Source organism: Vreelandella sp. V005 (assembly GCF_052645115.1).
The window spans coordinates 1-57,671 of record NZ_JBQXYA010000010.1; the positions used below are offsets into that span (position 1 = coordinate 1).

Below are 57,671 nucleotides of genomic sequence, written 5' to 3' on the forward strand. Positions count from 1 at the left end.
ACGCAGGCTTTGTGCCTAACGACATGCAGGTCGGTCAGACCGGTAAGATCGTCGCGCCCGACCTGTACATTGCGGTAGGCATCAGCGGGGCGATTCAGCACCTGGCGGGCATGAAAGACTCCAAGGTAATCGTCGCCATCAACAAAGACGACGAAGCGCCGATCTTCCAAGTCGCCGACTACGGCTTGGTAGGGGATCTGTTCGAGATCCTGCCGGAGCTGGAAAGTAAGTTATAAGGCGTTGAGCAACTGACTCAGCAGAGAGCCGACTTCGCCAGAAGTCGGCTTTTTTGTCGCAGGTGTATTAGGTAAATTGCCAATAGTTGACTAAAGTACTGGGGCAAAGGGTAAGAAAAAACACCCCGACGGTTGAAAAAGCTGCGGGCTGACCGCAGATAAGTAAGTGAACGCAACGAAAGCCACTCAAGGAGATGATGATATGGCACATACACTACCCGAACTGCCGTACGCATACGACGCTCTCGAACCAAACATCGATGCAATGACGATGGAAATTCACCACTCTCGTCACCATCAAACCTACGTCAACAACCTGAACGCTGCGCTTGAAGGCACAGGTCTGGAAGACGTACCCGTTGAAGAGCTCGTCGCGAACCTGGATCGTGTTCCAGAAGCCAAGCGTCAGGCCGTTATCAACAATGGCGGTGGGCATGCTAATCACTCTATGTTTTGGCAGATGATGTCGCCCAATGCCGGTGGTAATCCGCAGGGTGATGTTGCTAAAGCTATCGACTCTGAATTGGGCGGCCTCGAAGCTTTCAAGGAAGAGTTTAAAAAAGCGGCTGTGGGTCGTTTTGGTAGCGGTTGGGCGTGGCTCTCCGTTACCCCTGAGAAAAAATTAGTGGTTGAAAATACGCTGAACCAAGACAGCCCGTTAATGCATGGTAATACACCGGTGCTGGGGCTGGATGTTTGGGAGCATGCTTACTACCTGAAGTATCAAAACAAGCGTCCTGACTATATTGCTGCGTTTTTTGACGTAGTGAATTGGGAAGACGTAGAGCGTCGTTATCAAGCTGCGATTAGCTGATGAAAGCGCTATGACCTGCTAGCAGTGCCAGTAAATGGCGCTGCCAAAAGCCGCCCACTTTTGTGGGCGGCTTTTTATTGCCTGGGATATGGCTGGGCAATAGCTGTCAATAACCTGTGGGTAAAAAATACCACATATGCTTGAATTGATTTTCCCATGGTCTATATATAGTATGAGTTGTGTCTTCAAGAAGGGTAGGGCACAAGATGTGCGCTACCCGAAAAATGCCGCTATGAAAAGGGGATTAGCCATGGAAATTCAGATTTATAGCAAGCCAGCTTGTGTTCAATGCACCGCTACTTACCGCGCGTTAGACAAGCAGGGACTCGATTACAAAGTGATCGATATAACCGCCGAGTCGGGTGCGCAGGAAGAAGTAGAAGCCTTAGGCTATCGCCAGCTCCCCGTCGTGGTAGTAGGCGAAGATCACTGGTCGGGCTTCCGTCCAGATCGCATCCAAGCACTGGCTTAAACCAACCACATGCTGGCAAGTTGCTCACAAACCTCTGTGGCCGGCAGTTTGGTGTACTTCTCTACCAAGTCAGGTAATACCCATCGTTTTGTGGAAAAACTTGGTCTTGCTGCAACGCGGCTGCCGCTGAATCGAGATGCGCCTGCTCTGCGCGTAACCGAACCCTATATTTTAGTTACCCCTTCGTATGGTGGGGGGAGCGCCCAGGGCGCGGTACCTAAACAGGTCATCCATTTCCTCAACGATACGCATAATCGGGATCTGTTGCGGGGCGTTATTGCCGCAGGAAACACCAATTTTGGCGAAGCATATGGCCTTGCTGGCCGAATTATTGCGAAAAAATGCCACGTGCCGCTGCTGTATCGATTTGAACTGTTTGGCACCAACGACGACGTGGTCAACGTGCGCAAAGGAGTAGAAGAGTTTTGGAAACGACTAACGTAGCGACTCAGAATGTAGCAGAGACAAAACGGCCTTCGGCGGCGCCTGAGGCGCGAACGCTGGATTACCACGCGCTCAATGCCATGCTTAATCTCTATGGTGCCAACGGTGAACTACAGCTGGATAAAGATCGCGAAGCGGCCCGTCAGTATTTTTTACAGCACGTTAACCAAAACACGGTGTTTTTCCACTCGTTAGAGGAAAAGCTCGATTACCTGGTGGAAGAGCAGTACTACGAAGCCGAAATGCTGGCCCAGTACAGCTTCGCCTTTATCAAAGCGCTATTCGAGCAGGCCTATGCGTATAAATTTCGCTTTCCCAGCTTTTTGGGCGCTTTTAAGTATTACACCAGCTATACGCTGAAGACGTTTGATGGCAAACGCTATTTAGAGCGCTACGAAGACCGTGTTTGCATGGTTGCGTTGACTCTGGCGAGAGGCGATGAAGCGTTGGCAAAGTCACTGGTAGATGAAATCATCTCCGGCCGTTTCCAGCCTGCGACGCCTACTTTTCTTAACTGCGGTAAGCAGCAGCGCGGTGAGCTGGTGTCCTGCTTTCTGCTACGTATTGAAGACAACATGGAGTCGATCGGACGCTCCATTAACTCGGCGTTGCAGCTTTCCAAGCGCGGCGGTGGCGTGGCTTTCCTGCTTAGTAATATTCGCGAATCTGGCGCGCCGATCAAACGTATAGAAAATCAGTCATCGGGCATTATTCCGATTATGAAGCTGCTGGAAGACGCCTTCTCCTACGCCAACCAGCTGGGCGCACGCCAGGGGGCGGGAGCAGTTTATTTAAATGCTCACCACCCCGATATTCTGCGCTTTTTGGATACCAAGCGAGAAAACGCCGACGAGAAAATTCGCATTAAAACGCTCTCGCTGGGCGTGACCATTCCGGATATTACCTTCGAACTGGCCAAGCGCAACGACGATATGTACCTCTTTTCGCCCTATGACGTGGAGCGGGTTTATGGGGTGCCATTTGGGGATATCAGTGTTACCGAGAAATACCAGGAAATGGTGGCGGATGCGCGCATCCGTAAGCATAAAATCAATGCACGCGCCTTCTTCCAAACACTGGCAGAGCTTCAGTTCGAGTCGGGCTATCCGTACATCATGTTCGAAGATACGGTCAACCGCGCGAACCCGATTGCTGGTCGCATCAACATGAGCAACCTGTGCTCGGAAATCCTCCAGGTCAATACACCGACCGAGTATGATGATGATCTGGGTTATCGCCATGTGGGCCAGGATATCTCCTGTAACCTGGGCTCCATGAACATCGCCAAGGTAATGGACGCAGGTGATATTGGCACCAGCGTGGAAATTGCCATCCGCGGCCTGACAGCTGTCTCCGAGATGAGCAACCTGAGTAGCGTGCCTTCTATTGCCGAGGGTAATGCCAAATCTCGGGCGATTGGCTTGGGCCAGATGAACCTGCATGGCTTCCTGGCGCGGGAGCATATCTACTATGGTTCTGACGAAGGTTTGGATTTTACCAATCTTTATTTCTACTGCGTGGCGTTCCATGCCATTCGGGCATCCAACCGCTTAGCGATTGAGCATCAAGAGTCATTTGCCGGTTTTGCCGATTCTACCTACGCCTCGGGGTCATTCTTCGACAAGTACACCGATCAGGCGTGGTTGCCGCGCACTGAGAAGGTGCGCACGTTGTTCGAGCGCAGCGGTATTGCACTGCCGACCCAGCAGGATTGGCAGGAGCTTAAAGCCTCGGTGATGGCGAATGGCTTGTACAATCGTAATCTCCAGGCGGTACCGCCTACGGGCTCGATCTCTTACATCAATAACTCCACCTCCAGTATTCACCCGGTGGCGGCGAGAATCGAGATTCGTAAAGAGGGTAAGCTTGGTCGTGTTTATTACCCTGCACCGTTCCTCGATGAAGCCAACTTCGACTACTTCCAGGACGCCTACGAGATAGGCCCGGAAAAGATCATCGATACCTACGCAGAAGCCTCGCAGCACGTTGACCAAGGCTTATCGCTGACGCTGTTCTTCCCTGATACGGCCAGCACTCGCGATATCAATAAGGCGCAAATTTACGCCTGGCGTAAAGGCATCAAAACGCTTTATTACATCCGCCTCCGTCAAAGTGCCTTGGAAGGCACCGAAGTGGAAGGCTGTGTGTCGTGCACGCTGTAGTCAGCAAGCAACTTGTCTCTGTTATTGAATGCCCGGTGTTGATCGCCGGGCATTGAACGCTACGTTTTGAGAGCAATGCCATGAACACCATGCAACGTATATCGCGGGTCGATGCGATTAACTGGAACCGGCTCCAGGATGATAAAGACCTGGAAGTGTGGAACCGCCTGACCAGTAACTTCTGGCTGCCCGAAAAAGTGCCGCTATCGAATGACATTCAGTCGTGGAATACGCTTACGCAGCAAGAAAAACAGCTGACCATTCGTGTGTTTACCGGCCTCACACTACTAGACACCATTCAAAGTAGCGTGGGCGCGCCGGTGTTGATGGAAGATGCTCGCACTCCCCATGAAGAGGCGGTTTACACTAACATCGCCTTCATGGAGTCGGTGCACGCACGCTCTTATAGCTCGATTTTCTCGACGCTCTGCACCACGCGTGACGTTGATGACGCGTTTCGCTGGAGTGAAGAGAACCCCACACTGCAAGCAAAATCGCAGCTGATTCTGGAGCGCTATCGCTCGGATGACCCGCTAATGCGTAAAGTCGCCAGCGTGTTCCTTGAGTCGTTTCTGTTCTATTCCGGCTTCTATCTGCCCATGTATTGGTCAAGCCATGCCAAGTTGACCAACACCGCCGACCTGATTCGCTTGATCATTCGTGACGAAGCAGTACACGGCTACTATATTGGCTACAAGTTCCAGCAAGCCCTGGCGGAAGCGACGCCAGAGCGTCAGCAAGAAGTCAAAGATTACGCCTACGAGCTGCTGCTGGAACTTTACGACAACGAAGTGCGCTACACCGAGTCGCTGTATGACGAAGTTGGCCTAAGTGAAGATGTGAAGAAATTCCTTCATTACAACGCCAACAAAGCGCTGATGAACCTCGGCTACGAGCCGCTGTTCCCCAGCAGTGTGACCGATGTCGATCCCACTATCATGGCAGCGCTTTCGCCCAATGCCGACGAGAACCACGACTTTTTCTCCGGCTCCGGTTCTTCCTATGTGATCGGTAAAGCCGTCGCCACCGAAGACGATGACTGGGCATTCTGATAGCTTTAATGGGTAACGGTTAAGAGTAAAAAGTGAAGGAGGAGGTATGCCAGGGAGTGCCACTGACGTACTAAAAATTGCCGCTGCCGTGGTCAGTGACCATGAGGGGCGCTTGTTGTTGGTGCGAAAGCATCATACATCTTTCTATATGCAGCCCGGCGGTAAGATCGAGAAAGGCGAGAGCGCGCTAGCAGCACTATGTCGCGAGCTACGCGAAGAGCTGGGCTTGCAGGTTAACGAGGATCAACTGATCCCTCTGGGCTTGCAAACTGCTGAGGCGGCTAACGAACCTGGCGTGATGCTAGAGGCGAACCTGTTTGGCCTCGTGATTGACGAGCCTGTCGAAGCGGCGGCTGAAATTGCCGAAGCAAAGTGGGTAACCCGTGAAGAGGCTTGGCAGTTGTCTCTAGCGCCGTTGACCAAAGCATATATAGCAGCAGAGCATTAAAAAGATTTGAACCATGAAAGGCGCCTATGGCGCCTTTTTTTATGCATAAGAGGAGGGTGAAATCGTTTGTTTGTTAATGATAAATATTGTCATTAATTATATTAGTGGTAGGCTAGGCGGTGCAAAATATAAACGCAAATCGTTCTTATACTTAATTAGTTTTTAGTTGGGTGGTGTTAGCCGCCCGCTACTCAGTGACGGAGAGTCGACGTGCTGAACAGGCCTTTCTTTGCCTTGCGTGGATGGTGGCTAGCGGGAGCGCTGGCCGGCGGCACGCTGCTGGTAAGTGAACAAGCAATGGCTCAAGCGGCTGAAAGTGTAGAAGCTCAGCAAGCCCAGGCAGCGCTTCAAGAGCAGATTGATGCTGCCGATGAGCAAACCCGTGAGCAGTTGGCAGAGCTGCGTCGCTTAGAGCGCGAAACTCGTCAGCTAGAAGCGGACAACGCCTCACTCACTGGGCGCTTGGCGGAAGAGGCCGAGCGACAGCAGCGTCTTGCAACCGCCCTGGATACGCTGGAGGAGACGCGTGCAGCGCTACCTGTGATTGAACAAAATATGTCCGTTCAGTTGAGTCAATGGATTGAGAGTGACCTGCCTTTCCTGCGTGAGGAGCGCTTAGCGCGGGTGGAGCGGCAGCCTGATGAACAGAGCGCCAACACCATCGAACGCATTAATGGCCTGCTCGAAGCCTGGCGGGTTGAACTCGATTACGGTCGTGAGATGGATAGCTGGCGAGGGCGCTTAAGCCAGGATGGCAGCGAGCGTGAAGTGGATTTCTTGCGTGTGGGCCGTATCGGCTTTTATTACCTAACGCCAGACGGTCGTGAGGGTGGCGTGTGGCGTGCGGAAAGTAGCGCATGGCAGCCATTAGATGACGAATATCTGCGTGAAGTACGCAACGGCCTGCGCATGGCAGAAGATCAGCGTGCCCCTGAGCTATTAACGTTACCGCTCTCAGTAAGTGCGAATGATCAACAGGGAGAGCAGCCATGACGCTTATTCGTTTAGTGCTGCATCGCCTGGTGGCTATCGGCGTGCTGGTGGCGCTGATGGTGTTTAGTGGGGTAGCCACCGCGCAAAATGACAGTACCACCTCCTTACGTGAAGCACGCGAAGCTGCACAGGCGCGCGACCAGCAGCGTTTAATGGGTTTTCTAGATGACCAGCAAGCACTCGCATCTGCTCTTGAAGAGGCGCGTAGCAACTACGAAAGCGCGCAGCAGCAGAATGACGCTCTTGAGGCCCAGCAGGCGGAGCAAGCAGATCAAGCCAGCGAGTTAAGTGAGCGTCAGGCAGAGCAGGGCGAAGCGCTAGCCGGTTTATTATCGAATCTTGCCCGACATAGCTCTGAAGTGCGTAATGCGCTGGGTGAAGAGAGTTTGCTTACCTTGGAAGAAGGGTCGCTGCCGCCACGTCTAGATGATGTCGAAGTGCTTGAGCGTCATCAGCTAGAGAATGTTGTGGATCACTTGGCGGTGTTAACTGCGCGTACGGGCCAAGCCGCGCGGCTTTCTTTACCGGTCGCCGACGCTAGCGGCGAAGTCGCCACTCGAGACTTGGTACGTCTTGGCGATTTCGCCGTTTTTACCGAGAGCGAGCTTTTAGAGCGCGGTGAAAACGACGGTAATCTCGTCGTGCTACCCCGCACACCCAATAATATAGGCACGTTACTAGCGGAGTATTACCAAGGCGAAAGCAACGTTTTTGCGGTGGATCCTACCCAGGGCAGCGTGTTGGAGGCCTTGGCCCAGCAGCCTAGTCTGTGGGAGCGCTTCCAACAGGGTGGTTACGTCGGTTACGTGGTCGTTGCATTAGGCATTTTAGGTTTGATCATTGGCTTAGGGCAGTACCTCTATTTAGTCGTCGTCAGTCTGCGTGTTAACCGGCAGCGTCAGTCGCTCAGCCAATTAAAAGCGAACAACCCCCTGGGACGAGTATTGCTACGCTTTGAAGGCATGGACAAGCATCAGACCCCGGAAGCACTGGAAGCACGCCTGGATGAGGCGGTGCTGGCTGAACTGCCCAAGCTCGAACGCAGTCAACCCATGGTCAAACTACTGGCGGCGATTGCACCGTTGCTTGGCTTGCTGGGGACAGTGACCGGCATGATTGTGACTTTCCAAGCAATTACTGTCTTTGGTACTGGGGACCCGCAACTGATGGCTGGCGGTATCAGCCAAGCGTTGGTGACCACCGTGCTGGGCCTGATTACTGCAGTTCCCTTGCTGTTCGTGCAGACAGCGCTGTCGGGCCGTAGCCGCTATTTAACTCATGTCATCGAAGGGCAGGCGAGCGCGACACTGGCGGACCATTTAGAGTCTCACTCGTCCAATAATACGCCCGCTTACACGTCGGCGGTGAACTGAAATGTCCGCTTTTCCACTTTGGCTCGAGCCCGTTGAGCGCTTGGTTGAGGCGGGCGGTGCAGTGCTGGTCGTGTTGGCCGTCGTGGCGGTGCTGGTGTTTGCCATGGCCATGGAGCGTTGGTGGTACTACCGAATTACCTGGCGTATTGCGCGGCATCAGCTGCTACGCCGTTGGGCAGCGCGCAGCGATCACACCAGTTGGAGTGCTCGCACGCTGCGTCATGTCTGGGCTGAGGCGCTGGTGGCTAGGCTGCGCAAGCCGTTGCCATGGCTGAAGCTGCTGGTCGCGCTTTGTCCATTACTAGGCTTGTTAGGTACGGTGACCGGGATGATCAGTGTGTTCGACAGTCTATCGTTAAGTGAAACACATCAAGCGCGTGCCATGGCCGATGGCGTGGCCCGGGCCACGCTACCAACGCTGACTGGCATGGCAATCGCCGTGGTGGGACTTTTATTTATTAGTCGGTTAGAGCATGTTATTCGTCGTGAAGACCAGCGGCTGCATGATCGCTTGGCGCGGGCACTGGAGGAGAGTGATGCGTAGACGCCGTTCTATAGATGCGACTGCTGAGAGCAATGAGGTGAACCTAACCCCCATGCTTGATGTGGTATTTATCATGCTGATTTTCTTTATCGTCACGACAAGTTTTGTCAAAGAGAGCGGCGTTGAAATTGATCGCCCAGAGTCCAGCGCGGCCACGCCGAGGCCCGATGCCCAGGTGCTTGTCGCGGTCTCACCAGAGGATGCGGTGTGGGTGGATGGCCGTCCGGTTGATATTCACCGGGTGGGCCAGCAAGTGGCCGATATGCTCAGTGAAGATGGTTCGGTGGTTATCCAGGCGGATCGCGAGTCTACCACCGGTCTTTTGATCGAGGTCATGGACCGCTTACGTGAAGCGGGCGTTGACAAAGTAGCGGTGGCGGCGAGTCGGAGTGGGTCATGATGCGACATTTGATGTCGTTACTCGGTGGCGTTTTGCTGGCGGTAGGCCTGTTCTGGCTGCTGGCCCAGTTGGTTGCCCCCCCTGAGCAGGAGCCGGAGGAACTGACGATGAGCATGGCGATGACCATGGTCGAAGCGCCTGAGGTTGCCCCAGAGCAGGAGGCACCACCGCCTCAGCCGGTCGAAGCAGCGCCGCCACAAGCGCCGCCACAAGCGCCGCCGCCCATGCCTACTCCCGAGCCGCCTCCGGTCACCGAAAGCACGATTAGTTTGCCCGAGGTAGAGCTTCCGGAGGAGCCCGTTGAGCCGGTTGAAATGGATAGTGAACTGCCTGAGCTTACCGAAGTAGAGCCAGAGCCTGCTCCAGAACCCGCGCCGGAGCCCCCGCCACAGGAAGCGCCTCCAGAGCCAGCGCCAACACCGCGCGCCGCTTCAAGCGTAGCCGAGAGCCAGCCTGCCCCACGGGAGACTGCCCCGGCAGCGGAACCAGCACCTTCCAATGAGCCGGTGAGTGTCGGCCAGGCCACGCCGACCAGCCGGGTGAATCCAGCGTATCCAGCGCGTGCGCAGCGTCGTGGCATGGAAGGGTTTGTAGAAGTCGCCTTTATGATTCGACGTGATGGCAGTGTTGATGCTTCTTCGATACGCATCACGAATGCGCAGCCGCGCCGTGTATTTGACGATGCTGCGAGGGAGGCTATTGCGCAGTGGCAGTTTGAATCCAGCAATCAGTTGCGCAATGCCACCCAGCGGATAGAGTTTCAGTTGAGGTAGCTATGAAGCGACTTTTGATTTTATTGCTAAGCGTGTGGTCGATTTCAACGCAGGCGAGCCCTGCGCTGCCTGGGGATATTATAGCTGACCTCAACGCGCTGCAGAGCCAGTTGCAAGAGGGGTCGCTCAGCGGTGTCGTCGAACATGCAAACGCCCAGGCAGAGCGGCTAGCCTCAGGGAATCAATCGGATCAATGGGCGAGTGCCCTCTATCAACAGCTGGCCGCTGGCGCCTTGGCGCGACAAGATCAACCTGCGGCAGCAGCGGATCGGCTGGCAATCGCCCGGGGCCTCAGCGGGGTCGATGATGACCAAGCCACTAAGTGGCTTCGTGAAGAGGCTTCACTACGCCGGGCTGCTGGCCAGCGTGATCAAGCCATTGAGCTACTTTCCGAGTGGTTAACCCTTCAGCAGGATAGCAGTGCCATGTGGCAGCTAACCCGCCTATTGGCGCAGCAAGCGCGTTGGGAGGAGGCCGCTAACTGGCTCGGGCAGGCACTGAATGAGGAAAATGCGTTAACCGAGGCGCAGCAGGCGTTAACGCTGGCAATTTACCGCAATGCTGGGCAAAGTGACCAGGCCTTGAATTGGCTGCTAGACGGATTGGACGCGCAAAGCGACCTGTCTGATTGGCGCCAGGCGGCTGGCCTAGCGCAACAGGCCGGCCAGCCAGGAGTGGCCGCTGGCCTTTGGGAGATGGCGTGGCAGCTAGATAAGCTGACCGAGCAGGAAGACCGCTGGCTGTTGATTCAGCTTCATCTGTCGGGCGGTACGCCTGCCAGAGCTGCCGAACACCTTGAGCAGGCCCTAGCAACAGGCGATATCGTTCGCGATGAGTCCAATCTGCGCTTGCTGGCGAACACCTGGCAGCAGGCGAAAGATGTGGAGAAAGCCTTGAGCGCCTGGCAAGCTCTGGCGGTTCATACCCAGGCAGCCGCTGATTGGCGGGCCTATGGCCAGCTCGCCTACGCCTGGGGTGAGAGCGAACGCGCTCAGCGGGCATTTTCTCAAGCTTCAGAGCTGGGCGATGAAGAAGCCGCCCAATGGCTGACTAGCTTTAACTAGACAGTGCGAAAACGAGGCAGCACTAAAACTAAAAAGCACTAAGGCATGAGCGTAAGCGCAAAGTCACTCCAGGTCGGCGCATGATCCGAGGGGCGCTCCATGGCGCGCAGCTCGTAATCGATCCCGGCACCCGTGGCCTTTTCGGCGAGTGCCTGGGTAACGAGAATATAGTCGATACGCAGGCCGCGCTTAGGTTCCTGGTTAAACCCTTTAGAGCGGTAATCAAACCAGCTGAAGTGGTTCTCACTTTGCGGATAATGGAGGCGATAGCTATCCATTAGCCCCCACGCTTTGATGCCTTCAAGCCATCCGCGCTCGATAGGCTGAAAGCTGGTTTTGCCTTCGCGCAACCACCGCTTGCGGTTGGCCTCACCAATACCGATGTCCCGATCTTCTGGCGAGATATTAAAGTCGCCCATGATGGCCAGCCGTTCTTCAGGTTGGTGCTGCTGATGAAGCAGGCGCGCTAACTGGGCATAAAAGTGCTTTTTATTAGGGAATTTGGTCGGGTGAGTGACGTTTTCGCCCTGAGGAAAATAGCCGTTCCATACTGTTACGGCTTCACCGTCGTCTGCCAGCAGGCGGACGCCAATCATGCGGCGCTGAGCGTCCTCTTCGTCATCCGGAAAGCCGTAAAACACCTCCTGGGGCGCCTGACGGCACATTAGAGCGACGCCATAATGGCCCTTTTGGCCATGATAAAAGACGTGATAGCCCATGGCTTCTACGTCGGCAATCGGAAACTCGCTATCCTGAACCTTGGTTTCTTGCAGACCAATCACGTCAGGCTGCTGGGTGTCGATCAATGCCTGCAGTTGATGAAGGCGCGCCCGAATGCCATTAATGTTGAATGAAACTAACCGCATTACGAGTCATCTCCCTTAGGGGTGTCCGACTGGCTGCCTTTATCAGGGTGAATCGCGATCTGCTGACCACTCTGTTGGCGAGCGAGCTTTCTCACCGCCTGGAGTTTGCGCTGATGCTGCTTTTTCGCTACAAAGCGGCGCGAAGGGGCTACTTGGTCAGGATTGTCGTGGCGCCATTTTTTATAATCTTTCCGCCGGCCGGTACGAATAGTTACCTTATCGGCCAGTGAACGAGTTTTTTTCTTACGCGTCATGTCGCGCTCCTTACGTCGATTTGACGGCTATTCTAACAGGCCTTGGGACTCCTTCGACAGCAGGACGCGCTCTTATCGCCAAGCCCTGGTACAATGCGCACGTCAAGAAGCCAACTTCCACAGCAATGGACAGATAGACAGCCTATGAGCGAGTCGGAACAGACCACAGCACCGGCCCAGAACCGCAAGCCAAAACGCCGCCGTCGTAAACCGCGTCGTCGCCAGTCGAACTGGGATCTTCATCAGTTTCAGGTGCCCGCCGTGGCCGGCAAGTGGCGCTTTCATGACTTTGATCTGCCGCTGCCCTTAATGCGCGCTATTCATGCCCAAGGGTTTGAGTACTGCACTCCTATCCAAGCGGAGGCCCTGCGCCAAACGCTATTAGGTGGCGACATTGTCGGCAAGGCGCAAACGGGAACCGGTAAAACCGCGGCCTTTTTGATCTCGGTGATGGCCTACTTCCTGGAAGAGCCCACGCCCAATGGTCAAAAGCCGGGGGCGCCGCGTGCCTTGATTATTGCGCCTACCCGCGAGCTTGCGCTGCAGATCGAAAAAGATGCTAAAGCACTAGCGCGCTTTACCCAGCTTAATGTGGCAAGCGTGGTTGGCGGTATGGACTACCAGAAGCAGCGTGAAAGCCTGGGTAGCAAGATCGATATCCTGGTGGCAACACCTGGGCGCCTGTTGGATTTTCATCAGAAGCGCGATATCGACCTCAATGAAGTCGAAGTGTTGGTGTTAGATGAAGCCGACCGCATGTTGTCGATGGGCTTTATCCCCGATGTGAAGCGAATCATTCGCTACACGCCGAAAAAAGAGGAGCGACAGACCTTTCTATTCTCTGCCACCTTTACTGACGATATCTTGAACCTTGCCAGTCAGTGGACGCTCGATCCTGCCCACGTTGAGATCGAAGTAACCGTTGAGAATCAGGCGGACATTGATCAGCGTGTGTATATGGTGTCCGATGACGATAAGCAGCGCTTGCTGGTTAATTTACTTCAGCAAGAGAGCTTTGAGCGCGTGATGGTGTTTGGTAACCGCCGCGATTTGGTGCGCAAGTTAGACGATGTGCTCAAGAAAGCTGGCGTTAGCGCCGCGATGTTGTCTGGTGATGTGCCGCAGAATCAGCGTATCAAAACACTCGAAAGCTTCCGTGAAGGCGAGATTCAGGTGTTGGTTGCGACTGATGTTGCTGGCCGTGGCATTCATATTGAAGACGTTAGTCACGTCATCAATTACACCTTGCCGGAAGACCCGGAAGACTACGTACACCGTATCGGTCGTACCGGTCGCGCTGGTGCCAAGGGTGTGTCGATTAGCTTCGTCGGCGAAGAGGATGCGTTCTCGCTGCCGGAAATCGAACGCTATATCAACGACAAGCTACCTTGCGTGCATCCGCCGGAAGGTATGCTCTAAACCGCATGCTTGATACTGCCCTCAAAAGCGAAATTCAAGACGCTTACCGTCGCGTGGTGGACACGCTTGAGCTGACCCCACGCTACGGACAGCGCATGATGATCGCCGAAATCGCCCGCACGCTAGGTAATATAGAGAGCGACAACGAAGGCAAGCGCACCAGTGATACCCACGTCTGTGTGCTTGAAGCGGGTACTGGAACGGGTAAAACGCTGGCCTACCTGATCGCCGCTTTGCCGATCGCGAAAGCGCGCGGCAAGCGGCTGATTATCTCCACTGCCACGGTCGCTCTTCAGGAGCAGGTGCTTAACCAGGACTTACCTTCACTCGCCAGCCACAGCGGCATTGCCTTTCGCTATGCACTAGCCAAAGGACGTGGCCGCTATGTGTGCGTAGCGCGCCTGGACCAGGCGCTCGAAGGGACTGAGCCCAACCCGACGCTGTCGCTGTTCGAGCAGTCGCTGCAAACACAAAGCAGTGACTTTACGGTTATTGCCAGCGATATGGCGCAAGCGTATGGGCAGGGCGAATGGGAAGGGGATCGCGATAACTGGCCGGAAGCGATTGAGGATGCCCATTGGCGACGGCTAACGGTGGATCATCGCCAGTGCACGGGCAGGCGCTGCGGACACTTCGGGGCCTGCGCGTTTTTCCGTTCCCGTCGTGAGCTTGAGAACGCTGACGTTATCGTCGCTAATCACGACCTTGTGCTGGCTGACTTGGCATTGGGCGGCGGCGCTATTCTGCCCGACCCGGCGGACTGTATCTTTGTGTTTGATGAAGGCCACCACCTCCCCGAAAAGGCGCTTTCCCACTTCGCCCACCGTTTTGCGGTACACGGCTGTTTACGCTGGCTGAAAACGCTAAAAAGCAGTTTGACCGATCTACACCAAGCGTTAGCGATTCAGCCCACGGTCTCGCGTTTATTGGTGAGCCTGCCCGAGCTGATTCATAACCTGGAGCCCGCGTTAGGCGATGTGTTCAGTATGGGGCATCAATTGGCGGACAGGCCCAACGGCCTAGCCGATGAAGAGGCTACCCACCAATCGCGGTTTGAAAAAGGTCAGGTGCCCGACGCTTTACGTGAGCAGGCACAGCAATTGCTCGTGATGTTCGCGTCGCTTTCTCGCTGTTTGGAAAGTATCAGCGACATTCTGCGCGAAAGCCTGGATCCCGATAAGCAGACCGGTCTTGATCGTGAGCAAGCGGAGGCCTGGCTGCCGTTGGTGGCGTTGCTTCATGGGCGTGCGTTAGAAGCGCATGCATTGTGGCAGGCGTTTAGCGAGCAGGATGTCGCTAACGAGGCACCTAGCGCCCGTTGGATAACCTTGAGCCGGGTAGGGGGCGAACCTGAAGTTGAGTTTTCGGCTAGTCCCGTTTCGGCTGCGCATACCCTGGCGAAGCATTTGTGGGGTCGCTGTCATGGGGCGGTGGTCACCTCGGCTACCCTGACGGCCTTGGGTCGTTTTGAGCGCTTGCAGGAGCGTGCCGGGTTAGCCAATCGTTATCGCTACCAGGCATTGCCGAGCCCCTTTGATTACGCCAACGCCGTGCTGCGCGTGCCTAAGGAAGCCACCGACCCTGGCGATCGAGAAGCTCATGAGCGAGCAATCGTGTCGTTTGTATCGCAGCTAGCGGACACCGAGGCGGCGCTGGTGTTGTTCTCTTCCCGTGCGCAGCTTCGCGCGGTAGATAAGGCATTGCCTGCCGAGATCAAGGCGCGAGTGTTAGCTCAGGATGCACTTCCTAAGCGTGAGCTGATCGAGCGGCATCGGGCGGCAGTTGACCGAGGCGAGGGCAGTATCATCTTTGGCTTGGCGAGCTTTGCCGAGGGGATAGATCTTCCCGGCGACTATTTGACGCATGTGGTGATTACGCGCCTACCCTTCGCGGTGCCCGATGACCCCGTTGGAGCCACGTTAGCGGAGTGGATAGAGAGCCAGGGCGGCAATGCGTTCATGCGTATCAGTGTGCCGGATGCGTCTATCAAGCTGGTGCAGGCCTGCGGGCGCTTGATTCGCAAAGAGAGTGACCGGGGGACGATTACCTTACTGGATAAGCGGGTGATTACTCGCCGCTACGGGCAAGCATTGTTGGATGCACTGCCGCCATTTCGGCGTGAAATTAGCCGTTAAAAGGGTATTAAAAACCCCGCCGAAGCGGGGCTAAAGACTTACTTGGTAAAGACCTACTTGTCGATTCGCTTGGCTAGCGTGTCGGCCAGTTTGGCGTTCATGCGGTGGAATGTGTTCACTGTCGTATCCCAGTCAATGCAGGCATCGGTAATCGAGACGCCGTACTGCAACTGGCTTAGGTCTTGCGGCAGTTTTTGGTTGCCCCAACCAATATTGGATTCAACCATGAGGCCAATAATGGAGGTGTTGCCTTCCAAAATTTGGTTGGTGACGTTTTCCAGAACCAGTGGCTGCAATGCAGCATCTTTATTGGAATTGGCGTGGGAGCAATCAATCATGATATTGGGCGACAGCTTGGCTTTCTCAAGTTCCCGCTCTGACAGGGCTACGCTGACGCTGTCGTAATTGGGTTTGCCGTTGCCGCCGCGCAGAACGACATGACCATAAGCATTGCCGCGTGTGCGTATAATGGCCACTTGGCCTGCCTGGTTAATGCCCAGGAAATTGTGCGGGCTGGCCACGGACTGAAGCGCGTTAATCGCCACGTCTAAACTGCCGTCGGTACCGTTTTTAAAGCCGACGGGGCAGGAGAGGCCAGAAGCCATTTCACGGTGCGTTTGTGACTCTGTAGTACGCGCGCCAATCGCCGACCAGCTAATGCAGTCTTGCAGATACTGGGGCGAAATAGGGTCGAGGGCTTCGGTAGCTAAAGGTAAGCCCAGTTCAGCCAGGTCTACCAATAGTTTGCGTGCGATGTGTAAGCCTTTATCGATCTCAAACGAGTCGTTAAGGTGAGGGTCATTAATCAAGCCTTTCCAGCCCACTGTGGTGCGTGGTTTTTCAAAATAGACGCGCATCACGATATACAGACTGTCGCTGACTTGATCGGCCAGTGTGCGGAGGCGGCGAGCATAATCAAGCGCTGCGTCCACATCGTGAATCGAGCAAGGGCCCACTACGACAAGCAGTCGCGGATCGTTGCCATCCAGGATATTCTGAATGGTTTGTCGGCTCTCGATAACCGTGCGCTCTGCCGCCTCGGTCAAAGGGACTGCGTTTTTGAGCGCTTCTGGCGTGGTAAGAACGTCTTGAGCGAGGACGTTAAGGTTATTAACCTGCTGTTCTGACATCTTGCTACCTGTGCTTGCGTAATGGTCGGAAAAAAGAGAGGGGCGAGAAAAGTGGCATCTACTATCGCTTGTCGAGTAGGTAAAAATCAATTGTTGTGGAACTATAGCGGCATCCAGAGTGTCAGCCGCAGGGTTTGGCGAAAGGCGGTAAGCGGTTGATGTACTTTAAAGAACGCGCAACACTGGGCTCTGTTTTTAAAACCTGGGCTCTGTCGTTAAAACTGGGTTCTGTCGTTAAAAATTAGTACCGTTAAAATGCAGCTATATTGTCGAGCGATTTTTTCGCTCTTTTATCCACTCTATTATTAATCAATGCCCAAGGGACGCTATGCTGCTTGCTGTGAACGCCCACTGGTTAGGGCTAATAGGAATGGGGCTCGGCGCATGTCGTACGAGCTGGAGGAGCGTGTGAATGGGCACTCGGGAAACAGACCAACAGCTTGTTGAACGTGCCCAAAAAGGTGATACGCGCGCTTTCGATTTGCTGGTAAAAAAATACCAGCACAAAATTATCGGTCTGATCGGACGTTACGTTCATGACCATTCTGAAGTTCAGGATGTTGCGCAGGAGGCGTTTATCAAGGCCTATCGTGCCTTGGGTAAGTTTCGTGCCGAAAGCGCGTTTTATACCTGGATGTACCGTATTGCTATCAACACTGCGAAAAACCACTTGGTTTCACGAGGCCGTCGTCCGCCAGGTAGCGATCTAGATATTGTCGATGCTGAAATTGTCGACCAAAGCGGGCGCTTGGCCGATTCTGAGTCACCAGAGGCGGCTATTGCACGAGATCAGCTTGAGGCAGCGGTTTACCAAGCAATTGAAAATTTACCTGATGATCTACGTACCGCGATTACTTTGCGGGAGCTGGATGGTCTTGCTTATGAGGATATCGCTCAGGTAATGCAGTGTCCGGTGGGCACTGTTCGTTCACGAATTTTTCGCGCTCGTGAAGCGGTCGATGAGCATATTCGTCCGCTAGTGTCGACGGCTAGGAACAGTCGCGATGAATAACGGACAGTGGTGAAAAGCAAAAAAGGAAGGTTTTACTTTTTTTGTGAACTGTCTGGCATGTTTAGCGTCATACGCATGACTATCTCAATGAGCACATTGGATGCGTCGATGTGCAGAGTGTCATGAGCTTAGCGTTGTAAGTAAGCTGGGTTTTACTTAGTTGGTTTACGACGGGGTCTTGACCTTGGAAGTCGTCGGTGCGATGAAACCTGTTAGTGGTTTAGCGGTTTTCGTCACGCCAGTACTTCTTTTAAACAGTGTGAGGGTGTGAAGTATGAGTCAAAACACACGGGAATCACTTTCGGTGTTAATGGATGGCGAAAGTGATGAGCTAGAACTTCGCCGAGTGTTGAAGGCACTGCCTAATGATGACGATGCCGCAGATACATGGCGCCGATATCACCTCGCGCGTAGCATGATGCAGCGTGAGCAGGGTGTTGATATTAGCGTTGATCTCTCGGCTGGTATCATGGCTCGATTGCAGGAAGAACCTGCACCGATGATGGAAGGTTCCGAGCAAGTAGCTCGCCACCGCAGTGGAGGAATTTCATTTGCTCGCGGTGCCGGTGTTGCTGCAGCTGTCTCTTTGATGGTCATCACTGGCGTACAGTATTTCGGTAATGGTGCGTCGATTGGTCAAGGTAGTAACGCTGCAACGACTGCTTCGAGCCCCAGCCAGGGGACCCAAGTGCAACCTGTTAGTTTGGCTTCTCAGCCGACGGTTGCGCGCGCTGATATGCCGATGTTTGAACCCACACCGTTCAGGCTTAGCGGGCAGGCTGGCCAAAGTGGCTTAATGAACATAAGCGAAGCTGGCTTTTCTGCGCAGACTCCTCAGGGCGTGACCGCTTCACAGGGCACCACGATTGATGTTGACCAGATTGGCCTGTTGCAATCCTATCTTGAGCAACATACACAAAGTGCCGCTTACGGCAGTGGTGATAGCTGGATGCCGTTGATGCGCTCTTCTGCGGTAACCGAGCCTTTAGGTCAGCGCTAAATTTATGCCGTGCTTTATGATGACGCCTATCCGGTGAGTAGGAGTGCGCTAGATGCAAGTGCGCAATTTAATAGTTGTTTTGCGGATAAGGCGTGCATGGATACTGGCCGTCATGGTTTGTATGCTCCCAATGGCGGCCTACGCAGAGAGCTCAAATAACCCGTCAGAAAGCCTTAGTGATGATCGTGTCGGTTATGAATGTGCCGCCACTTCCCAACCATCCCCTGATAGTGCAACGCAGTGGCTTGAGCGTGGTTTGTGGGCAAGTCACTGCTATGGTTTTCAAGCGAGGGCGGTGGCTATTGATGCTGTCGGTGTGCGTACTTTGGCACTTTCACACCGCATTCAAAACGGTATTCGACAGCAGGTGGTGCAGTATTTAGATGGCCCTTCCGTCAGTATCGAGAGACGTTCACCAGTTGGGCGGCTCGCTTGGACAGAAGATAACAGTAGCGGTCAGCTGCCTTCACCTCAACGGTGGGCGACGCACCTGGAAGAATTTTATTTAGTTGAACTTGAAGATAAAACGCGAGTTGCGGGTCGTGACGCAGTTAAGCTAGTTTTTGAACCTCGTGACCAATGGCGTTTTTCTCATGAGTGGTGGATAGACCAAGCTACCGGCTTGTTGTTGAAGCATGTGCTTATCGATCAGCAAGGACAGATCATTGAAACCTTTCAAATTACCCAGCTTCAATCGCCTCAACAGTATAGTGGGATCGTTAGGTTAGACAGCCCCCAGGTTGCTCTGAGCACGCCCTGGCAAGTTACGTGGTTGCCTGCAGGGTTTGTTAATCAACCGGTGACTTTTACCGGCAATGATCGTCAGCAACGCGTCTATAGCGATGGCTTGGCGACAGTCAGTCTTTTTGTAGAACCCCTTTCCTCTGACACTACCCCTGCGCTGCAGGAGGGTATGCACCAGTTGGGCGTTTCTGCTGTTGCTGTCAAGCATACTATGACCGATGAAGAGCACTGGCAGTTGGTGGCGATTGGTGAGTTGCCGGTCGCCACACTCCAACGTATCGTTCGTTCAATCAGCTTTGATTTGCCACAATCACAGACCCATCATCTAAGCAGTGAGGAAGAGGCGCAGTAGTGGCAATGATGCACATGTGACGAGGAATATAATGAAGGTTCCTGCTTCCTGCTCTTCTCTATTTCGAACGGGTACCGTGGTGGGGCATGAAGCACAGCGCCTTATTGTAGAAATGACCGCCCAAGAGAGCTGTGAACAGTGTGCTCAGGGCAGAGGATGCGGCTTAGGGTTATTCGCGCATCGTGCTAATCAACGGATTGCCGTGGCGCTTCCTGAGCCGTTTCAACAGGGTGAGCAGTACGGTCCCTCGGGCTATCCTATAGGGGGTCGAGTCACCATAAGCCTGCCAAGTACCTCCGTCACGCTGCTGGCTTTTTTTATTTATGGACTTCCTTTGTTGTTGGCGCTTCTGCTATCAGGCGTTGCATCGCTTGTTAGTCCCTTGAATTGGCTGGCTTCGGTGGTTTTTTTTGTTGCCTTGGTCGCTGGGGTTGTCAGTGTTAAATACCTATTGCATGGGCGAAGGGAACGCTTTCGTCCGCGCTTGGTCAGTTAATGCGACATGTTAGTTCTTCAGCATTTTTCCATGAATATTGCTGTGAGTTGTTGTTCAGCCTTCGATTAATATCATCCTAAGTAGGAGCTCTTGCATGAAGCGCTTGATTCTCCCCTCCACCCTGTGGGTATGCATGGTGGCATTGTTAACCTTTGGCCAAGCAGCTAGCGCCCAGGGCTTGCCTGATTTCACCGAGCTGGTAGAAGAGGCAGCCCCAGGGGTAGTCAATATTTCTACCAGTCGCACGGTTCAGCGTAGCAGCGCACCTGGTTTCGAAGGGTTTGGTGGACAGGAAATCCCAGAAATCTTCCGTCATTTCTTTGGTGATAGTTTTCCAACGCCGCCTAACGGTGGAGAGGGACGCAGTGAGCAGCGGCAATCGTTAGGTTCGGGGTTCGTCATTAGTGAAGATGGCTATGTCATGACGAACGCACACGTTGTTCAAGACGCTGATGAGATTCTTGTGCGTCTTAATGATCGGCGTGAATTGAGTGCAGAAGTGATTGGCAGTGACCCGCAAACCGATGTGGCGCTGTTAAAGATTGATGCGACTGACTTACCTACCCTGAGCTTGGGCGACTCTGATGATTTGAAAGTGGGCGAATGGGTAGCGGCTATTGGCTCTCCCTTTGGCTTTGATCACTCAGTGACCGCTGGCATCGTCAGTGCTATTAACCGCACCTTGCCCCGTGATGCGTATGTGCCATTTATTCAAACCGATGTGGCGATCAACCCGGGTAATTCTGGTGGGCCGCTGTTTAATCTTGAAGGCGAAGTAGTCGGCATCAACTCGCAGATATTTACTCGCAGTGGCGGCTTTATGGGGGTCTCGTTTGCCATTCCTATCAATGTTGCCATGGATGTGGCGGAGCAATTGCGTGAGGACGGCCGAGTAAATCGTGGCTGGCTGGGCGTTATGATCCAACCTGTCTCGCAAGATCTGGCTGAGTCCTTTGGTATGGACAATGCGATTGGGGCTTTGATTGCCGACCTGGACCCTGAAGGCCCAGCCGCACAGGGTGGTCTACAAGCGGGTGACGTTATTCTTGAAGTCAATGGAGAAGAAGTCGAACGTTCCAGCACGCTACCACGCCTGATTGGTCGCGGTGCGCCGGGCACAGAGGTGGAGCTCACCTTGATGCGTGATGGTGAAGAAGTCACGGAGTCAGTCGAATTGGGTAGCTGGCCGGATGCGGAGCAGCCGCAAGAGCAGGCCAACAGCAATGATCAAACTCGCCTTGGTGTGATGGTGGCTGAAATCGATGAGGCGATGCGTGATCAGCTCAACATCTCAGGCGGTGTCGAAGTTCGTCAAGTGGAGCCAGACAGCGTGGCAGCCAATGCCGGTATTCTGCCAGGTGATGTGCTGGTGAGCATTGATCACCGTAGCGTTTCTTCTTCAGAAGAGTTGGTGAGCATTGTTGAAGAACTACCCACTGATCGCGCTATTCCACTTCGCTTGTTCCGTGAGGGCCGCTCGTTGTTTGTGGCCCTTCGCCTAGAGTAGTCGTTTAACTGGCTCTCCATCCCGGCAGGGCGTTTACTGCCGGGATGGTTATCTATTCTTGCCCCACCAGATCGATGCTTAATAGCGTCGATTTGTTTATTTCCCTTTCTGTTTGCCTTTCTTACTACTTACTTCCCTTCCGGATTAGTCTTTATCGCGTTTACTGCTTTTTTTAACCACTTCTTTTCCCGCTAGGTTCGCGATCATGTCGTGCTCGAATCGCCCCAGAAGTACCATAATGATGAGTCCCAAGAGGGTGACCATGGCGGCTAAGGGAAAATTGTTGATACCTGCGGCAACGCCGATAGCGCCGGCCAACCAAATCGAGGCACCCGTGGTAATCCCTTCGATATGGGCGCCGCTGCGAATAATGCTACCAGCACCTAAAAAACCGATGCCTCCAATCACACCCTCGACAACGCGGTTGGGATCAATGCTTGCTGCGTGATCGCCTTCAGCGGTGGAAAATAGAACACTCATTCCCACCATTATGAAGGCAGAGGAACCCAGCGATACCAACATATGAGAACGAAGACCCGCAGGTTTGCCACGCAGTTCTCGCTCCAAGCCAAGGCATAAGGCCAAGCCAGTCGCCACTATCAGTCGGGCTAACATATCCAGTATGGGAATTTCGGTATCCATAACGCTCCTTGTCATTTCATCAGATAACACCGTTAGATAAAAACTAGCAAACGCTAGGAAAGAGGCAAAGCTGATGCGCTTTAAGGGGCATAAATGTTGAAAAAATCGATAGCAGTATTAGTCGTGTGCTGCGCTAATAGTTGTTTTGGCATTTTTTGATGAACATAGCACCGGAACCTCGCTAACGGTACAATGTCACCAAATTTCGAATGCGCAGCTCATCGTCTTATTTTTAATTGTGCAACGTTGCGTACACACCCGGATTAAAACGGCAAATGACCCAAGAAAACGATAGCAAGATCAAGCATATACGAAATTTCTCGATCATCGCGCATATCGATCACGGCAAGTCGACGCTCTCTGATCGCCTCATCCAAACGTGTGATGGCTTAACTGCCCGTGAGCTTAAAGAGCAAGTGCTCGACTCCATGGACATTGAGCGTGAGCGCGGTATCACCATCAAGGCGCAGTCGGTCACCCTGGATTACACCGCCGCCGATGGAAAGGTCTATCAGCTCAATTTCATCGATACACCTGGCCACGTCGACTTCTCCTATGAGGTGTCTCGCTCGCTCTATGCCTGCGAAGGCGCGTTGCTGGTGGTCGATGCGGCGCAAGGGGTAGAAGCGCAATCGGTCGCCAACTGCTATACCGCCATCGAACAAGGGCTTGAAGTATTGCCGGTGCTTAACAAGATTGATTTGCCTCAGGCGGACCCTGACCGCGTGGCGCAAGAAATTGAAGAGATCATCGGCTTGGACGCCACCGATGCCTGCCAAGTGTCCGCCAAAAGCGGCATCGGCATTGATGCACTGCTTGAGCGCTTAGTACGCGACATTCCGCCCCCGAAAGGCGACCCGGACGCACCGCTACAAGCATTGATTATCGACTCTTGGTTTGATAACTACCTGGGTGTCGTGTCGCTGGTGCGTCTCTTTGATGGCACGCTGCGCAAAGGCGATAAAATCCGGATCAAATCGACGGGGCGCGATTGGGGCACTACGGAAGTGGGGATATTTACTCCACTCCGTAAACAAACCGACATTCTGCGTGCTGGTGAAGTCGGCTTTATCGTGGCGGGTATCAAGGAGATCCATGGTGCGCCGGTAGGTGACACCATTACGCACACTAAAACCCCGGATGTGGCGCGTTTGCCTGGCTTTCAAAAAGTGAAGCCACAGGTATATGCCGGTATGTTCCCGGTCAGTGCGGATGATTATGAAGATTTCCGTGATGCTCTAGAGAAGCTGGCACTTAATGATGCCTCCCTTGCCTATGAACCGGAAAATTCTGATGCTCTTGGCTTTGGCTTCCGTGTGGGGTTTCTCGGCACGCTGCACATGGAGATCGTCCAGGAGCGCCTAGAGCGTGAGTATAATATCGATCTGCTCACTACCGCTCCCACAGTTGTCTATGAATTGGCAATGAAAAATGGCGACGTTAACTACGTTTCCAACCCCTCAAAGCTTCCAGACATGGCGGACGTGGATGAAATGCGTGAGCCCGTGGTGCGTGCCAGCATCCTGGTGCCTCAGGAGTATGTAGGCAATGTCATCACCGAGTGTGAACAGCGCCGTGGCACTCAGCGTGACATGCAGTTCTTGGGTAATCAGATCCAACTGGCTTATGAATTACCCATGTCCGAAGTGGTCATGGACTTCTTTGATCGCCTGAAGTCTATCTCGAAGGGCTATGCATCGCTTGAATACAACTTTGAGCGTTTTGAAGAAGCCAAGCTGGTGCGCCTCGATGTGCTGATTAATGGCGATAAAGTCGATGCTTTAGCCGTCATTATCCACCGCGATCACGCTCATCAGCGTGGCCGTTTGCTAGTGGAAAAAATGAAAGAACTGATTCCGCGTCAAATGTTTGATGTGGCCATTCAGGCGGCCATCGGTGGTCAGGTGGTGGCACGCTCAACGGTGAAGGCGCTTCGCAAAAATGTTACCGCCAAGTGTTATGGCGGCGATGTCAGCCGTAAGAAGAAGCTGCTCGAAAAACAGAAAGCGGGTAAGAAACGCATGAAACAAGTGGGGCGTGTGGAAATTCCCCAGGATGCCTTCCTTGCTGTGCTCAAGGTAAACGACTAGGAAAGAACACCACCCATGGATTTTTCATTACTTTTGGTACTTGCCGTTGCGCTTTCGGGCGTTATTTATCTGTTGGACGTGTTGGTATTAAAGCCCAAACGCCGTCAGCGCTTTGCCACAGCAGAGGCCCATACCCAGGAAGGTCTTGACCCCGTTACTAGCGAAAAACTGCTTAAAGAACCATGGCCCGTTGACTACGCACGCTCGTTTTTCCCCGTGCTGCTGGTCGTGTTGGTGGTGCGCAGCTTTATTATCGAGCCCTTTCAGATCCCGTCTGGCTCAATGCGGCCCACGCTAGAAGTGGGTGATTTTATCCTGGTCAATAAGTTTGCCTATGGTCTTCGCCTGCCGGTAGTGAATACCCGCTTTATCGAAGTGGATGACCCTGAACGCGGGGACGTGATGGTGTTTCGTTTCCCTGATGAACCGTCGGTAAATTTCATCAAGCGTGTGGTCGGCCTGCCCGGCGACCGTATCCGCTATGAAGGTAAGCAGCTCTATGTCAACGGTGAAACGGTGGCAAAAGAGTTGATAGAAGAAGGGCCTGACAGTTCTCCTGAGCAGCTATTATTAGCTGAACGACTTGGCGAAGCTGATCACTTTATTTACAACAATCCGCGTGATCCTGGCCCACAAATGCGTGAAGTTGAAGTGCCTGATGGACACTACTTCATGATGGGTGATAACCGTGATCACTCGAACGACAGTCGCTATTGGGGTTTCGTGCCGGAAGAGAACATTGTGGGCCGCGCGTTTGCCGTATGGATGCATTGGGATGGTGGTTTGCCGAGTTTCACTAGCGTGCGGCACATTGAATGAAGGTTCTGCTTACGTTGAGCTTAGTCAGTTATGTCACTTTAGTTAACGTCAATGACGTAGGAGAACTGTGAGTAATTCCTTAAACGCTTTTTGCCGACGAATCGGCCATACCTTCGGCGACGAGACGCTGTTGGAGCTGGCCTTGACCCATCGCAGCTACGGGGGGCGTAATAACGAGCGCCTCGAGTTTTTGGGTGACTCCATCGTCAATTTCGTAATCGCCGAGGCGCTGTTCCAGCGCTTCCCTCAAGCCCGCGAAGGCCAGCTTTCACGCCTGCGGGCACGGCTGGTAAAAGGGCAAACTCTAGCAGAACTCGCCCGTGAAATGGAGTTCGGTGAGTGCTTGCGTTTAGGCTCTGGTGAGATGAAAAGCGGCGGGCACCGCCGCGAGTCTATTCTAGCCGACGCGGTCGAAGCCATTATCGGAGCGATCTATCTAGATGCCGGTATGGATGTTGTCCGCGACCGTGTGTTGGATTGGTACGCCGAGCGGCTTGGGAATATCTCCTTACAAGATACCCAAAAAGACCCCAAAACGCGCCTGCAGGAATTCCTGCAGTCACGGCAAGCGGCATTGCCGCGCTATGAAGTTGTCTGCGTAAAGGGGGAGGCGCATGCCCAGACCTTTACCGTGGAGTGCTACATTGATTTGTTAGCTGAGCATACCACTGGTAAAGGCCCTAGCCGCCGTCACGCTGAACAGCAAGCTGCAGAAGAAGCGCTTTCGTACCTCGAAAAAAGTCCTGGAGACAAATCATGAGCCAAACCTGCGGATTCGTTGCCATTGTCGGCCGACCCAACGTGGGCAAATCGACCCTCATGAACCGTATTCTGGGGCAGAAAATATCGATTACTTCGCGGCGCCCGCAAACCACGCGCCACCAAGTGATGGGTATTAAAACGGTCGAAGAGACCCAGTTTATCTATGTCGATACCCCTGGCATGCACATCATGTCCAAGGATCGTAATAAAGCGATCAATCGCTTTATGAACCAGGCCGCTACCCAGGCACTGCGTGATGTGGATTGTGTGGTGTTTATTATCGATCGCACACGCTGGACAGAAGAAGATCAAGCGGTGCTGAAGCGCTTGGAACATGTCAAAGCGCCGATCATTCTAGCGGTCAATAAAGTCGATCGCTTAGGCGAAAAAGGCGATCTATTGCCATGGTTGGCTGAGGTAGGTGCGCGCCGTGATTTCGCCGCCATCGTACCTATTTCTGCCAAGCACGGTACGCAGGTAGATACCCTGGAAGAGGAGGTGGCCAAGCATCTTCCCGAAAGCGTGCACTTCTTTCCTGAAGATCAGATCACCGATAAAAGTCTTCGCTTTATGGCGGCTGAACTGGTGCGTGAGAAGGTCATGCGCCAGCTAGGCGACGAGCTGCCTTACCAGATGACCGTTGAGATTGAAGAGTTCCGCGAGACCGAGCGTGTAACGCATATCAGCGCGTTAATTCTGGTTGAGCGTCAGGGTCAAAAAGTCATTTTGATTGGTGAAAATGGCGATCGCCTCAAAAGTATTGGCCGTGAAGCGCGCCTTGATATGGAACGCGCCTTAGGCACTAAGGTAATGCTGAATTTATGGGTAAAAGTGAAACGTGGCTGGTCGGATGACGAGCGCGCCTTAAAAAGCCTGGGTTACGACCTCGATTGAGTGTAGCGATGGTGCCAGAGCCGGCGTTTCTCCTTCATCGTCGGCCTTACCGTGAAACCAGTGCGCTGGTGGACTTATTAACGCTTGATCACGGCAGAGTGCGGGCCGTGGCCCATGGTGGGCAAAGGCCCGGCTCAAAATCGCGGCAACGCCTACAGCCTTTTACGCCGCTATTTGTGACATGGCAGGGAAGCCGCGAATTAAAGCGATTGACGCTGATGGAGTCACGTGGTCAAACGGCCCTGTTAGCGGGTGAAGGCTTGCTGTGTGGGCTTTACGCTAATGAAATCGCCACCCGGTTATTGCCTTTAGAGTTGCCAGCAACAGATGTATTTGCATTTTATACTGCTCTGTTGGAAGCATTACCAGCGCCCGCCGAGCGGGCGCTGGCGCTTCGCCGCTATGAGTGGGCGTTGCTGGAAGCACTAGAGGCGACGCCGCAGTTTACGACACCAGAGGGTAGCGTTTTAGACCCTCAACTGCGCTACCGTTTCGATACCGCCAGTCGGGCATTTATGCCCGCTGAGCGTGGGCTCGACGGCAGAACGTTACGTTACATTGAACAGGGTGATTGGCAGCATGAAGGCCTTGCCAATGCGTTAAAGGCGGTGATGCGGGCGGCGTTAGCGCCTCATCTGGGTTCCACCGTCTTACGCTCGCGAGAGCTGATGCTTGATTTAGCCCGTCGCCGCCATCGTCCCTAATTTATTGTCTGTTATGACACGACTACTCCCTATTGCTGCGCTGGAGACTCTATGCACCCCCCTCGGATACTGTTAGGCGTCAACATCGATCATATTGCGACTCTTCGCCAAGCTCGAGGTACCCGTTATCCTGACCCCGTTCAGGCTGCGTTGGTGGCTGAAGAGGCGGGAGCCGATGGCATCACGGTGCATTTGCGTGAAGACCGGCGCCATATTCAGCCCCGCGATGTACGTATTCTGGCCGAAGTGCTCAACACGCGCATGAACCTGGAAATGGCCGTGACGGAAGAAATGCTGGGGCTGGCCGAAGAAGTGCGCCCAGCGCATGTTTGCCTGGTACCTGAAAAACGCGAAGAGCTAACTACCGAAGGTGGCCTGGATGTGGTGGGTGGCTTTGACGCTATCGCCAGCGCCTGCCAGCGTCTTGCTGCGGCTGGTTGCGACGTGTCGCTATTCATTGATCCAGATTTAGCGCAAATCGAGGCGGCTCAGCGCGCTGGCGCCCCGACTATCGAGCTGCACACCGGCGCCTATGCCGAAGCACGGCCAGGTAGCGATGCGGCGAATGCGGAATACCATCGATTAACGGCGGCCGCCACACATGCCGTTTCATTGGGGTTGGTGGTCAACGCTGGCCACGGCTTGCACTACCATAACGTGGAAGCCATCGCGGCACTGCCGGGCGTCAACGAACTCAATATTGGTCACGCCATTATTGCCCGTGCGCTCTTCGTTGGCTTGAAAGAGGCCGTGCAGGAAATGAAGCGGCTGATTATCGCTGGCCAAGAAGCGGGCTTAATGGCGGCTCTCGATGCTCACGACCATGATCATGAAGGCCACTCGGATCATGTTCATAATGGCTGTTGCGGACATTAAACAATGATCGTCGGGATTGGTTCTGATATCGCCCGTATTGAGCGTTTTACGCGAGCGGTGAAGCGACACGGACCACGTTTTGCGCAGCGTATTCTGGGCCCAGAAGAGCATGCGGTTTGGTTAAAGAAGGCTCAACCTGCCGCGTTTCTGGCTAAGCGCTTTGCGGCGAAAGAAGCGTTTGTCAAAGCGTTAGGGCTTGGCCTTCGTGCAGGTATGCAGTGGGGTGATATTCAGGTGCTTAATGATGGCCTAGGGAAGCCCTACTTAGTGCTGGGCGGAAAAGCTGAACGGCTGCTACTGGCGGCGGGGGTAACCGCCAGCCATATCACCTTAAGCGATGAGGCCGAGTACGCGGTTGCCTTTGTCGTGCTTGAGCGCGTATAGCAGTCGTTACAAGACTCTAAAGGTCTCTCTTGGCCCTAGTTGCGTTTGGTTGAGTTTAGATTAGGGCCTTGAGAGCAGTGGGCGGTGCGCACGTAACCGCGCCATGGCTCGGTATAGATCTTCCAATAACCCCTCTACGTGATCTAAGCCGCTAGTGCGTAACCGGGTTTCCAATGTTTCTACCAATAGTGCCAGTTCAGGCGCGCCGCAGTAACGGCTGGCGCCATTTAAGCCGTGTACCCAATCAAGCAGCGTCGGTAAATTCTGTTGGGCAAACGCAGCGCGCATGTGCTGCTCACTATCGTCTAAGCTATCGATCAGGCGTTTAAGCTGTTCCCGAGCAAGGTACTCTTTGCCGCCTGCCAGGCGTGCGCCTATTTCAAGATCAACGACCGATAGCTTGGCGGGCGCGCTGTGGCTCAACGTTTTAACCGCCTTAGGACTATGGTTGGTGGGTAAAGCAACGGCAGTGCTATCGGCTAACCGGTGAGTAACTCCCAGAAAGCGATGGAGTAATAGGTGCAGCTGTTGCTCATCGATGGGCTTTATCAAGACATCATCAAGCCCTTCGGCAAGCCATTTCTGGCGTTCACTACTAAGCACATGGGCAGTGACGGCTATAATCGGGCAACGGGCCCAGGTGCTGCTGAGCCGCCTCAGCGCCTGGGTGGTTTGTACGCCATCCATGCCTGGCATACGAATATCCATCAGTACCATATCCACATTGCCTGTTCGCGCAAACTCAAGGGCTTGATGGCCGCTCTCCAGCGCAGTGATGTGTATGGTTGGATCCTCAAGCATGTTTTTGAGCAGTTCACGGTTCGGGGCATTGTCATCCACAATAAGCAGTTTGACGGGTTGTGACGGTGCATGTGATGCCGCTAACGGCGCTGGCAGCTTAGAAGGCACAAACGTCGGAATCAGTAGTTGTGTAAGCGATGCCACGAGCTGTGCGCGCGAAAAGGGTTTGTAAAGCGTTTCGCCGCCCTGGGTTAAGCGCAAGGGCGGCAGATCAAAACTATTGCCGTTGGCCAAAATCAACACAGGGCAGGGCGTTTGGTCAATCACCGCTTGCCAGTGCTTAAACCGTTCGGGCGTATAGTCGCTGTGCTCTAACCCCAAAATCAGCAGTTGGGCTTGGTCTGGGTCATCAAACTTGACGGGCTGCGCTTCCCAGCGCTGCAGTAGGTGCTCCAACACAAGGCGGGTAGGGGTATGCATTTCATAGAGGCGTATGACGGGGTTGGGTAGGCTGATTTCTGGCGGTCGCTCAATCGCTTTGTGCGCTAGCAGCGGCAGTGTAAACGAGAAAGTCGTGCCTTTGCCCAGCTCGCTTTCCACTTCAATCTCACCCCCCATGCGTTCAATGAGCTGGCGGCAGATAGTCAGGCCCAGGCCACTGCCGCCAAACTGGCGAGAATGGCTGGGTTCCGCTTGCGAAAAGGCACTGAACAGGGCCTCCTGATGCGCGTTGCTGAGGCCAATTCCGGTGTCGCTAACACTTAGATTCAATACCACATGCTGGCCTTCTTGGTTATCCAGCATGACACGCACAATGACGTCGCCTTCATGGGTGAATTTGAGCGCATTGCCGATCAAATTGTTTAATACCTGATGGATCCGTAACGGATCACCACACAGTGGTGTAGGGACATCGTCATACACCATTGGCACCAGGTGTAACTGTTTGCGCTGGGCCTCAGGCGCATGCAGTCCTACCACTTCATCGACCAGGGCGACGATATCAATATCCGCCTCTTCTAAAGTGAGCCGGTTTGCCTCCAGCTTGGAAAAGTCGAGAACATCGTTCACTAGCATGAGCAGGTTGTCACAAGCGCGATGAACGTGCTGTAACCACTCCTGTTGGCGAGAATCCAGCGATGAACGGCCCAGCAGCCGACAAAAGCCGATAATGCCGTTGAGAGGCGTGCGAATCTCATGGCTCATGTTGGCTAAGAATTCAGATTTCACCGCATTTGCCCGCAAGGCACTGCGATGCGCCAAATCAAGCTTGATATTCTGCTCCTCAATGGTTTCCATTGATTCTTGCAGTTCGCTGGTGGCCTGGACGATTTGCGTCTGCATATCCCGCTGGGCCTGCTGAAAGTGTTGAGCAAGCGCATTAATATGGTCTGTTAGTTGGTGAAGTTCGGCGGCATTGGAAGGTGCCAGATGGAGTCGATAGTCACCGCGGGAAAGGCGATAAAGCGCTTGGTTAGCTTCTTCTATGGGGCGGGTGGTATAGCGGCTGATGGCAAACGCGACTAAAAACATCAGTAGCCCAAGCAGCATGCCGCCTAAACTGAGGCTGGCTATCAGCCTGTAGTGGCCCAGGGTTAGCGCTCGCCTATCCATCTCGATGTCCAACCAGCCGGCGCTATTCCTCACTGCTGCGAGTGGGTTTGTCGAGGGCTGGGTAAGCGCTAACGGTAAGCGCAATCGCCAGGCATTATCTTCCATGATCAATTGGCTGCTGGCTGGCGCCTTTAGAGGGGGCGGCGCAGCGTTACCCAGTAATAAGAGCCGACGACCTTGTGCGTCAAAAAGCGCCACTGTCTGCAAGCCACTTATTGTGAGCAGTTGGCGGGCCACTGACTCCACGCGTTGAGAGTCACCTTGGGCAATGGCGTCAGCCAAGCTGGGCGCCAGCAGCTCGCCTGCATTAACCAAGCGCTCTTGCTGTGCCTCACGAGCTTCTGTATCACTCTGAATAACGAGCAGTACCGCCATCATGGCGTACACCAATAACGGGAAACCGAGTAAGGCAAATAGCAGCCGGGTGTTTAATGACATGAAAAGAAGCTCGCTGATTCATTGAGGTTGCCTGTCCAGCCTAAGGCAGCACCGATATAATGCAGCATAACGGTTACGATAAGGAATATTCATGAATGATCTTAAAGGCTATCTCAAGAGCTATCCCACGTTAGAAGAGGTGGTTGGTAACACGCCCCTTGTTCGCCTGAAGCGCATTACCGCGGGGCGCAACAATACGCTGCTGGCCAAACTCGAAGGCAATAATCCTGCCGGGTCGGTCAAAGATCGTCCCGCACTCTCGATGATTAGCGAGGCGGAAGCCCGGGGCGAGATTGCTGCTGGCGATACGCTGATTGAGGCGACGTCAGGCAATACTGGCATTGCGCTAGCCATGGCCGCGGCTATTAAAGGCTACAAAATGATATTGGTAATGCCGGAAAATGCCTCGGAAGAGCGTAAGCAGGCGATGGCTGCCTATGGGGCCAAACTGATTTCTGCCAGCAAAGCCGGCGGCATGGAAGAGGCGCGGGATATCGCGGATGCCATGATCGCCCGGGGGGAGGGGAAGCCGCTGAACCAGTTCGCCAATCCGGATAACCCGCTTGCTCATTATCGCACCACCGGCCCGGAAGTGTGGCAACAAACGGGTGGCGAGGTGACCCACTTTGTAAGCTCGATGGGCACCACCGGTACCATCATGGGCGTATCGCGTTACTTGAAAGAGCAAAAACCGGCCATTCAAATTGTTGGTTTGCAGCCCGCCGATGGCGCTAGTATCCCTGGCATTCGGCGCTGGCCACAAGAGTACCTGCCGGCGATTTTTGAAGCGCCTCGGGTCGATGTCACCCTGGATATCGGCCAGCAGGAAGCCGAAGAGCATATGCGTCGCTTGGCCCGCGAAGAGGGTATCCTGGCCGGTGTTTCCTCGGGCGGTAGCTTAGCGGGTGCGTTGCGTATTGCCGAGCAAACGGAAAATGCGGTGATTGTGTTTATCGTCTGTGACCGGGGGGATCGCTATCTCTCCACTGGCCTTTTTGCGCCGGGAGTTTAACCATGGCCATGTTGGGAAAGCGGCGTCCACCCAGGCCCGCCTCGGGTCACTCGGGGTTAGCAGGCACGCCAGGGGGCAAAAAACGCGACACCCCAGCGGATGAGACAGCGCCATTAGTCATTGAGCGTTTGGCTCATGATGGCCGTGGGGTGGCCCACACTGCCAGCGGTAAAACCGTGTTTGTGGATCAGGCGTTGCCAGGAGAACAGGTCGAGGTAGCGGTTCATTTAACACGCAAACGCTTTGATGAAGCGCATATTAAATCGCTGCTCTCCACCTCCGAGCAGCGTGTTACGCCGCCGTGCCCGCATTTCGGTCACTGTGGTGGTTGTGATTTACAGCATTTGAATGTCGATGCCCAACGTGCTCATAAACGCGAAGTGGTACGTGATCTGTTTGCCCGCCAAGGCATTACGCTCGGCGAGATCGGCTCGATTCAAGGCGATGATCAAGGCTATCGCCGCCGTGCACGTTTGGGCGTCAAAGTGGATAGCCAAGGCAAGACGCGTCTCGGGTTTCGTGCCGCGCATAGTCACCGGTTGGTGGATATTGAGCGCTGCCCGGTATTGGTAGATACGTTGCAGCAGTTGCTAATCCCGCTGCGTGAATTACTACAACGTCTAGAAGCGCCACGTCTCGTCGGCCATATTGAGTTACTGACAACAGCGAACACCCAGGTAGTACTGGTGCGCCAGTTAAAAGAACATCCCCAGGACGCGGAGCGCTGGCAAACGTTTGCTCAGCACTATCAAGTGGCGCTAGGCACTTGGTTGGGGCGTGAAACGCCCACGCTGCACTGGCATGGCACTCCCCCAGCGCTGGAAGAAAAGCTGACGTTGGTCAACCAGCCGCCGCTTACCCTGAGTTTTGCCCCAGGCGATTTTTTACAGGTCAATGCCCAGGTTAATCAGCAAATGGTGGCCACGGTGATGCAATGGCTGGCGCCTAAACCGGGACAAAAACTACTCGATCTTTTTGCCGGTATCGGTAACTTTAGCCTTCCTCTCGCCGCCGCTGGCGCCGAGGTGCACGCGGTGGAAGGCAACCCCGCCATGGTGGCGAGGATTGCTATCAATGCGAAGCATAACGGGCTGATGGTTAGCGGTCAGCAGGCCGACTTGAGCGACCCCGGCAGCGTTAAGCAACTGCTGGAGAAGCATGGTGATTCCGATGCACTCGTGCTGGATCCACCGCGCAGCGGTGGTGAAGCGATTTGTCAGGCGTTGGCACGTCACCCGGTAGCTAAGGTGGTCTATATTTCCTGTGACCCCGCAACGCTTGCCCGGGATGCGGCACATCTTGTGCATGCAGGATACCGAATTAAGCAAGTAGCAGTGGCGGATATGTTCCTTCACACTGCGCATATGGAAACACTGATGCTGTTTGAAGCGGATGACGCTTAAAGCCGGGGCTTGCGCCCATCGCTTCAAACCACGGTGACGGCCGTGTGGAGACCGTCTCCCAGAAAGGATGATTGATTGTCATGGTGAAAGTGCGTGAAGACCAGCCGCTAGACGCTAGTGGAAAGGTGGACATACAACAATGGTTAACGCGCCTGCAAGAGGATGTGCGTCTACGTGAACCCGAACGCTTAGTCGACGCCTGCAAGCTTGCTGAGACGTTAGAGCTGGAAGCCCCACGCACGCATCGCGTTTGGCTGTCTCCCGGCTCTAGCTTCCGCATGGGGTTGGAAATGGCCGATATTCTGGGTGAATTGAAGCTAGACCAAGCCACCCTAGAGGCCGCGGTTCTCTATCGTGCAGTGCGCGAAGGCTTGCTGAGCCTTGACGCCGTGACAAAACGTTTTGGTGCCGAAGTCGCCAGCCTGATCGACGGCGTACTGCAAATGGCCGCCATCAGCTATCCACTGGCGCCTGACCATGGCATGGGCCAGCACAATCAGCAGGAAAACCTGCGCAAGATGCTGGTCAATATGGTCGGTGATGTGCGCGTCGCCTTGATTAAAATTGCCGAACGAACGTGCGCGCTGCGCCAGGTAAAAGACGCCCCACGGGAAAAATGTTTACAGGTTGCCCGGGAAGTCGCGGATATTTACGCCCCGTTGGCCCACCGGCTGGGGATCGGCCAACTCAAATGGGAGCTTGAAGACCTATCGTTTCGTTACTTGCATGAAGATGAGTACAAAGCGATTGCCAAGCTACTGGCGGAAAAACGCCTCGATCGTGATCGCTATATCCACGATGTGGTGGAAACCATCAAAGCCTTGATGGAAGCCCAGCACATCCACCGCTACGACGTGGATGGCCGGGCCAAGCATATCTACTCAATCTGGCGCAAAATGAAGCGTAAACGGATCGATTTTTCGCAAGTGCATGACGTGCGTGCCGTGCGAATTTTGGTGCCCGAAGTCGCCGACTGCTACACCGTCCTGGGGATTATTCACTCACGCTGGCACCACGTGCCGAACGAGTTTGACGACTATATCGCCAATCCTAAAAAGAATGGCTACCAGTCCCTGCATACCGCCGTGATGGGGCCAGAAAACAAGGTACTCGAAATTCAGATTCGCACCTTTGCCATGCACGATGAGGCAGAGCTTGGCGTCTGTGCCCACTGGCGCTATAAAGGCCACGATACCAACGCTAAAAGCCGCAGCTACGAAGAGAAAATCGCCTGGCTGCGCCAGGTATTGGAGTGGCAGGACGAAGTGGGCGGCTTTGGCGATCTGCGCGAAGGGCTCTCCAGCGACGTTGCCCCAGACCGCATCTACGTGTTTACCCCCGACGGTCACGTCATCGATTTACCGCGTATTGCCACGCCGATCGATTTTGCCTACCGCGTGCATACCGAGATTGGCCACCGCTGCCGTGGCGCCAAAATTAATGGGCGCATCGTACCGCTGACCTATAAGCTCAAAACCGGTCAGCAGATCGAGATTTTGACCGCCACCAAGGGCGGGCCTAGCCGTGACTGGTTAAACCCCAGCTTAGGCTATGTGCGTACTTCCCGGGCGCGGGCCAAAATCCAGGCGTGGTTCAAGCACCAGGCACGCGATCAAAACCTGGACGAAGGGCGTGCGCTGTTCGATCGCGAGATGCGCCGCTTGGATGTCGAAGGGCTCGACCTACCCAAGCTGGCCAAAGCGGTCAACTATCTCAACGCTGACGATATGTACGCCGCCATTGGCGCGGGCGATCTGCGCATCGGCCAGGTACTGCATCAGGCGCAGCAATTATTCGGTGAGACCGATGATCAAGAGCAACTGGATCGCCTGCTGGCCAAGCCCAAGCGACAGTCCAGTAAAGCCACCAAGAGCGACATCACGGTGCTGGGGGTGGGTAACCTGAAAACCAGCATGGCGAACTGCTGTCGTCCTGTACCCGGCGAGCCGATCATTGGATTTATTACCCAGGGCCGCGGCGTCACCGTGCATCGCCAGGATTGCAGCAATATTTTGCAACTGCGACTCGACGAACCCCAGCGCATTATCGAAGTGGAGTGGGGCGAGCGTGCCCAAACGCGCTATCCGGTGACCATCGAGATTCAGGCCTGGGATCGCTCCGGGTTGCTGCGTGATGTCACCGGGCTTTTGGGTAATGAAAAGGTCAATGTACTCGCTGTGAACACCCTGACCGACACCGATGAAGGCATCGCCCGCCTGCGCATTACCTTGGAAGTCGACGGGCTGGAGTCTCTGGGCCGGCTATTTTCGCGCATTCAGCAGTTGCCTAACGTCACCGAAGTGCGCCGTCTACGCAATGCCGACCCGGATCAACAAATGCGTAAGGGAGGGGCATAATGCGCCATGGTATGAATGATCTGCTGACCCTGATGCAGGTGCTGCGTGACCGTGAACAGGGCTGCCCGTGGGATCTGCAGCAGGATTGGGACAGCATTGTGCCGCACACGCTAGAGGAGGCTTACGAGGTCGCCGATGCCATAGAACGGCGCGCCTTTGACGAGCTGCCCGGTGAGTTGGGCGATTTGCTCTTTCAGGTAGTCTATTACGCTCAATTTGGGGCCGAAGAGCAGCGCTTCGACTTTGACGATATTGTCGATACGCTAACAGCAAAGATGCTGCGCCGCCATCCGCATGTCTTTCCAGAGGGCACCCTGGCTTCTCGCCGTCCGCCAGGCGTGAGCGCCGAAGAGGTGCAAACTCAGCAGGTCAACAGCCGCTGGGAGTCATTAAAGGCTGAAGAGCGTGCCGAGCGCACGGCCAAAACGCCTTCGGTACTCGACGACGTGCCACGCACACTGCCCGCACTCAGCCGTGCCGCCAAACTGTCAAAGCGTGCCGCACGGGTTGGGTTCGATTGGCCAGATGCCAAAGGCGTGCTCGCCAAAATTCGAGAAGAGCTAGCCGAAGTCGAAGAGGCGCTAGCCGCCGGTGACCAACAGCACGCCAAAGAAGAAGTGGGTGATCTGCTGTTTGCGGTGACCAACCTTGCGCGCACCCTGAACGCCGACCCGGAACAGTGCCTGCGCACGACGAATGCCAAATTTGAACGCCGCTTTCGCTACGTAGAGAGTAAGCTTAGCGCTGCCCAGCGGCCCTTAACGGAGGCTTCGCTAGACGAGATGGAAGCCTACTGGCAGGCGGCTAAAGTACTGGAAGCGCAGTCACAAGAAAAACAACCTACCCATTCCTGATTAATCATTTCGCGACCCCTGCAAGGAGGCCATGCCAATGAGTCACGACCTACACGAATCTCTGCGCGACAACGTGCGTATTCTGGGCGACAGCCTTGGGCGAACCATTGCCGACGATTTGGGCCAGGCATTTGTCGATAAGATTGAAACTATTCGCGCCCACGCCAAGCGTGGGCGCCAGGGTGATTCACTGCAGCAGCGCGAATTAATCGAGTACCTACGCCAGTTGCCCGAACGCGATCTGCTGCCGGTCACCCGGGCGTTTAACCAATTCTTAAACCTTGCCAACATTGCTGAGCAACACTACCGAGCACGCTTTCGCCGCGTCGAGGATTACAAGCCAGGCTCGCAGCCAGTGCTGGGCGAACTCCTTGAGCGCGCCCAGCAGGCAGGCAACTCACCGCGTAAATTGGTCGAAACCCTGGCCAATATGCGCGTTGAATTGGTGCTCACCGCCCACCCCACGGAAGTTATTCGCCGTACGCTGATTCAAAAATATGACGCCATTGATGAGTGCCTGACCGCCATTGAGAGCTCGGAAGATTACCCCGAGCGCGGTACGCGCGCCCAAGGGCGTTTGGAAGAGCTAATTAGCCAAGCGTGGCACACCGACGAAATCCGTCACGAACGCCCTACGCCGGTCGACGAAGCCAAGTGGGGCTTTGCCGTCATTGAGAACTCGCTCTGGCAAGCGGTGCCGGATTTCCACCGGGATTTGGATAATCTACTGCTGGATACCGCTGGTGAGCGTTTGCCCCTGGATGCCGCGCCGATTCGCTATGCTTCCTGGATGGGCGGTGATCGCGACGGTAACCCCAACGTGACCGCTCGGGTCACTCGCGAAGTACTGCTGCTGGGCCGCTGGATGGCCGCCGATCTTTACCTGCGTGACCTTGAACAGCTGAAAACCGAGCTCTCCATGTGGAAAGCCAATAGCGCGCTCAAAGCCGAAGCGGGCGATGTTACCGAGCCTTACCGCGAAGTACTGAAGCGTCTCTTGGCTAGAATGGAATCGACCCGGGATTGGGCCAAGGCTGAGCTTGAAGGGCGCAATTTCGATGGCGGGCCGATTATCGAAACCCGTGACCAGCTCTATTCACCGCTGCTCGCCTGCTACCGCTCGCTGTGCGATGTAGGTCTCGATACCATCGCCAACGGCGCACTGCTGGATACGTTGCGCCGGGTAGCGGTATTTGGCGTCACTCTTACCAAACTTGACCTTCGTCAAGAAGCCAGCCGCCACGCCCAGGTGATCGAAGAACTGACCAGTGCCCTCGGTCTTGGTCACTACCGCGAGTGGGATGAAGCGCAGCGCCAAGAATTCTTGCTTGCCGAGCTTGCCTCACGGCGGCCACTCATTCCGCGCCGCTGGGAGTGTTCGGCCGAATCACGGGAAGTGCTGGATACCTTCAAAGTGATCGCTCAGGAGCAGAGTGAAGCGCTGGGCACGTACATTATTTCCATGGCCGCAGAGCCATCGGACGTACTCACCGTGGCGCTACTGATGAAAGAGGTGGGGGGACAAGTAACGCTGCCTATTGCGCCGCTGTTCGAAACCCTCAATGACCTGGATCATGCCAGCGATGTAATCGATCAACTGCTGTTGATACCGGGCTACCGCTCGCTGATCGGGGATCGCCAAGAGGTGATGATCGGCTACTCCGACTCGGCCAAAGACGCAGGCCAATTAGCCGCCGCTTGGGCGCAGTACCGGGCCCAGGAGTCGCTGGTCAATGTGTGTCATCGTCACGGTGTTGATTTGACTCTGTTTCATGGCCGTGGTGGCACCGTTGGCCGTGGTGGCGGCCCGGCACACGCGGCGATTCTCTCTCAGCCCCCTGGCTCCGTGAATGGCAGCCTGCGGGTGACCGAGCAGGGCGAGATGATCCGCTTTAAGTTTGGTCAGCCGGATATTGCCCTACGCTCCATGGAAATCTACGCCTGTGCGGTGCTGGAAGCTACTTTATTGCCACCGCGTGCGCCTGAGCCGCACTGGCGTGAAGAGATGGACCAGCTCGCTAAAGTGGCCCACAGCGCCTATGTCGGCGTGGTACGGGAAGACCCCGATTTTGTCCCTTACTTCCGCGCGGTAACACCCGAGGGTGCATTGGGAAGATTGCCGTTGGGTTCGCGCCCTACCAAGCGACGCCAGGATGGCGGGGTCGAGACGCTGCGCGCTATCCCGTGGATCTTTGCCTGGACACAAATTCGCTTAATGCTGCCCGCTTGGTTGGGTAGCGGTGAGGCTTTCTCGACTCGATTAGAGCAGCCCGGTGGGCGAGAAGTGCTCCAGGAAATGCGTAACGACTGGCCGTTCTTTGGCACTTACCTGGACATGTTGGAGATGCTGCTGGCCAAAGCCGACGTGGCCATTGCCGCCTACTACGAGCATCGCCTTGTGGATGAGCCATCGCTAAAAGCGTTGGGTAAAAAACTGCGAGAACGTTTTGGGCGCTTGGAAGAGGCTGTGCTGGATATTTTGCAGCAGGAGAAGCTGTTGGAGAACACGCCGTTGATTCGCCAAGCGATTGACGTACGTAACCCGTACATTGATCCTTTGCATGGCCTTCAGGCGGAACTCCTGCAGCGTAATCGCGACGCTGATGGTGCGATTAGCGCTGATCTTTCTCGCGCACTTATGGTCACCATGGCAGGGATCGCCACTGGCTTACGTAACACGGGCTAAATTTTTAAATTCACCGCGCGCTAGCGCAACTTCCACTGAACAGGGTGGCAACAATGTCCTCAGATGCTCAAGCGGTACTCGACTTTTGGTTTGAGGCGTTGACGCCTGCGCAGTGGTTTAAAAAAGACCTCGAGATGGATCGTACGATCTCGGGGCGGTTTGGTGAGCTGCATGCCAGGGCGTCGCAGTGCGAGTGTTTCGCTTGGCGGCAAACGCCACAGGGGCGGCTCGCGGAGATTATTGTACTGGATCAGTTCTCCCGCAATATCTACCGCGACGATGCTCGGGCCTTTGCCACCGATGCCTTGGCCTTGGCGCTGGCCCAGGAGGCGGTGGCTGCCCAGGCGGATGCTGAGCTAACCAGCCCGCAGCGGGTATTTCTATACATGCCTTATATGCATAGCGAATCAGCCGCCATTCATACGCTGGCGATGAAGTTGTTTGACCAGCCGGGGTTAGAGAATAATCTCGATTTTGAAGTGCGTCACAAGGCGATTATCGATCGCTTCGGGCGTTACCCGCACCGCAATACGCTACTGGGGCGGGCCTCTACCGACGAGGAGCTGGCTTTCTTAAAACAGCCTGGCTCCTCTTTTTAACTGTTTGTTCACTTCTTTTAGCCACATGGCGTTATATGTCGTTACGAAAATCTACCCGTATCAATAAATACATTAGTGAAAGTGGCATGTGCTCTCGCCGTGAAGCTGACCGCTTTGTGGAGCAGGGCAACGTGTGGATTAACGGCCGCCGTGCCACTACCGGCGATCAAGTCGTCGCGGGAGATTTAGTCAAGGTCAACGGACAGGAGATAGAGCCTCAGGAAGAGGAGGATCTCGTCCTTATTGCGCTGAACAAACCGGTGGGGATTGTCAGCACCACCGAATCCAGCGAAAAGGACAATATCGTTGAATTCGTCAAGCACGGTACGCGCATCTTTCCCATTGGTCGGCTCGACAAAGACTCCCAAGGGCTAATCTTCTTAACCAACAACGGCGATCTGGTTAATAAAATCCTGCGCGCCAATAATAACCATGAAAAAGAGTATCAGGTAACGGTGAATAAGCCGATTACCGATGAGTTTATCGATGGCATGCAGAGCGGCGTGCCGATTCTTGGCAAGGTCACCAAACGTTGCAAGGTGCAAAAAGAGTCCACCTTTGTGTTCACGATTACCTTGGTGCAGGGGCTCAACCGGCAAATTCGGCGCATGTGTGAATACTTCGGCTACGAGGTCACCCAGTTAATTCGTACGCGCATTATGAATGTGCCTCTCAGAGGCTTGGCCTTGGGCGACTGGCGCGATCTCACCCCTAAAGAGATCGATACCATCATTGCCCTGACTGAGCAATCAGAAGCCGTGCCGGAGAAGAAAGGCAAACCATCCAGACCTAATTACAACGGGCGCTCTAACCCTGGTAAAGTCAACTCATCAGCCTCCAATAGGCGCCAAAAGTCTGCCAAAGCGGGCGCCAAAACCACTGGGGAGACGCCGCCCACCAAGGGTAAAAAAGCCGCCAGTGGAAAAGTCACTAGTGGAAAAACACCCAGTGAAAAATTTAGCTCTGGCCCGAAAGGCAGCGCACCAGGCAAGCCTGGCGTTAAAGGTAAGCCAGGTGCTAAACGTCAGAGTGCAATGGGTAAAGCCGGGCCTAAACCCGCTGGCAAGGGGCGCGTAGGGCGCGGTAAGCCTGCCCCCAGTGGCAAGCCTTCGTCGCGGCGAAAATAGCGATTTACCTAGCATTTTTCTTTAGACCTATTAGCGCCTTACCCTCTCTGTGAGTATTTCCTATTGATCCTACTAGTGGCTTTGTACGCGGTAGCCAGCGTTCTCGCTTATATTACTTATGTCATTGATAAAAAGGCGGCAATCCATCAACGTCGTCGAGTAAGCGAGAAAACATTACACCTGCTCGGGTTACTCGGGGGCTGGCCCGGCGCGCTGCTGGCTCAGCAGCGGCTACGGCATAAAACCCGAAAAACTGCTTTTCAGGCTGTTTTCTGGCTGACGGTCGGCGTGAATGTGGCGTGCTTATTTAGCGTAACTCTCTACCCTTACGAGGGATGAAATAATGACAGCCTATTTCGTTCAGGCATTTATCTACCTGCTGGCCGCGGTGATTGCAGTCCCGTTAGCCAAACGTTTTGGACTTGGCTCGGTGCTTGGTTATTTGGTCGCAGGGGTAGTGATTGGCCCGATTTTGGGCTTGGTGGGTCAAGAGACCACCACCATTCAACACTTTGCCGAGTTTGGCGTGGTGATGATGCTGTTTTTGGTGGGCATGGAGCTCGACCCGAAAGGGCTCTGGGCAATGCGTGTCCGGCTGCTGGGGCTGGGTGGGCTGCAAGTGGTCTTAACCACTGCCGCCGGCACCGCCATTGCCCTATGGCTTGGGTTAGTCATGCAGACCGCCCTGGCGGTAGGGCTGATTTTTGCGCTCTCTTCCACGGCCATTGTGCTGCAAACGCTGAATGAAAAGGGGCTTGCCAAAACCGAAGGCGGCCGCAGCGCTTTCTCGGTACTGCTGTTTCAGGATATTGCCGTTATTCCGATGTTGGCACTTATTCCGTTATTGGCACTGCCCGAGTTAATGGGCGAAGTCAGCGATGATAGCCATGCCAGCTTAAGCCTGGTTGCTCACCTGCCGGGCTGGGCACACGCGTTGGTCGTCGTAGCGGCTATCGCCGCCGTCATCGCAGCGGGCTACTACTTAGTGCCGTTATTGTTTCGCTACGTGATTGGATCTGGCCTACGTGAAGTTTTCACCGCTACCGCGTTAATGTTGGTCATTGGGATCGCCGCGCTAATGAGCTTGGTTAATTTGTCACCTGCTCTGGGCGCGTTCCTGGCAGGTGTCGTACTGGCTAACAGCGAATTCAAACATGAGTTGGAAGCCAATATCGAACCCTTCAAAGGGCTGCTGTTGGGATTGTTCTTTATTACCGTCGGGGCTGGTATCAACTTCTCGGTGCTGGCAGCGGAGTGGGGGACGGTGCTGTCGTTAGGGGTCGCCGTGATCGTGGTGAAAGGTTTGATCCTGCTTGGCTTGGCCTTATTATTTAAAGTGCATGGCAGCAACGGTTGGCTATTTACTCTAGGCCTTGCCCAAGCGGGCGAGTTCGGCTTTGTGCTGCTGACCTATAGTGTCCAAAATAGCGTGATACCCACCGATATTTCCGAGGTGCTCTCGCTGGTGGTGGCACTATCCATGTTCTTGACGCCGCTGCTATTCATTGCCTACGACCGGCTGGTGTTACCGCGCTACCGTAGCGCCAAAAATGATGATCGTGAGGCGGATGCAATAGAAGAACAGGCGCCGGTCATCGTCGCCGGTGTCGGCCGGTTTGGGCAAATTATATGCCGCCTGCTGCGGGCCAATAATATTCCCATCGTCGCCTTGGATCACGAGATCGAGCAGATCGAAAATCTGCGCAAAATAAATATCAAAAGTTATTTTGGCGACGCCAGTCGTTCCGACTTACTCGAAACCGCTGGCATTGAACATGCCCGGTTAATCGTGATTGCTTTAGACGACCGTGACCGTGCCGTGCAAATGGTCAAACATATAAAGCATTACTACCCCCATGTGTGGGTGTTGGCGCGTGCCTTTGACCGTGGCCATGGCTATCAGCTGCGTGAAGCGGGCGCCGATGATACAGTCAGCGAAACCTACCATTCAGCACTTGAATTGGGTGGTAACGCACTGACTGCCATGGGGGTTCATCCCATGCGTGCCAAGCAGATGACCTGGTCGTTTGTGCAGAATGAAGATGCCCACGAAGACGAGTTGTTCGAAGCCTGGAAAGAGATAGAGGGTGGTATTAGCTTTAGTCCGCGCTATGGCGAACTGTTTATGAAACTCGAAGAGTCGCTGAACAGTGCTATGAAACAGGATTGGCACGAACCGCAGCGTGAGGATGTCCCTATCTGGACGCCCCCCGATACGCATCGCGATAACCTTTAAAAGGGGAGATGTAGCGAAGCACTTAACATATTGAGGTGGCTTAGGGTGGGGGTGTTAATACGCTCATACTCTAAGCGGCTGACCAGCCGATTGATCGTCATCGTCGCGCCGAAGCCCTGCAGGAGAGCGGTGCCACTTTCGTCAACACCCTCTACGTCGCTTTCTCCACGCCACTCAGTAATGCCAGATTTCGCATAAACACTAAAAGCGCCCATGCGAACACCGGCAACAATGGCACCCCCAAGACTTAATGTATCCCTAATCAGCGGGTTGATACTGGAAGCGCTGGATATTTCCTCGCTTTCTCGGTAAGCGATTTCTGCGCCAATATCTAACTGAGGCAGCCGCCAGGGGCTGTATCCTGCGGTTAGCCGGAACCCGCTGGTGTAGGTGTCCAAGCTACTAAGGTCGCTGCCTTCCAGAATAACGCCATTGTCGAGCTGCATAAGCTCGCTGTCGGGGGCAGTGTAAGCCATGACCGGCGGGTTTTCGTCAGCATAGGTGCTAAACCAGGGGACAGAGCAGCAGAGCAGGGTGCTTGCCAAGCGTTTCATTGGCATTTCTCGTACACCTATTGTTTTATACCCACAGACTGTCATTTTATACCCACAGAGTGTCGTGTAGATACGGGTAGAGAGAAAAAGCTATTCCTATCCAGAGTAGCAACTGGCCTGGATTTCCACCACTTTAATTGCCCCCTTGGCGAGGTTATCGACTAAATTTTTGCCCATGTTGATAAAACGCTCACCAAATACCCATTGCGGTGAGAGAACGGCTTGGCGTGGTGTCTGCTCTTTTTCGCGCTGGCGCTGGCGCCACGTCAGCGCTAGTTCGCTCCAATCCTCGATATGTTCCACCACAAAGCCGCTTGTGTTGAGCAAATCGCTTAACGTCTTAAGTTTGAGCAGGTGCGAGTGTTCCGCGCCCACTGCCCAAGGCACTGGGTAGCTGAGTTGTGCCACGTTGGGGCCGCTAACTACTTCGTGCATGACCACCTGCCCGCCAGGGCGCAGCACGCGCAAGCTCTCCGCGAGCACCTTGGCGGTATCTGGCATATTGAGCAGGCTATGCTGAAACATAACGGCATCGAAGCTGTTAGCGGCAAACGGCAGGGCGCTTGCATCGCCAGTTACCCAAGCAAGCGGCGCGGTGCCCGGCTGCATCGCCCGTGTACTCAGCGCTTTGTTGAGGGCACTGAAACCGTGAGTAATATCCAGCCCGGTCATTTGAAAGCCGAGCACTGCGCCCTGGCGCATCAATCCTCCCAACCCCGCACCGATATCCAGCACCTTGCCGTGAGTAGCCGGGTTGAGTCGTTCAAGCAGCCGTGTGGAAGCTGCTACGCCGCCGATATGGAGTTGATCCAGCGGCGCCAGTTGGTGCAGGGTCGGGCCGCTGGGGTAGTGGGCGTCAATCTGCGCCAACACATCATCAGCGCGTAGTCCGCGCTGATAATGGTCTGCCAAAGAGTGGGAGGTAGGCATGGCCAGTTACGGCTCTTGATCCAGGCCTAGCTCCTGAATCGAAATCTCGCGCATTTTGAATTTCTGAATCTTGCCGGTCACCGTCATCGGGAATTCGTCAACGAACTTAAAGTAGCGCGGAATTTTGAAGTGGGTGATTTTGCCTTTGCAGTACTCGCGTAGCTCCTCAGCGGTGACGTCACCCGCCGAGCTGTTGAGTTTTACCCAGGCAATCAGCTCTTCACCATACTTTTTATCAGGCACGCCAGTTACCTGTACCTCTGAAATGGCCGGGTGGGCGTACAAAAACTCTTCGATCTCCTTGGGATAAACGTTTTCACCGCCGCGAATGACCATATCCTTAATGCGCCCCACGATCTGGATGTAGCCCTCTTCATCCATGGTGGCCAAGTCGCCGGTGTGCATCCAGCCCGCCTCGTCAATCGCCTCGGCGGTGGCTTTGTCGTTGTTCCAGTACTTCAGCATTACGCTATAACCGCGGGTACACAGCTCGCCGATTTCGCCCCGAGGCAGAATGCCGCCGTTGCCAGGGTCGACAATTTTGTTCTCTAAGTGAGGCTGGGTGCGGCCCACAGTGGAAACGCGTTTCTCAATGCTGTCGTTGGCACCAGTTTGAGTGGAGACCGGGCTGGTTTCGGTCATGCCGTAGGCGATCTGCACGCCCTTCATATTCATCTTGTTGATCACCTGCTTCATGATTTCCGCAGGGCAGATCGAGCCCGCCATAATCCCGGTGCGCAGTGTGGAGAAGTCAGTGCTAGCAAAACCCTCGTGTTCAAGCTCGGCGATAAACATGGTGGGCACGCCGTAGAGCGCGGTGGCTTTCTGCTCGTGAACCGCTTTAAGCACTTTACCGGGATCGAAGCCCTCATCCGGGTAAATCATGGTAGCGCCATGGGTCATACAGCCCAGGTTGCCCATCACCATGCCAAAGCAGTGATAGAGCGGTACCGGAATCACCAGGCGGTCTTCACTGGTAAAGCCCATGCTTTCCGCCACGAAAAAGCCGTTATTGAGAATATTGTGGTGAGAGAGCGTTGCCCCTTTGGGGAAGCCGGTGGTGCCCGAGGTGTACTGAATGTTGATCGCATCATCGAACTGGAGCGTTGCCTGCAGGTCGTCCACATCGGTTTGGCTGATCTTGTTGGCCTCGCTCATCAGGTCAGACCAGCGCCACATGCCGCTCAGCTTTTCGCTGCTTAAATTAATAATGCACTCAAGGTCGGGCAGCTTTTGCGACTTCAGCTCGCCTTCGTTACTGGCTTTTAATTCGGGGGCCAGCTCATAGAGCATGGCGCTGTAGTCAGAGCTCTTGAAGTTGTTAGCGGTGACCAAGAAGCGCGCGCCGGATTGGTTTAGCGCGTACTCCAATTCGTGGGTGCGGTAAGAGGGGTTAATGTTGACCAGAATGGCACCGATTTTGGCAGTGGCGAACTGAGTCAATGTCCATTCGCTGCAGTTGGGTGCCCAGATGGCCACCCGGTCGCCTTTTTGAACGCCGATAGCGAGCAGGGCGCGGGCGCAGCGATTGACCTCTTCCTGAAGCTGGCGATAGCTCCAATGAATGTTCTGGTGCAGCACAATCAGCGCGTCGTTATCGGCATATTGCGTGGCGATCTGGTCAAATTTGTCGCCAATCGTCATGCCCAACAACGGTTTGTCGGCCATGCTGCTGGTATAGCTAGGTGGGGTAAGAGCAGGTGATGCCATGGGTATTTCTCCGATGTCTTTTTCTTATCTAAACGGGAAGGCAGGCGGCATTTATTATTATTTGCTAGCGCCTAATGCTAGAGCGACTTTGGCACTGGGCTTGCGGCCTAGTGCATGGGTAATCCAATATCCGGTATCGATCACCGCCTGTAGGTCGATGCCTGTCTTGATCCCCAGCCCCTCAAGCAGGTAGAGCACATCTTCAGTCGCCACATTGCCGGAAGCGCCCTTGGCATAAGGACAGCCACCGAGACCGGCGGTGGCGGCATCAATGATACTAACGCCTTCTTCCATTACCGCGTAAAGGTTCGCCAGCGCCATGCCGTAGGTGTCGTGAAAGTGGGCGGCCAGAAACTCAATGGGCACTTGTTGGCGTGTCGCCTCAATCATGCGTTTAGCGGCCATCGGCGTGCCGACGCCTATTGTGTCACCTAACGACACCTCGTAGCAGCCCATCTCATAAAGTGCTTTGGCCACTTCAGCCACTTTTGCCGGGGCGATCTCGCCTTCGTAAGGGCAGCCCAATACACACGAAACGTAGCCACGCACCCGAACGCCAGCCTCTCGGGCGCGCTCTAACACAGGCTCAAACCGTGTCAGCGACTCGGCAATGGAGCAATTGATGTTCTTTTGCGAGAAGGCTTCTGATGCCGCACCAAACACCGCGACTTCTTCAACACCCACTGTCAGGGCGTTTTCCAGCCCCTTCAGGTTAGGCGTCAGCGCGGAATACACCACGCCGGGCTGGCGCTGAATGCCGCCCATGACCTCAACGGCGTCGCCCATTTGCGGCACCCATTTAGGAGAGACGAAGCTGGCCGCTTCAATATGGGTGATCCCCGCGTTGGCAAGCCGCTCGATTAGGGCGATCTTGGTCGCGGTGGGTACCATCGCCCCCGGCTCGTTTTGCAGGCCGTCCCGAGGGGCCATTTCAAATAACTTGACGGACGTAGGCAGTGCCATGCATGAACTCCTATTCGCTAGGGACAAAGTCGAGAAGGATAGCACCCTGGCTGACCGTCTCGCCCGCCTGGAAGTGGAAGGTTTCCACGCTACCGTCAGCCGGAGCGGTCATGGTGTGCTCCATTTTCATCGCTTCCATCACCATCAGCGGCATGCCTTTTTCAACCGCCTTACCAGGTTCTACCAAGAGAGCTACCACCGTGCCATTCATGGGAGCAGTGAGGGTAGACTCCGCTTCGTGGTGGCCGTGATCAATGGCATCGATGCGCCGCCAGAACAGGCGGGTCTCGCCGCTCGGGTCGGCCATTACGACCACATGGCCATCCTGGCGTGCCTGCAAGCGGCGACGATGGCCATTCAAGGTAACGGCGACCGCGTCACCAGTGAGCGGCTGCAGGCTCGCGGTTAGCGTTTCATCGCCGATGGTGAGGTTCCACAGTGATTCGCCCGCGTTGCGTTTACCTTCGACGATCACTACTGCACCATCGCTGTCAGCGGCTTGAACGTTTGCCGGGTCACACAGCGCAATACGAATGGTATGGGGCGCGTTTAGGCGGAAGCCATCGTGACGATCCCAGGGTGAATCGCTTTCACACTCCTGGGCCAAGTGGTGCAGGCCAATCAGTGCCGCACTGGCGTAGGCGTCTATGCTGTAAGTGCGAGGCGCAAACAGCGTGGCTTCGTTTCGCTCGATAAAGCGTGTGTCCAGTTCGACGTTCTTAAAACCAGGGTGGGTTGCCAAGCGCATTAAGAAGGCACGGTTAGTCACTACGCCTTGTACGTCCAGTGCCGCCAAGGCGCGGTTGAGCGTGGCCAGCGCTGCTTCACGATCAGGACCATGCACGATTAGTTTGGCAAGCATGGGGTCGTAGTGCATCGACACCGTATCGCCATTCTCTACACCACTGTCTAAACGCACCTGATCAGCGCTTAAACCAGCCCCGACCAAGTCCAGCGCGAAGCGGTTCAGCAGGCCGGTGGCGGGCAGAAAATCCTGTTCCGGGTCTTCGGCGTAAATGCGTGCTTCAAAGCTATGGCCGGTAATCGTCAGTTCATCCTGGGTGCAAGGCAACGGTTCGCCCATGGCCACGCGTAGCTGCCACTCGACCAGATCCTGGCCAGTGATCATCTCGGTGACCGGGTGCTCTACTTGGAGGCGGGTATTCATCTCCATAAAGTAGAACGAACCATCAATATCTAAAAGGAACTCGACGGTGCCTGCGCCCACGTAGCCGATCTCCTGGGCGGCGCGCACGGCGGCATCGCCCATGGCGCTGCGCAGCTCGGCGGTCATGCCGGGCGCGGGGGCTTCTTCGATCACTTTTTGATGGCGGCGCTGAACGCTGCAATCACGCTCGAACAGGTAAACGCCGTTGCCGTGGCGGTCGCAGAATACCTGTACTTCCACATGGCGTGGCTGCACCAGATACTTCTCGATCAGCATCCGGTCATCGCCAAAAGCGGCTTTAGACTCGCGGCGGCAGCCGTCTAGCGCGGCCTGAAAGCCCTCACTTGATTCGACGACACGCATGCCTTTGCCACCGCCACCGGCGCTGGCTTTGAGCATTACTGGGTAGCCAATGTTGTCGGCTTCGCTGCGCAGCAGGGTGTCGTCTTGATCATCACCATGATAGCCCGGCACCAGCGGTACGCCCGCATTGGCCATGCGTGCCTTGGCGGCGGATTTATCACCCATGGCAGCAATCGCCGAGGCAGGCGGGCCGACAAAGGTAATGCCCGCTTCCTCAAGAGCCTTAACGAAGCTGCCGTTTTCGGAAAGAAAGCCGTAGCCGGGGTGAATGGCGCCGGTACCGGTGCGTTTTGCAGCGTCAATAACGGCATCGATATTGAGATAGCTTTCACGGGCGGCGGCAGGCCCCAGGCGAACGGCCTCGTCGGCTTCACGTACATGACGTGCGCTGGCATCGGCATCGGAGTAAACCGCGACGGTTTTCAGGCCCATGAGGCGGGCAGTGCGCATCACGCGGCAGGCGATTTCGCCGCGATTGGCGACCAGCAGGGTGTCAAAAGGTGTCGTGCGAGCGGCTTTTTCGTGTTTGTTCATGAGCGGCGCTCCGAAGCGTTAGATGTATTATTGGTTTCGACCCAATCCGGGCGGCGCTTCTCAAAGAAACTGGATAAACCCTCTTGGCCCTCTGGGCTTACCCGCAGGTTGGCGATGACCTGGCAGGTATGCTCGCGGGTGGCGTCACTGTCAGGCGCTTGAGCAACTGTGGCCATTAATGCTTTGGTGGCACGCTGGGCTTGGGGCGAGCCGGCTAATAGGGTTGCCAGCATGGTGTCCACTTCGTCGTCTAGCTTATCGTGCTCCACCACCAGATGGACTAAACCCAGTGCAAGCGCTATTTCGGCGTCCATGACTTCGGCGGTTAATGCATAACGGCGCATCTGTCGCTCGCCCAAGGCTCGCTGCACATAGGGGCTGATGACGGCGGGCGATAGGCCAATTTTGACTTCCGAAAGGCAGAATTTGGCTTTACCCGAGGCGATTACTATGTCGCAGCAGGCAGCCAAGCCCACCGCGCCGCCAAAGGCAGCGCCTTGAACACGGCAGACGGTAGGGCAGGGCAGTGTATCCAGGCCGTGCATTAGCGCAGCGAGCTTGCGGGAATCGGCGACGTTATCTTCCAGGTCGTACTCGACCATGCGCTTCATCCAGTTCAGATCGGCACCTGCCGAGAAGCTTTTGCCTTCTGAGCCCAGCACTACCGCACGCACATCGCCTGTTTCAGCCAACGTATGCAGCTGCTCAAGGTGCGCATTTAACTCAGCGATCAGGCTATCGTCAAAAGCGTTATGCACCTCGGGGCGGTTTAAGGTCAGGCGCGCCACACCCTCTTCTATATTCAGCGTTGAGTAAGCCATGGTGATTGACCCCTTACATCCGGAACACGCCGAAGCGCGTCTCTTCAATTTCTGCGTTCATAGCGGCAGCTAAAGAAAGCCCCAGCACATCGCGGGTTTGCAGGGGATCAATCACGCCGTCATCCCACAAGCGGGCGCTGGCGTAGTAGGGGTGGCCTTGGTGCTCATACTGCTCGCGGGTAGGCTGCTTGAAGGCTTCTTCTTCCTCTTTGCTCCACTCGCGGCCTTCGCGCTCGTGCTGCTCGCGCTTAACCTGAGCCAGCACGCCCGCTGCCTGTTCGCCGCCCATAACGGAAATACGCGCGTTGGGCCACATGAATAGTAGGTTGGGGTCGTAGGCGCGGCCACACATACCATAGTTACCGGCGCCGAAGCTGCCGCCAATCAGCACGGTGTACTTGGGTACCTTGGCACAGGCCACAGCGGTCACCAGCTTGGCGCCGTGCTTGGCGATGCCTTCGTGCTCGTACTTGGAGCCAACCATAAAGCCGGTGATATTTTGCAGGAAAATCAGCGGAATCTTGCGCTGGGCGCAGAGCTCGATAAAGTGCGCGCCTTTCACGGCACTTTCGGAAAACAGCACGCCGTTGTTGGCCACGATACCTACCGGGTAACCGTGGATATGGGCAAAGCCAGTAACCAGTGTTTCGCCGTAGTAGCGCTTGAACTCGTCAAAGTCGGAGTCATCGACGATGCGGCCAATCACTTCGCGCACGTCATAAGGCTTTTTCAAGTCGGTGCCCACGATGCCGTAAAGCTCGGCAGGGTCGAGCTTGGGTGGCTTTGGCGCCTGCATGGCGAGCTTGCCGCGCTTTTGCCAGTTCAGCCGCGATACACAGGCGCGGGCGAGCTGCAGCGCGTGGGCGTCGTTCTCCGCGTAATGATCTGCCACGCCGCTGACTTTGGCGTGAACATCCGCACCGCCCAGATCTTCGGCGCTAATACTTTCGCCGGTGGCGGCTTTTACCAAGGGCGGGCCACCCAGGAAAATCGTGCCCTGCTCTTTAACGATGATCGACTCATCGGCCATGGCAGGCACATAAGCGCCACCGGCGGTGCAGGAGCCCATCACCACGGCAATTTGCGGGATGCCTTCCGCCGACATGGTCGCCTGATTGTAGAAGATGCGCCCGAAGTGCTCGCGATCAGGGAAGACTTCATCTTGCCTGGGCAGGAAGGCGCCACCGGAATCGACCAAGTAAATGCACGGCAGGCGATGCTTGCGGGCGATTTCCTGGGCGCGAATATGTTTTTTAACCGTCAGCGGAAAGTAAGTGCCGCCTTTTACCGTGGCGTCGTTAGCAACGATCACGCACTCGACGCCGGACACCCGACCAATGCCGGTGACCACGCCCGCGGCGGGAATCTCGCTATCGTAAATGTTGTGCGCCGCCAGGGCGGAAAACTCTAAAAACGGTGAACCTTCATCGATTAGATGATCAATACGGTCGCGGACAAACAGTTTGCCCCGGCTTTCGTGGCGCTCGCGGGCTTTAGCACCGCCACCCTCGGCAACAGCGGCGGTCAGTTCACGCAGTTTGTGAACTTCACCGAGCATTGACGCTTCATTGGCTTGAAACACATCGCTGCGCGGATTGATCTGGCTATTCACAGTGCTCATGGCGCGGCCTTTTATTTGGTTTCAGTAAACAGTTCGCGGCCAATTAGCATTCGGCGAATCTCGCTGGTGCCCGCACCAATTTCATACAGTTTAGCGTCGCGCAGCAGCCGTCCAGTGGGGTATTCGTTGATATAGCCGTTGCCGCCGAGCAGTTGGATTGAATCCAGCGCTACCTGAGTGGCTTTTTCAGCACAGTAGAGAATTACCCCAGCGGCGTCTTTACGGGATGTTTGGCCGCGGTCACAGGCACCTGCGACGGCGTATAAATAGGCGCGGCAGGCATTCAGGGTGGTGTACATATCCGCCACCTTGCCCTGCACCAGCTGGAACTCACCAATCGACTGGTTGAACTGCTTGCGCTCATGGATATAGGGCATCACCACGTCCATGGCGGCCTGCATGATGCCAATCGGGCCTGCGGCCAGAACGGTGCGCTCGTAGTCCAACCCACTCATCAGTACGCGCACGCCTTTGCCTTCCCCACCAAGAATGTTTTCAGCGGGCACTTTGCAGTCCTGAAAGACTAGCTCGCAGGTGTTGGAGCCACGCATACCTAACTTGTCGAGTTTCTGGGCGGTGGAGAAACCGGGCATACCCTTTTCGATAATGAAGGCGGTAATGCCTTTGGAGCCGGCTTCTGGGTCGGTCTTGGCGTACACCACCAAAACATCTGCATCCGGCCCGTTGGTGATCCACATTTTGTTACCGTTAAGGATGTAGTGGTCACCATCCTGCTTGGCGCGTAGCTGCATCGAGACCACATCAGAGCCTGCGCCAGGCTCGGACATAGCGAGCGCGCCCACATGGTCACCGCTAATTAGCTTGGGCAAATACTTGGCTTTCTGCTCCTCGGAGGCGTTGATCTTGATCTGATTCACGCAAAGGTTGGAGTGGGCGCCGTAAGAGAGCGCAACCGATGCGCTGGCCCGCGAGATCTCCTCCATGGCGATACAGTGGGCGAGGTAGCCCATGCCGCTACCGCCATCTTCTTCGGAGACGGTGATGCCCAACAGGCCCATGTCGCCAAACTTCTTCCACAAATCGTTGGGGAATTCGTTGTTGCGGTCGATTTCGGCAGCGCGGGGAGCAATCTCGCTGGCCGCAAAGGCGTTGACCTGCTCGCGCAGCATGTTCAGTTCGTCGTCGAGGCCGAAGTTGAGTTCTGAGTAGTGTGAAAACATGGTCAATCACCTGTTATCTATTGGTTGGCCGAGCTGGCGGTTTTAGTCGGGCCGAATCAGTGCATGGTGGCGGAAGAAGAGGTAGACGCTTTGTCGGACAAACCCGTGCGCTCGTCTTCGTTTTGTTTTTCCTGGGGCTCTTTTTCTATTAGCTCTTCAAGTGCTTGGCGGCAGCGAATTTCGGCGCTTTCAAGCTCTAGTTGCACCATCGTGATGTCTTTCATTTGTTGGTCGAGTGCCGCCCGGCGCTCGGCTATTTTGCTAAGCATTAAGTGCAGCTGCTTTTTACTGCCGCTGCGGGTTTCGTCCCATAGCTCGAATAGTTCGCGAATCTCGGCCAACGAGAAGCCTAAGCGCTTACCGCGGATGGTGAGCTTTAGTCTTACTCTGTCTTTGCTGCTGTAAACCCGGGTTTGGCCACGGCGTGTTGGGTGAAGCAATTCCTGGTCTTCGTAAAAACGGATGCTGCGGGTGGTCAAGTCAAACTCGCTGGCCAGTTCACTAATCGAGTAGGTTTTGCTCATGGTGACGTTCTCTTAAAAAGACGTTGTTCCTATCAGGTTGTCACCTATGGAACACTGACAATGAGGCTAAAACAAGTTTACGTTAACGTAAAGCGATTGTTGTAGGCAGTTGAAAAGCGTTGAAATGTCGTAAGTTATTGATATGGCTGTTTTGAAGGTGCTTGTTAATTCAGAGAAATTCCCTCAATAGACCAAAGTTGTAATTGTATTGCCATAGTGAGAGTTGCTAGTTTGCACATACACCTTACGTTCAGGTAAGGCAGTAGCAAGCAGTTTCACTACTAGCCAATTACCTGTAATAGAGTCAGCACTACAACAATAAGAGGCTTGCCACTCTATGAGTGCAAACGATGTCCTTCAGGGACCTGTCCTCGAAACCCGAGGGCTAACCAAAGAGTTCCGTGGGTTTACCGCTGTGGACGACGTCAATCTCCAGGTACAGGAAGGGCATATCCACGCGTTGATTGGCCCCAACGGCGCGGGCAAGACCACTGTCTTTAATCTGTTGACCAAATTTTTGCCGCCTACCCGTGGCGATATTTTGTACCGTGGCCATTCCATTACCAGTAAAAAATCCAATGAAATTGCCCAGCTAGGCTTGGTACGTTCCTTTCAGATATCAGCGGTGTTTGCGCACATGACGGCGCTTGAGAATGTACGGGTGGCGCTGCAGCGCAAGCTGGGCACGTCGTTTCATTTCTGGAAATCCGAGAAATCCCTGGATCACCTCAATGAACGCGCCCTCGAGCTTCTAGAAGAGGTGGGGCTGCGCGAGTACGCCGATACCCTGACGGTAGAGATGCCCTACGGTCGTAAACGGGCGCTGGAACTCGCCACCACGCTAGCGCTCGACCCCACCATGATGCTGCTCGATGAACCGACCCAGGGCATGGGCGCTGAAGACGTTGATCGCATCGTGGCGCTGATAAAACGCGTCTCCCAAGGCCGGACAGTGCTGATGGTCGAACATAACTTGAGCGTTGTTAGCCGACTGTGTGACCGCATCACGGTGTTGGCGCGGGGCGCCGTATTGGCTGAAGGCGATTACGACAGCGTGTCGCGCAACCCGCTGGTGCGTGAAGCCTATATGGGCAGTGATGCCGCTGAGGAAGAGGGGGCCACGGTATGATGACCGCCGAAGCACAAGCACCGATCGAAAACACGCAAAACCAGGAAATGTTGCGAGTTCAGGATCTGCACGCCTTTTATGGCGAATCGCATATTCTGCACGGCGTCAATTTTGATGTGAAACGCGGTGAGCTGGTGACGCTGTTGGGCCGCAACGGCGCCGGGCGCAGCACCACGCTGAAATCGATCATGAACATGGTGGGGCGACGCACCGGCTCCATCGTGATCAATGGTAATGAAACGTTGACCATGAAGCCGCATCACATTCCGCGTCTGGGGGTGGGCTACTGCCCGGAAGAGCGGGGTATCTTCGCTAGTTTGGATGTTCACGAAAACCTTTTATTACCACCCACGGTACGTTCAGGCGGCATGAGTCTCGATGAAATCTACGCCATGTTCCCCAATCTCTATGAGCGGCGCAGAAGTCAGGGCACGCGGCTTTCCGGCGGTGAGCAGCAGATGCTGGCCATGGCGCGCATTTTACGTACCGGGGCAAGAATGCTGCTGTTAGATGAAATTACCGAAGGGCTTGCTCCGGTCATCGTGCAGAAATTGGCCGAGGTACTGGTTCAGCTTAAGGAACGCGGCATGACCATCGTGCTCGTGGAGCAGAATTTTCGCTTTGCGGCGCCGCTGGCAGATCGCCACTTCGTGATGGATCACGGTCAGATTGTCGAAGAAATCAGCGCCGCGCAGCTGCCATCGCGACGGGAACATCTCAATTCGATGCTAGGGGTATAACGCACTGATGATTAAACGCTCTTTACGCCAAGGGCACGCCGCTCACCAATAATAATAGTAACTATTAATGAGCCGTTCGCACTTCCAAGACAGCTCAACGACGACTCAAAGCGACACCATCATCTCACAACAAAAAAGGCCTCCGGGCCAGGAGAAGAACATGACCTTCATCAAAAAAACGCTGGCTGCCAGCATCGCCGTGGCGGCAGCTTCAAGCCTTGCTGTGTCTACCGCTCAGGCGGATATGAGCGACGGCGAGGTGCGCATTGGTTACCTGGCCGATATGTCCGGTACCTACCGTGACCTAGCAGGCCCAGGTGGCCTGACCGCCATGGAAATGGCGGTAGCCGATTTTGGTGGCAGCGTTGACGGCGCGCCTATCGTGATTTCCAGTGCCGATGATCGCAATAGCGCCGACGTTGGTGCTAATACCGTGCGTGGTTGGATCGATCAGGATAACGTCGATATGGTAGGCGGCCTGGTCGCTTCCTCGGTCTCGATCGCCGTCACCAAGGTGCTCGAAGAGAATAACGGCCTGGGGATTGTTTCCGGCTCAGCGGCCTCGAGCATTACCAACGAGCACTGCACGCCTAACCACATCCACTGGGTTTACGATACCTATCCGCTGGCTAACGGTACTGCTAAAGCAGTTGTCGAGCAGGGCGGCGACAGCTGGTTCATGCTGACCGCGGATTACGCTTTCGGCCATGCGCTTGAAGGCGATGTCACCAAGGTGGTGGAAGAGAGTGGCGGTGAGATTGTAGGCGGCGTGCGTCACCCGTTCCCAACGAGCGACTTCTCCTCTTATATCCTTCAAGCCCAGGGCTCGGGTGCCAAAATTGTAGGTCTAGCCAACGCGGGCGCGGATACCGTTAACGCGATCACCACGGCCAGCCAGTTTGGTTTAACGCAATCCGGCCAGCAGCTCGCGGGTTTGTTGATCTTCCTGAATGATGTTCACGCCCTTGGCCTGGAAGCCACGCAGAACCTGCTGCTGACGACCGGCTGGTACTGGGATATGGACGAGCAGTCTCGTGAATGGGCACAGCGCTACTTCGATGAAGTGGGCCGTATGCCGACCATGGTACAAGCCGGTATCTACTCCAGCACCATGCACTACCTGAAAGCCGTAGAAGCCGCTGGCACCGACGATCCTGAAACCGTGCGTGCGCAGATGGCTGACATGCCCATCGAGGACTTCTTTGCCCGCAACGGCAGCATTCGTGAAGATGGCCGTATGATTCACGATATGTACCTGGCTCAGGTGAAAACGCCTGAAGAGTCCACAGGTGAGTGGGACCTTTACGAAATTCTCAGCACCATTCCCGCCGCAGAAGCCTACCGCCCGCTTTCTGAGAGCCAGTGCAAACTGGTACAGAACTAATCTCAGGCAGCACTTGCGCTAATAAGTCATCGCAAGCGATGTGTAGAACCGGTTGGCGGCAAGATGCCGCCAACTGTTTGATGGCGAGGAGAGTCGCGTTATGACGATGATATTCGGCGTG

At 55.0% G+C, this 57,671-nt stretch carries 54 protein-coding genes (1 of these 54 running past the window's edge); 40 read left to right on the plus strand and 14 right to left on the minus strand.

Going from position 1 to position 57,671, the window contains the following annotated elements; genetic code table 11:
* From ACUN8H_RS17005 to ACUN8H_RS17065, 13 genes are all read left to right on the plus strand, one after another.
* On the plus strand, positions 1–236 hold a 236-nt coding region (locus ACUN8H_RS17005; protein ID WP_445533012.1), incomplete at its 5' end, for an FAD-binding protein.
* Positions 237–438: 202 nt separating this feature from the next.
* Positions 439–1,050 carry a superoxide dismutase gene (locus tag ACUN8H_RS17010; RefSeq protein ID WP_290702617.1) on the plus strand — a complete coding sequence of 204 codons (612 nt, stop codon included), beginning with the start codon at positions 439–441 and terminating at the stop codon, positions 1,048–1,050.
* Between the two features lie 250 nt (positions 1,051–1,300).
* Complete coding sequence (nrdH, locus tag ACUN8H_RS17015; protein ID WP_290702618.1) at positions 1,301–1,522, plus strand: glutaredoxin-like protein NrdH; 222 nt, start codon at positions 1,301–1,303, stop codon at positions 1,520–1,522.
* Positions 1,523–1,531: 9 nt separating this feature from the next.
* Positions 1,532–1,966 (plus strand): class Ib ribonucleoside-diphosphate reductase assembly flavoprotein NrdI, encoded by a 435-nt coding sequence (gene nrdI, locus ACUN8H_RS17020; RefSeq protein ID WP_445533235.1) that lies wholly within the window; start codon positions 1,532–1,534, stop codon positions 1,964–1,966.
* Positions 1,948–4,128: a class 1b ribonucleoside-diphosphate reductase subunit alpha gene (nrdE, locus tag ACUN8H_RS17025; protein WP_445533236.1), complete on the plus strand. Its 2,181-nt coding sequence runs from the start codon at positions 1,948–1,950 to the stop codon at positions 4,126–4,128. Before nrdI ends, nrdE begins: the two co-directional genes overlap by 19 nt.
* A gap of 80 nt (positions 4,129–4,208) precedes the next feature.
* Complete coding sequence (gene nrdF, locus ACUN8H_RS17030) at positions 4,209–5,180, plus strand: class 1b ribonucleoside-diphosphate reductase subunit beta (protein WP_290702621.1); 972 nt, start codon at positions 4,209–4,211, stop codon at positions 5,178–5,180.
* Positions 5,181–5,226: 46 nt separating this feature from the next.
* Positions 5,227–5,628, plus strand: coding sequence for an NUDIX hydrolase (locus tag ACUN8H_RS17035; RefSeq protein ID WP_445533237.1), 402 nt, complete (start codon positions 5,227–5,229; stop codon positions 5,626–5,628).
* A gap of 210 nt (positions 5,629–5,838) precedes the next feature.
* Positions 5,839–6,621 (plus strand): DUF3450 domain-containing protein, encoded by a 783-nt coding sequence (locus ACUN8H_RS17040; RefSeq protein WP_445533238.1) that lies wholly within the window; start codon positions 5,839–5,841, stop codon positions 6,619–6,621.
* A 56-nt stretch (positions 6,622–6,677) separates the two neighbouring features.
* Positions 6,678–7,994: a MotA/TolQ/ExbB proton channel family protein gene (locus tag ACUN8H_RS17045; protein ID WP_445533333.1), complete on the plus strand. Its 1,317-nt coding sequence runs from the start codon at positions 6,678–6,680 to the stop codon at positions 7,992–7,994.
* 1 nt (position 7,995) lies between these two features.
* The gene (locus tag ACUN8H_RS17050) at positions 7,996–8,538 is read left to right on the plus strand and encodes a MotA/TolQ/ExbB proton channel family protein (protein WP_445533239.1); all 543 of its coding nucleotides are present in this window, start codon (positions 7,996–7,998) and stop codon (positions 8,536–8,538) included.
* Positions 8,531–8,938, plus strand: coding sequence for an ExbD/TolR family protein (locus ACUN8H_RS17055; RefSeq protein WP_445533240.1), 408 nt, complete (start codon positions 8,531–8,533; stop codon positions 8,936–8,938). The genes ACUN8H_RS17050 and ACUN8H_RS17055 overlap by 8 nt, the downstream gene beginning before the upstream one ends.
* Entirely contained in the window at positions 8,935–9,711 is a 777-nt protein-coding gene (locus ACUN8H_RS17060) for a TonB family protein (protein ID WP_445533241.1), read from the plus strand. Before ACUN8H_RS17055 ends, ACUN8H_RS17060 begins: the two co-directional genes overlap by 4 nt.
* 2 nt (positions 9,712–9,713) lie before the next feature.
* Positions 9,714–10,775: a tetratricopeptide repeat protein gene (locus tag ACUN8H_RS17065; RefSeq protein ID WP_445533242.1), complete on the plus strand. Its 1,062-nt coding sequence runs from the start codon at positions 9,714–9,716 to the stop codon at positions 10,773–10,775.
* 38 nt (positions 10,776–10,813) lie between these two features.
* Here ACUN8H_RS17065 and xthA read toward each other — a convergent pair whose 3' ends face one another.
* Together xthA and ACUN8H_RS17075 are read right to left on the minus strand one after the other, a co-directional pair.
* Positions 10,814–11,641, minus strand: coding sequence for an exodeoxyribonuclease III (gene xthA / locus ACUN8H_RS17070; RefSeq protein WP_445533243.1), 828 nt, complete (start codon positions 11,639–11,641; stop codon positions 10,814–10,816).
* On the minus strand, positions 11,641–11,895 hold the full coding sequence (locus tag ACUN8H_RS17075; protein WP_445533244.1) for a hypothetical protein: 255 nt from the start codon (positions 11,893–11,895) through the stop codon (positions 11,641–11,643). Before ACUN8H_RS17075 ends, xthA begins: the two co-directional genes overlap by 1 nt.
* Before the next feature lie 144 nt (positions 11,896–12,039).
* On the opposite strand from ACUN8H_RS17075, the gene rhlB reads away from it, so the two are divergent.
* Together rhlB and dinG are read left to right on the plus strand one after the other, a co-directional pair.
* A complete protein-coding gene (gene rhlB, locus ACUN8H_RS17080; RefSeq protein ID WP_445533245.1) occupies positions 12,040–13,314 on the plus strand; it encodes an ATP-dependent RNA helicase RhlB in 1,275 nt (424 codons plus the stop codon).
* Between the two features lie 5 nt (positions 13,315–13,319).
* On the plus strand, positions 13,320–15,449 hold the full coding sequence (gene dinG, locus ACUN8H_RS17085) for an ATP-dependent DNA helicase DinG (RefSeq protein WP_445533246.1): 2,130 nt from the start codon (positions 13,320–13,322) through the stop codon (positions 15,447–15,449).
* Between the two features lie 53 nt (positions 15,450–15,502).
* Here dinG and ACUN8H_RS17090 read toward each other — a convergent pair whose 3' ends face one another.
* A complete protein-coding gene (locus ACUN8H_RS17090) occupies positions 15,503–16,579 on the minus strand; it encodes a 3-deoxy-7-phosphoheptulonate synthase (protein WP_445533247.1) in 1,077 nt (358 codons plus the stop codon).
* A gap of 412 nt (positions 16,580–16,991) precedes the next feature.
* Between ACUN8H_RS17090 and rpoE the strand changes: the two genes are divergently transcribed.
* The 5 genes from rpoE to ACUN8H_RS17115 all read left to right on the plus strand — a co-directional run bounded on the left by rpoE (position 16,992) and on the right by ACUN8H_RS17115 (position 21,690).
* Positions 16,992–17,591, plus strand: a complete 600-nt coding sequence (rpoE, locus tag ACUN8H_RS17095; protein WP_295709034.1) for an RNA polymerase sigma factor RpoE — start codon at positions 16,992–16,994, stop codon at positions 17,589–17,591.
* A 274-nt stretch (positions 17,592–17,865) separates the two neighbouring features.
* Positions 17,866–18,591: a sigma-E factor negative regulatory protein gene (locus ACUN8H_RS17100; RefSeq protein WP_445533248.1), complete on the plus strand. Its 726-nt coding sequence runs from the start codon at positions 17,866–17,868 to the stop codon at positions 18,589–18,591.
* A 52-nt stretch (positions 18,592–18,643) separates the two neighbouring features.
* Positions 18,644–19,687 carry a MucB/RseB C-terminal domain-containing protein gene (locus tag ACUN8H_RS17105; RefSeq protein WP_445533249.1) on the plus strand — a complete coding sequence of 348 codons (1,044 nt, stop codon included), beginning with the start codon at positions 18,644–18,646 and terminating at the stop codon, positions 19,685–19,687.
* A 31-nt stretch (positions 19,688–19,718) separates the two neighbouring features.
* Positions 19,719–20,183: a SoxR reducing system RseC family protein gene (locus ACUN8H_RS17110; protein ID WP_445533250.1), complete on the plus strand. Its 465-nt coding sequence runs from the start codon at positions 19,719–19,721 to the stop codon at positions 20,181–20,183.
* Between the two features lie 94 nt (positions 20,184–20,277).
* Entirely contained in the window at positions 20,278–21,690 is a 1,413-nt protein-coding gene (locus ACUN8H_RS17115; protein ID WP_445533251.1) for a DegQ family serine endoprotease, read from the plus strand.
* A gap of 144 nt (positions 21,691–21,834) precedes the next feature.
* Here the strand turns inward: ACUN8H_RS17115 and ACUN8H_RS17120 are convergent, their stop codons facing one another.
* A complete protein-coding gene (locus tag ACUN8H_RS17120) occupies positions 21,835–22,332 on the minus strand; it encodes an MgtC/SapB family protein (RefSeq protein WP_445533252.1) in 498 nt (165 codons plus the stop codon).
* A gap of 275 nt (positions 22,333–22,607) precedes the next feature.
* On the opposite strand from ACUN8H_RS17120, the gene lepA reads away from it, so the two are divergent.
* The 7 genes from lepA (at position 22,608) to acpS (ending at position 28,861) form a co-directional block, all read left to right on the plus strand.
* Positions 22,608–24,422 carry a translation elongation factor 4 gene (gene lepA / locus ACUN8H_RS17125; RefSeq protein WP_445533253.1) on the plus strand — a complete coding sequence of 605 codons (1,815 nt, stop codon included), beginning with the start codon at positions 22,608–22,610 and terminating at the stop codon, positions 24,420–24,422.
* 15 nt (positions 24,423–24,437) lie between these two features.
* Complete coding sequence (lepB, locus tag ACUN8H_RS17130; protein ID WP_445533254.1) at positions 24,438–25,241, plus strand: signal peptidase I; 804 nt, start codon at positions 24,438–24,440, stop codon at positions 25,239–25,241.
* Between the two features lie 67 nt (positions 25,242–25,308).
* Positions 25,309–26,001, plus strand: a complete 693-nt coding sequence (gene rnc / locus ACUN8H_RS17135) for a ribonuclease III (protein WP_445533255.1) — start codon at positions 25,309–25,311, stop codon at positions 25,999–26,001.
* Positions 25,998–26,897, plus strand: coding sequence for a GTPase Era (gene era, locus ACUN8H_RS17140; RefSeq protein WP_445533256.1), 900 nt, complete (start codon positions 25,998–26,000; stop codon positions 26,895–26,897). The genes rnc and era overlap by 4 nt, the downstream gene beginning before the upstream one ends.
* Positions 26,898–26,905: 8 nt before the next feature.
* Entirely contained in the window at positions 26,906–27,601 is a 696-nt protein-coding gene (recO, locus tag ACUN8H_RS17145) for a DNA repair protein RecO (RefSeq protein ID WP_445533257.1), read from the plus strand.
* Between the two features lie 51 nt (positions 27,602–27,652).
* Entirely contained in the window at positions 27,653–28,477 is an 825-nt protein-coding gene (pdxJ, locus tag ACUN8H_RS17150) for a pyridoxine 5'-phosphate synthase (protein WP_445533258.1), read from the plus strand.
* A gap of 3 nt (positions 28,478–28,480) precedes the next feature.
* Complete coding sequence (gene acpS, locus ACUN8H_RS17155) at positions 28,481–28,861, plus strand: holo-ACP synthase (RefSeq protein ID WP_445533259.1); 381 nt, start codon at positions 28,481–28,483, stop codon at positions 28,859–28,861.
* Between the two features lie 60 nt (positions 28,862–28,921).
* Here acpS and ACUN8H_RS17160 read toward each other — a convergent pair whose 3' ends face one another.
* On the minus strand, positions 28,922–31,654 hold the full coding sequence (locus ACUN8H_RS17160; RefSeq protein WP_445533260.1) for an ATP-binding protein: 2,733 nt from the start codon (positions 31,652–31,654) through the stop codon (positions 28,922–28,924).
* 91 nt (positions 31,655–31,745) lie between these two features.
* Here ACUN8H_RS17160 and cysM point away from each other — a divergent pair, with 91 nt between their 5' ends.
* From cysM to ACUN8H_RS17205, 9 genes are all read left to right on the plus strand, one after another.
* Positions 31,746–32,666: a cysteine synthase CysM gene (cysM, locus tag ACUN8H_RS17165; RefSeq protein WP_445533261.1), complete on the plus strand. Its 921-nt coding sequence runs from the start codon at positions 31,746–31,748 to the stop codon at positions 32,664–32,666.
* Between the two features lie 2 nt (positions 32,667–32,668).
* A complete protein-coding gene (locus ACUN8H_RS17170; RefSeq protein ID WP_445533262.1) occupies positions 32,669–34,069 on the plus strand; it encodes a TRAM domain-containing protein in 1,401 nt (466 codons plus the stop codon).
* 80 nt (positions 34,070–34,149) lie between these two features.
* Positions 34,150–36,426, plus strand: a complete 2,277-nt coding sequence (gene relA / locus ACUN8H_RS17175; RefSeq protein WP_295709008.1) for a GTP diphosphokinase — start codon at positions 34,150–34,152, stop codon at positions 36,424–36,426.
* Complete coding sequence (gene mazG, locus ACUN8H_RS17180) at positions 36,426–37,280, plus strand: nucleoside triphosphate pyrophosphohydrolase (protein WP_445533263.1); 855 nt, start codon at positions 36,426–36,428, stop codon at positions 37,278–37,280. Before relA ends, mazG begins: the two co-directional genes overlap by 1 nt.
* A gap of 37 nt (positions 37,281–37,317) precedes the next feature.
* Positions 37,318–39,966: a phosphoenolpyruvate carboxylase gene (gene ppc, locus ACUN8H_RS17185; protein ID WP_445533264.1), complete on the plus strand. Its 2,649-nt coding sequence runs from the start codon at positions 37,318–37,320 to the stop codon at positions 39,964–39,966.
* 53 nt (positions 39,967–40,019) lie between these two features.
* A complete protein-coding gene (locus ACUN8H_RS17190) occupies positions 40,020–40,565 on the plus strand; it encodes a DUF924 family protein (RefSeq protein WP_445533265.1) in 546 nt (181 codons plus the stop codon).
* A gap of 35 nt (positions 40,566–40,600) precedes the next feature.
* Positions 40,601–41,692: a 23S rRNA pseudouridine(2604) synthase RluF gene (gene rluF, locus ACUN8H_RS17195; protein WP_445533266.1), complete on the plus strand. Its 1,092-nt coding sequence runs from the start codon at positions 40,601–40,603 to the stop codon at positions 41,690–41,692.
* Between the two features lie 75 nt (positions 41,693–41,767).
* Positions 41,768–42,031, plus strand: coding sequence for a DUF1294 domain-containing protein (locus tag ACUN8H_RS17200; protein ID WP_445533267.1), 264 nt, complete (start codon positions 41,768–41,770; stop codon positions 42,029–42,031).
* Between the two features lie 4 nt (positions 42,032–42,035).
* Positions 42,036–43,928: a monovalent cation:proton antiporter-2 (CPA2) family protein gene (locus ACUN8H_RS17205; protein ID WP_445533268.1), complete on the plus strand. Its 1,893-nt coding sequence runs from the start codon at positions 42,036–42,038 to the stop codon at positions 43,926–43,928.
* On the opposite strand, the gene ACUN8H_RS17210 is transcribed toward ACUN8H_RS17205, so the two are convergent.
* From ACUN8H_RS17210 to ACUN8H_RS17250, 9 genes are all read right to left on the minus strand, one after another.
* Entirely contained in the window at positions 43,925–44,488 is a 564-nt protein-coding gene (locus tag ACUN8H_RS17210) for a hypothetical protein (RefSeq protein ID WP_445533269.1), read from the minus strand. The two genes, ACUN8H_RS17205 and ACUN8H_RS17210, sit on opposite strands and share 4 nt — an antisense overlap.
* Before the next feature lie 90 nt (positions 44,489–44,578).
* A complete protein-coding gene (locus ACUN8H_RS17215) occupies positions 44,579–45,412 on the minus strand; it encodes a class I SAM-dependent methyltransferase (protein ID WP_445533270.1) in 834 nt (277 codons plus the stop codon).
* Positions 45,413–45,418: 6 nt separating this feature from the next.
* Positions 45,419–47,122 carry an AMP-binding protein gene (locus ACUN8H_RS17220; protein WP_445533271.1) on the minus strand — a complete coding sequence of 568 codons (1,704 nt, stop codon included), beginning with the start codon at positions 47,120–47,122 and terminating at the stop codon, positions 45,419–45,421.
* A 57-nt stretch (positions 47,123–47,179) separates the two neighbouring features.
* Positions 47,180–48,085, minus strand: coding sequence for a hydroxymethylglutaryl-CoA lyase (locus ACUN8H_RS17225; protein WP_445533272.1), 906 nt, complete (start codon positions 48,083–48,085; stop codon positions 47,180–47,182).
* Positions 48,086–48,095: 10 nt separating this feature from the next.
* Entirely contained in the window at positions 48,096–50,150 is a 2,055-nt protein-coding gene (locus ACUN8H_RS17230) for an acetyl/propionyl/methylcrotonyl-CoA carboxylase subunit alpha (protein WP_445533273.1), read from the minus strand.
* Positions 50,147–50,971 (minus strand): enoyl-CoA hydratase/isomerase family protein, encoded by an 825-nt coding sequence (locus tag ACUN8H_RS17235; protein ID WP_445533274.1) that lies wholly within the window; start codon positions 50,969–50,971, stop codon positions 50,147–50,149. The genes ACUN8H_RS17230 and ACUN8H_RS17235 overlap by 4 nt, the downstream gene beginning before the upstream one ends.
* A gap of 13 nt (positions 50,972–50,984) precedes the next feature.
* On the minus strand, positions 50,985–52,592 hold the full coding sequence (locus ACUN8H_RS17240; RefSeq protein WP_445533275.1) for a carboxyl transferase domain-containing protein: 1,608 nt from the start codon (positions 52,590–52,592) through the stop codon (positions 50,985–50,987).
* 11 nt (positions 52,593–52,603) lie between these two features.
* Positions 52,604–53,773 carry an isovaleryl-CoA dehydrogenase gene (locus ACUN8H_RS17245; RefSeq protein WP_445533276.1) on the minus strand — a complete coding sequence of 390 codons (1,170 nt, stop codon included), beginning with the start codon at positions 53,771–53,773 and terminating at the stop codon, positions 52,604–52,606.
* Positions 53,774–53,829: 56 nt separating this feature from the next.
* Positions 53,830–54,297 (minus strand): MerR family transcriptional regulator, encoded by a 468-nt coding sequence (locus tag ACUN8H_RS17250; protein ID WP_445533277.1) that lies wholly within the window; start codon positions 54,295–54,297, stop codon positions 53,830–53,832.
* Between the two features lie 337 nt (positions 54,298–54,634).
* On the opposite strand from ACUN8H_RS17250, the gene ACUN8H_RS17255 reads away from it, so the two are divergent.
* The 4 genes from ACUN8H_RS17255 to ACUN8H_RS17270 all read left to right on the plus strand — a co-directional run.
* Complete coding sequence (locus tag ACUN8H_RS17255) at positions 54,635–55,426, plus strand: ABC transporter ATP-binding protein (protein ID WP_295708969.1); 792 nt, start codon at positions 54,635–54,637, stop codon at positions 55,424–55,426.
* Positions 55,423–56,166 (plus strand): ABC transporter ATP-binding protein, encoded by a 744-nt coding sequence (locus ACUN8H_RS17260; protein ID WP_445533278.1) that lies wholly within the window; start codon positions 55,423–55,425, stop codon positions 56,164–56,166. Before ACUN8H_RS17255 ends, ACUN8H_RS17260 begins: the two co-directional genes overlap by 4 nt.
* 160 nt (positions 56,167–56,326) lie before the next feature.
* Complete coding sequence (locus tag ACUN8H_RS17265) at positions 56,327–57,550, plus strand: ABC transporter substrate-binding protein (protein WP_445533279.1); 1,224 nt, start codon at positions 56,327–56,329, stop codon at positions 57,548–57,550.
* Positions 57,551–57,650: 100 nt separating this feature from the next.
* On the plus strand, positions 57,651–57,671 hold the 5' end (the start) of the coding sequence (locus tag ACUN8H_RS17270; RefSeq protein WP_445533280.1) for a branched-chain amino acid ABC transporter permease. It continues 867 nt past the right edge of the window; the window shows 21 of its 888 coding nt (coding positions 1–21); it begins with the start codon at positions 57,651–57,653; the stop codon falls past the right edge of the window.

Bases quoted from the DNA above. Each gene is read 5' to 3' on its own strand.
- ACUN8H_RS17160 (WP_445533260.1), bottom strand. From the start codon at position 31,654: ATGTCATTAAACACCCGGCTGCTATTTGCCTTACTCGGTTTCCCGTTA.
- ACUN8H_RS17115 (WP_445533251.1), top strand. From the start codon at position 20,278: ATGAAGCGCTTGATTCTCCCCTCCACCCTGTGGGTATGCATGGTGGCA.
- ACUN8H_RS17120 (WP_445533252.1), bottom strand. From the start codon at position 22,332: ATGGATACCGAAATTCCCATACTGGATATGTTAGCCCGACTGATAGTG.
- dinG (WP_445533246.1), top strand. From the start codon at position 13,320: ATGCTTGATACTGCCCTCAAAAGCGAAATTCAAGACGCTTACCGTCGC.
- ACUN8H_RS17215 (WP_445533270.1), bottom strand. From the start codon at position 45,412: ATGCCTACCTCCCACTCTTTGGCAGACCATTATCAGCGCGGACTACGC.
- ACUN8H_RS17235 (WP_445533274.1), bottom strand. From the start codon at position 50,971: ATGGCTTACTCAACGCTGAATATAGAAGAGGGTGTGGCGCGCCTGACC.
- ACUN8H_RS17230 (WP_445533273.1), bottom strand. From the start codon at position 50,150: ATGAACAAACACGAAAAAGCCGCTCGCACGACACCTTTTGACACCCTG.
- nrdH (WP_290702618.1), top strand. From the start codon at position 1,301: ATGGAAATTCAGATTTATAGCAAGCCAGCTTGTGTTCAATGCACCGCT.
- pdxJ (WP_445533258.1), top strand. From the start codon at position 27,653: ATGCACCCCCCTCGGATACTGTTAGGCGTCAACATCGATCATATTGCG.
- ACUN8H_RS17050 (WP_445533239.1), top strand. From the start codon at position 7,996: ATGTCCGCTTTTCCACTTTGGCTCGAGCCCGTTGAGCGCTTGGTTGAG.
- ACUN8H_RS17055 (WP_445533240.1), top strand. From the start codon at position 8,531: ATGCGTAGACGCCGTTCTATAGATGCGACTGCTGAGAGCAATGAGGTG.
- recO (WP_445533257.1), top strand. From the start codon at position 26,906: ATGGTGCCAGAGCCGGCGTTTCTCCTTCATCGTCGGCCTTACCGTGAA.
- ACUN8H_RS17100 (WP_445533248.1), top strand. From the start codon at position 17,866: ATGAGTCAAAACACACGGGAATCACTTTCGGTGTTAATGGATGGCGAA.
- ACUN8H_RS17250 (WP_445533277.1), bottom strand. From the start codon at position 54,297: ATGAGCAAAACCTACTCGATTAGTGAACTGGCCAGCGAGTTTGACTTG.
- ACUN8H_RS17010 (WP_290702617.1), top strand. From the start codon at position 439: ATGGCACATACACTACCCGAACTGCCGTACGCATACGACGCTCTCGAA.
- ppc (WP_445533264.1), top strand. From the start codon at position 37,318: ATGAGTCACGACCTACACGAATCTCTGCGCGACAACGTGCGTATTCTG.
- ACUN8H_RS17045 (WP_445533333.1), top strand. From the start codon at position 6,678: ATGGTGTTTAGTGGGGTAGCCACCGCGCAAAATGACAGTACCACCTCC.
- ACUN8H_RS17090 (WP_445533247.1), bottom strand. From the start codon at position 16,579: ATGTCAGAACAGCAGGTTAATAACCTTAACGTCCTCGCTCAAGACGTT.
- ACUN8H_RS17170 (WP_445533262.1), top strand. From the start codon at position 32,669: ATGGCCATGTTGGGAAAGCGGCGTCCACCCAGGCCCGCCTCGGGTCAC.
- rpoE (WP_295709034.1), top strand. From the start codon at position 16,992: ATGGGCACTCGGGAAACAGACCAACAGCTTGTTGAACGTGCCCAAAAA.
- xthA (WP_445533243.1), bottom strand. From the start codon at position 11,641: ATGCGGTTAGTTTCATTCAACATTAATGGCATTCGGGCGCGCCTTCAT.
- nrdI (WP_445533235.1), top strand. From the start codon at position 1,532: ATGCTGGCAAGTTGCTCACAAACCTCTGTGGCCGGCAGTTTGGTGTAC.
- ACUN8H_RS17240 (WP_445533275.1), bottom strand. From the start codon at position 52,592: ATGAGCACTGTGAATAGCCAGATCAATCCGCGCAGCGATGTGTTTCAA.
- mazG (WP_445533263.1), top strand. From the start codon at position 36,426: ATGCGCCATGGTATGAATGATCTGCTGACCCTGATGCAGGTGCTGCGT.
- ACUN8H_RS17210 (WP_445533269.1), bottom strand. From the start codon at position 44,488: ATGCCAATGAAACGCTTGGCAAGCACCCTGCTCTGCTGCTCTGTCCCC.
- ACUN8H_RS17245 (WP_445533276.1), bottom strand. From the start codon at position 53,773: ATGTTTTCACACTACTCAGAACTCAACTTCGGCCTCGACGACGAACTG.
- ACUN8H_RS17060 (WP_445533241.1), top strand. From the start codon at position 8,935: ATGATGCGACATTTGATGTCGTTACTCGGTGGCGTTTTGCTGGCGGTA.
- ACUN8H_RS17220 (WP_445533271.1), bottom strand. From the start codon at position 47,122: ATGGCATCACCTGCTCTTACCCCACCTAGCTATACCAGCAGCATGGCC.
- ACUN8H_RS17260 (WP_445533278.1), top strand. From the start codon at position 55,423: ATGATGACCGCCGAAGCACAAGCACCGATCGAAAACACGCAAAACCAG.
- ACUN8H_RS17105 (WP_445533249.1), top strand. From the start codon at position 18,644: ATGCAAGTGCGCAATTTAATAGTTGTTTTGCGGATAAGGCGTGCATGG.
- ACUN8H_RS17255 (WP_295708969.1), top strand. From the start codon at position 54,635: ATGAGTGCAAACGATGTCCTTCAGGGACCTGTCCTCGAAACCCGAGGG.
- relA (WP_295709008.1), top strand. From the start codon at position 34,150: ATGGTGAAAGTGCGTGAAGACCAGCCGCTAGACGCTAGTGGAAAGGTG.
- rhlB (WP_445533245.1), top strand. From the start codon at position 12,040: ATGAGCGAGTCGGAACAGACCACAGCACCGGCCCAGAACCGCAAGCCA.
- cysM (WP_445533261.1), top strand. From the start codon at position 31,746: ATGAATGATCTTAAAGGCTATCTCAAGAGCTATCCCACGTTAGAAGAG.
- ACUN8H_RS17110 (WP_445533250.1), top strand. From the start codon at position 19,719: ATGAAGGTTCCTGCTTCCTGCTCTTCTCTATTTCGAACGGGTACCGTG.
- lepA (WP_445533253.1), top strand. From the start codon at position 22,608: ATGACCCAAGAAAACGATAGCAAGATCAAGCATATACGAAATTTCTCG.
- ACUN8H_RS17035 (WP_445533237.1), top strand. From the start codon at position 5,227: ATGCCAGGGAGTGCCACTGACGTACTAAAAATTGCCGCTGCCGTGGTC.
- ACUN8H_RS17190 (WP_445533265.1), top strand. From the start codon at position 40,020: ATGTCCTCAGATGCTCAAGCGGTACTCGACTTTTGGTTTGAGGCGTTG.
- ACUN8H_RS17065 (WP_445533242.1), top strand. From the start codon at position 9,714: ATGAAGCGACTTTTGATTTTATTGCTAAGCGTGTGGTCGATTTCAACG.
- ACUN8H_RS17075 (WP_445533244.1), bottom strand. From the start codon at position 11,895: ATGACGCGTAAGAAAAAAACTCGTTCACTGGCCGATAAGGTAACTATT.
- era (WP_445533256.1), top strand. From the start codon at position 25,998: ATGAGCCAAACCTGCGGATTCGTTGCCATTGTCGGCCGACCCAACGTG.
- acpS (WP_445533259.1), top strand. From the start codon at position 28,481: ATGATCGTCGGGATTGGTTCTGATATCGCCCGTATTGAGCGTTTTACG.
- nrdF (WP_290702621.1), top strand. From the start codon at position 4,209: ATGAACACCATGCAACGTATATCGCGGGTCGATGCGATTAACTGGAAC.
- rluF (WP_445533266.1), top strand. From the start codon at position 40,601: ATGTCGTTACGAAAATCTACCCGTATCAATAAATACATTAGTGAAAGT.
- lepB (WP_445533254.1), top strand. From the start codon at position 24,438: ATGGATTTTTCATTACTTTTGGTACTTGCCGTTGCGCTTTCGGGCGTT.
- ACUN8H_RS17265 (WP_445533279.1), top strand. From the start codon at position 56,327: ATGACCTTCATCAAAAAAACGCTGGCTGCCAGCATCGCCGTGGCGGCA.
- ACUN8H_RS17205 (WP_445533268.1), top strand. From the start codon at position 42,036: ATGACAGCCTATTTCGTTCAGGCATTTATCTACCTGCTGGCCGCGGTG.
- ACUN8H_RS17225 (WP_445533272.1), bottom strand. From the start codon at position 48,085: ATGGCACTGCCTACGTCCGTCAAGTTATTTGAAATGGCCCCTCGGGAC.